The sequence below is a fragment of the Sodalis ligni genome (assembly GCF_016865525.2).
GTDB lineage: Bacteria > Pseudomonadota > Gammaproteobacteria > Enterobacterales > Enterobacteriaceae > Acerihabitans > Acerihabitans ligni.
On the sequence record NZ_CP075169.1, the window covers coordinates 2,479,153 to 2,536,823 of the forward strand.

46 protein-coding genes, 1 tRNA gene and 12 pseudogenes (2 of these 59 only partly in view) are annotated in these 57,671 nt (G+C 53.4%); 25 read left to right on the forward strand and 34 right to left on the reverse strand.

Annotated elements, in window-relative coordinates; genetic code table 11:
* The 3 genes in view from GTU79_RS11535 to GTU79_RS11545 are tightly spaced (each overlapping or abutting the next) and all read left to right on the forward strand, a layout consistent with a single transcriptional unit that may run on beyond the window.
* Nucleotides 1-468, forward strand: partial view of a sigma-54-dependent transcriptional regulator gene (locus tag GTU79_RS11535; RefSeq protein WP_203521820.1) — the end only. The gene continues 945 nt to the left of window position 1, outside the view; the window shows 468 of its 1,413 coding nt (coding positions 946-1,413); its start codon lies off the left edge, out of view; it ends in the stop codon at nucleotides 466-468.
* Nucleotides 461-1,786, forward strand: coding sequence for a sensor histidine kinase (locus tag GTU79_RS11540; protein ID WP_203521819.1), 1,326 nt, complete (start codon nucleotides 461-463; stop codon nucleotides 1,784-1,786). The genes GTU79_RS11535 and GTU79_RS11540 overlap by 8 nt, the downstream gene beginning before the upstream one ends.
* Nucleotides 1,731-2,441 (forward strand): 4'-phosphopantetheinyl transferase family protein, encoded by a 711-nt coding sequence (locus tag GTU79_RS11545; protein WP_203521818.1) that lies wholly within the window; start codon nucleotides 1,731-1,733, stop codon nucleotides 2,439-2,441. Before GTU79_RS11540 ends, GTU79_RS11545 begins: the two co-directional genes overlap by 56 nt.
* Here GTU79_RS11545 and GTU79_RS11550 read toward each other — a convergent pair.
* From GTU79_RS11550 to istA, 15 genes and pseudogenes are all read right to left on the reverse strand, one after another.
* Entirely contained in the window at nucleotides 2,438-3,094 is a 657-nt protein-coding gene (locus GTU79_RS11550) for a GIN domain-containing protein (RefSeq protein ID WP_203521817.1), read from the reverse strand. The two genes, GTU79_RS11545 and GTU79_RS11550, sit on opposite strands and share 4 nt — an antisense overlap.
* Before the next feature lie 127 nt (nucleotides 3,095-3,221).
* A complete protein-coding gene (locus GTU79_RS11555) occupies nucleotides 3,222-4,538 on the reverse strand; it encodes a cytochrome P450 (protein WP_203521816.1) in 1,317 nt (438 codons plus the stop codon).
* Complete coding sequence (locus tag GTU79_RS11560) at nucleotides 4,528-5,475, reverse strand: beta-ketoacyl-[acyl-carrier-protein] synthase family protein (RefSeq protein WP_203521815.1); 948 nt, start codon at nucleotides 5,473-5,475, stop codon at nucleotides 4,528-4,530. The genes GTU79_RS11555 and GTU79_RS11560 overlap by 11 nt, the downstream gene beginning before the upstream one ends.
* The gene (locus tag GTU79_RS11565; RefSeq protein WP_203523095.1) at nucleotides 5,472-6,323 is read right to left on the reverse strand and encodes a hypothetical protein; all 852 of its coding nucleotides are present in this window, start codon (nucleotides 6,321-6,323) and stop codon (nucleotides 5,472-5,474) included. Before GTU79_RS11565 ends, GTU79_RS11560 begins: the two co-directional genes overlap by 4 nt.
* Entirely contained in the window at nucleotides 6,310-7,440 is a 1,131-nt protein-coding gene (locus GTU79_RS11570; RefSeq protein ID WP_203521814.1) for an acyl-CoA dehydrogenase family protein, read from the reverse strand. The genes GTU79_RS11565 and GTU79_RS11570 overlap by 14 nt, the downstream gene beginning before the upstream one ends.
* Before the next feature lie 43 nt (nucleotides 7,441-7,483).
* Entirely contained in the window at nucleotides 7,484-7,696 is a 213-nt protein-coding gene (locus GTU79_RS30245; protein WP_253073651.1) for a 3-oxoacyl-[acyl-carrier-protein] synthase III C-terminal domain-containing protein, read from the reverse strand.
* A 39-nt stretch (nucleotides 7,697-7,735) separates the two neighbouring features.
* A complete protein-coding gene (locus GTU79_RS11575) occupies nucleotides 7,736-8,467 on the reverse strand; it encodes a 3-oxoacyl-ACP synthase (RefSeq protein ID WP_253073549.1) in 732 nt (243 codons plus the stop codon).
* On the reverse strand, nucleotides 8,451-9,275 hold the full coding sequence (locus GTU79_RS11580) for an alpha/beta hydrolase (RefSeq protein WP_253073550.1): 825 nt from the start codon (nucleotides 9,273-9,275) through the stop codon (nucleotides 8,451-8,453). Before GTU79_RS11580 ends, GTU79_RS11575 begins: the two co-directional genes overlap by 17 nt.
* On the reverse strand, nucleotides 9,275-9,766 hold the full coding sequence (locus tag GTU79_RS11585; protein ID WP_203521811.1) for a hypothetical protein: 492 nt from the start codon (nucleotides 9,764-9,766) through the stop codon (nucleotides 9,275-9,277). Before GTU79_RS11585 ends, GTU79_RS11580 begins: the two co-directional genes overlap by 1 nt.
* Entirely contained in the window at nucleotides 9,757-10,905 is a 1,149-nt protein-coding gene (locus GTU79_RS11590) for an acyl-CoA dehydrogenase family protein (RefSeq protein WP_214513951.1), read from the reverse strand. The genes GTU79_RS11585 and GTU79_RS11590 overlap by 10 nt, the downstream gene beginning before the upstream one ends.
* Nucleotides 10,902-11,306, reverse strand: coding sequence for a VOC family protein (locus tag GTU79_RS11595; RefSeq protein ID WP_203521809.1), 405 nt, complete (start codon nucleotides 11,304-11,306; stop codon nucleotides 10,902-10,904). Before GTU79_RS11595 ends, GTU79_RS11590 begins: the two co-directional genes overlap by 4 nt.
* A gap of 175 nt (nucleotides 11,307-11,481) precedes the next feature.
* A complete protein-coding gene (locus GTU79_RS11600) occupies nucleotides 11,482-12,939 on the reverse strand; it encodes an AMP-binding protein (RefSeq protein ID WP_253073551.1) in 1,458 nt (485 codons plus the stop codon).
* Complete coding sequence (locus GTU79_RS11605; RefSeq protein WP_253073552.1) at nucleotides 12,908-13,804, reverse strand: AMP-binding protein; 897 nt, start codon at nucleotides 13,802-13,804, stop codon at nucleotides 12,908-12,910. Before GTU79_RS11605 ends, GTU79_RS11600 begins: the two co-directional genes overlap by 32 nt.
* A 27-nt stretch (nucleotides 13,805-13,831) precedes the next feature.
* Nucleotides 13,832-14,621: pseudogene (gene istB, locus GTU79_RS11610) on the reverse strand (IS21-like element helper ATPase IstB).
* Nucleotides 14,618-15,640, reverse strand: coding sequence for an IS21 family transposase (istA, locus tag GTU79_RS11615; RefSeq protein WP_203520365.1), 1,023 nt, complete (start codon nucleotides 15,638-15,640; stop codon nucleotides 14,618-14,620). Before istA ends, istB begins: the two are co-directional and overlap by 4 nt.
* On the opposite strand from istA, the gene GTU79_RS11620 reads away from it, so the two are divergent.
* Nucleotides 15,639-16,184 (forward strand): helix-turn-helix domain-containing protein, encoded by a 546-nt coding sequence (locus GTU79_RS11620; RefSeq protein ID WP_203521806.1) that lies wholly within the window; start codon nucleotides 15,639-15,641, stop codon nucleotides 16,182-16,184. The two genes, istA and GTU79_RS11620, sit on opposite strands and share 2 nt — an antisense overlap.
* Before the next feature lie 3 nt (nucleotides 16,185-16,187).
* Nucleotides 16,188-16,763, forward strand: a complete 576-nt coding sequence (locus GTU79_RS11625; RefSeq protein WP_214513952.1) for a PIN domain-containing protein — start codon at nucleotides 16,188-16,190, stop codon at nucleotides 16,761-16,763.
* A 516-nt stretch (nucleotides 16,764-17,279) separates the two neighbouring features.
* Here the strand turns inward: GTU79_RS11625 and tnpC are convergent.
* The 5 genes and pseudogenes from tnpC to GTU79_RS30260 form a co-directional block, all read right to left on the reverse strand.
* Nucleotides 17,280-18,896 carry an IS66 family transposase gene (gene tnpC, locus GTU79_RS11630; protein ID WP_203521804.1) on the reverse strand — a complete coding sequence of 539 codons (1,617 nt, stop codon included), beginning with the start codon at nucleotides 18,894-18,896 and terminating at the stop codon, nucleotides 17,280-17,282.
* Between the two features lie 66 nt (nucleotides 18,897-18,962).
* Nucleotides 18,963-19,298, reverse strand: coding sequence for an IS66 family insertion sequence element accessory protein TnpB (gene tnpB, locus GTU79_RS11635; protein WP_214513953.1), 336 nt, complete (start codon nucleotides 19,296-19,298; stop codon nucleotides 18,963-18,965).
* Nucleotides 19,292-19,708 (reverse strand): IS66 family insertion sequence element accessory protein TnpA, encoded by a 417-nt coding sequence (tnpA, locus tag GTU79_RS30250; RefSeq protein ID WP_253073553.1) that lies wholly within the window; start codon nucleotides 19,706-19,708, stop codon nucleotides 19,292-19,294. Before tnpA ends, tnpB begins: the two co-directional genes overlap by 7 nt.
* A 223-nt stretch (nucleotides 19,709-19,931) precedes the next feature.
* Nucleotides 19,932-20,120, reverse strand: a pseudogene (locus GTU79_RS30255) (ISL3 family transposase); the annotation flags it as partial.
* A 527-nt stretch (nucleotides 20,121-20,647) separates the two neighbouring features.
* Complete coding sequence (locus tag GTU79_RS30260; RefSeq protein WP_253073554.1) at nucleotides 20,648-20,914, reverse strand: hypothetical protein; 267 nt, start codon at nucleotides 20,912-20,914, stop codon at nucleotides 20,648-20,650.
* Between the two features lie 644 nt (nucleotides 20,915-21,558).
* On the opposite strand from GTU79_RS30260, the gene GTU79_RS11655 reads away from it, so the two are divergent.
* The 3 genes and pseudogenes from GTU79_RS11655 to GTU79_RS11665 all read left to right on the forward strand — a co-directional run bounded on the left by GTU79_RS11655 (nucleotide 21,559) and on the right by GTU79_RS11665 (nucleotide 23,654).
* Complete coding sequence (locus GTU79_RS11655; RefSeq protein WP_275956936.1) at nucleotides 21,559-21,798, forward strand: transposase; 240 nt, start codon at nucleotides 21,559-21,561, stop codon at nucleotides 21,796-21,798.
* 186 nt (nucleotides 21,799-21,984) lie between these two features.
* Entirely contained in the window at nucleotides 21,985-22,392 is a 408-nt protein-coding gene (locus tag GTU79_RS11660) for a hypothetical protein (protein WP_253073555.1), read from the forward strand.
* Nucleotides 22,393-22,447: 55 nt separating this feature from the next.
* A pseudogene (locus GTU79_RS11665) lies at nucleotides 22,448-23,654 on the forward strand (IS256 family transposase).
* Nucleotides 23,655-24,497: 843 nt separating this feature from the next.
* Here the strand turns inward: GTU79_RS11665 and GTU79_RS11670 are convergent.
* The 7 genes and pseudogenes from GTU79_RS11670 to GTU79_RS30265 all read right to left on the reverse strand — a co-directional run.
* Nucleotides 24,498-25,530: pseudogene (locus tag GTU79_RS11670) on the reverse strand (IS630 family transposase).
* Between the two features lie 462 nt (nucleotides 25,531-25,992).
* The gene (locus tag GTU79_RS11675; protein WP_338091474.1) at nucleotides 25,993-26,469 is read right to left on the reverse strand and encodes an MFS transporter; all 477 of its coding nucleotides are present in this window, start codon (nucleotides 26,467-26,469) and stop codon (nucleotides 25,993-25,995) included.
* 122 nt (nucleotides 26,470-26,591) lie between these two features.
* On the reverse strand, nucleotides 26,592-27,218 hold the full coding sequence (locus tag GTU79_RS11680) for a TetR/AcrR family transcriptional regulator (protein ID WP_203523093.1): 627 nt from the start codon (nucleotides 27,216-27,218) through the stop codon (nucleotides 26,592-26,594).
* A gap of 109 nt (nucleotides 27,219-27,327) precedes the next feature.
* A complete protein-coding gene (locus tag GTU79_RS11685) occupies nucleotides 27,328-28,737 on the reverse strand; it encodes an efflux transporter outer membrane subunit (RefSeq protein ID WP_203521798.1) in 1,410 nt (469 codons plus the stop codon).
* A complete protein-coding gene (locus GTU79_RS11690) occupies nucleotides 28,730-31,867 on the reverse strand; it encodes an efflux RND transporter permease subunit (protein WP_214513955.1) in 3,138 nt (1,045 codons plus the stop codon). Before GTU79_RS11690 ends, GTU79_RS11685 begins: the two co-directional genes overlap by 8 nt.
* Nucleotides 31,868-31,877: 10 nt before the next feature.
* Complete coding sequence (locus GTU79_RS11695) at nucleotides 31,878-33,011, reverse strand: efflux RND transporter periplasmic adaptor subunit (protein ID WP_214514136.1); 1,134 nt, start codon at nucleotides 33,009-33,011, stop codon at nucleotides 31,878-31,880.
* A 994-nt stretch (nucleotides 33,012-34,005) separates the two neighbouring features.
* Nucleotides 34,006-34,548: pseudogene (locus GTU79_RS30265) on the reverse strand (DDE-type integrase/transposase/recombinase); the annotation flags it as partial.
* 191 nt (nucleotides 34,549-34,739) lie between these two features.
* Between GTU79_RS30265 and GTU79_RS11705 the strand changes: the two are divergent.
* Nucleotides 34,740-35,590: pseudogene (locus tag GTU79_RS11705) on the forward strand (IS110 family RNA-guided transposase).
* Between the two features lie 237 nt (nucleotides 35,591-35,827).
* Here GTU79_RS11705 and GTU79_RS11715 read toward each other — a convergent pair.
* Together GTU79_RS11715 and GTU79_RS31805 are read right to left on the reverse strand one after the other, a co-directional pair.
* Nucleotides 35,828-36,482 (reverse strand): annotated as a pseudogene (locus tag GTU79_RS11715) (tyrosine-type recombinase/integrase); the annotation flags it as partial.
* 31 nt (nucleotides 36,483-36,513) lie between these two features.
* Nucleotides 36,514-36,627 (reverse strand): annotated as a pseudogene (locus GTU79_RS31805) (Arm DNA-binding domain-containing protein); the annotation flags it as partial.
* 415 nt (nucleotides 36,628-37,042) lie between these two features.
* On the opposite strand from GTU79_RS31805, the gene GTU79_RS11720 reads away from it, so the two are divergent.
* Together GTU79_RS11720 and GTU79_RS11725 are read left to right on the forward strand one after the other, a co-directional pair.
* Entirely contained in the window at nucleotides 37,043-37,336 is a 294-nt protein-coding gene (locus GTU79_RS11720) for a type II toxin-antitoxin system TacA family antitoxin (protein ID WP_203521794.1), read from the forward strand.
* Nucleotides 37,333-37,821 (forward strand): GNAT family N-acetyltransferase, encoded by a 489-nt coding sequence (locus GTU79_RS11725; protein WP_203521793.1) that lies wholly within the window; start codon nucleotides 37,333-37,335, stop codon nucleotides 37,819-37,821. Before GTU79_RS11720 ends, GTU79_RS11725 begins: the two co-directional genes overlap by 4 nt.
* A gap of 30 nt (nucleotides 37,822-37,851) precedes the next feature.
* Here the strand turns inward: GTU79_RS11725 and GTU79_RS11730 are convergent.
* From GTU79_RS11730 to GTU79_RS11745, 4 genes and pseudogenes are all read right to left on the reverse strand, one after another.
* Nucleotides 37,852-38,793 (reverse strand): annotated as a pseudogene (locus GTU79_RS11730) (tyrosine-type recombinase/integrase); the annotation flags it as partial.
* Nucleotides 38,794-38,954: 161 nt separating this feature from the next.
* Nucleotides 38,955-39,030 (reverse strand) — tRNA-Asn (locus tag GTU79_RS11735).
* 184 nt (nucleotides 39,031-39,214) lie between these two features.
* Nucleotides 39,215-40,577, reverse strand: a pseudogene (locus tag GTU79_RS11740) (anaerobic C4-dicarboxylate transporter).
* A 231-nt stretch (nucleotides 40,578-40,808) separates the two neighbouring features.
* A complete protein-coding gene (locus GTU79_RS11745) occupies nucleotides 40,809-41,270 on the reverse strand; it encodes a hypothetical protein (RefSeq protein WP_214513958.1) in 462 nt (153 codons plus the stop codon).
* 629 nt (nucleotides 41,271-41,899) lie between these two features.
* Here GTU79_RS11745 and GTU79_RS11750 point away from each other — a divergent pair.
* The 14 genes and pseudogenes from GTU79_RS11750 to GTU79_RS11810 all read left to right on the forward strand — a co-directional run bounded on the left by GTU79_RS11750 (nucleotide 41,900) and on the right by GTU79_RS11810 (nucleotide 56,355).
* Nucleotides 41,900-42,370, forward strand: coding sequence for a MarR family winged helix-turn-helix transcriptional regulator (locus GTU79_RS11750; protein ID WP_132922004.1), 471 nt, complete (start codon nucleotides 41,900-41,902; stop codon nucleotides 42,368-42,370).
* The gene (locus tag GTU79_RS30990; protein ID WP_275956929.1) at nucleotides 42,367-42,501 is read left to right on the forward strand and encodes a hypothetical protein; all 135 of its coding nucleotides are present in this window, start codon (nucleotides 42,367-42,369) and stop codon (nucleotides 42,499-42,501) included. The genes GTU79_RS11750 and GTU79_RS30990 overlap by 4 nt, the downstream gene beginning before the upstream one ends.
* A complete protein-coding gene (locus GTU79_RS11755) occupies nucleotides 42,480-43,502 on the forward strand; it encodes an HlyD family secretion protein (RefSeq protein WP_253073557.1) in 1,023 nt (340 codons plus the stop codon). The genes GTU79_RS30990 and GTU79_RS11755 overlap by 22 nt, the downstream gene beginning before the upstream one ends.
* A complete protein-coding gene (locus tag GTU79_RS11760) occupies nucleotides 43,489-45,099 on the forward strand; it encodes a DHA2 family efflux MFS transporter permease subunit (protein WP_203521789.1) in 1,611 nt (536 codons plus the stop codon). Before GTU79_RS11755 ends, GTU79_RS11760 begins: the two co-directional genes overlap by 14 nt.
* Before the next feature lie 142 nt (nucleotides 45,100-45,241).
* Nucleotides 45,242-45,865, forward strand: coding sequence for an acrylate utilization transcriptional regulator AcuR (acuR, locus tag GTU79_RS11765; RefSeq protein ID WP_253073558.1), 624 nt, complete (start codon nucleotides 45,242-45,244; stop codon nucleotides 45,863-45,865).
* A 50-nt stretch (nucleotides 45,866-45,915) separates the two neighbouring features.
* Nucleotides 45,916-46,766: pseudogene (locus GTU79_RS11770) on the forward strand (MDR family oxidoreductase).
* Between the two features lie 239 nt (nucleotides 46,767-47,005).
* A complete protein-coding gene (locus tag GTU79_RS11775; protein WP_203521787.1) occupies nucleotides 47,006-48,145 on the forward strand; it encodes a transporter substrate-binding protein in 1,140 nt (379 codons plus the stop codon).
* Nucleotides 48,142-48,735 carry an ANTAR domain-containing response regulator gene (locus GTU79_RS11780; RefSeq protein WP_132921998.1) on the forward strand — a complete coding sequence of 198 codons (594 nt, stop codon included), beginning with the start codon at nucleotides 48,142-48,144 and terminating at the stop codon, nucleotides 48,733-48,735. Before GTU79_RS11775 ends, GTU79_RS11780 begins: the two co-directional genes overlap by 4 nt.
* On the forward strand, nucleotides 48,732-49,580 hold the full coding sequence (locus GTU79_RS11785; protein ID WP_132921997.1) for an ABC transporter permease: 849 nt from the start codon (nucleotides 48,732-48,734) through the stop codon (nucleotides 49,578-49,580). Before GTU79_RS11780 ends, GTU79_RS11785 begins: the two co-directional genes overlap by 4 nt.
* 82 nt (nucleotides 49,581-49,662) lie before the next feature.
* Nucleotides 49,663-50,430, forward strand: a pseudogene (locus GTU79_RS11790) (ABC transporter permease); the annotation flags it as partial.
* Between the two features lie 90 nt (nucleotides 50,431-50,520).
* The gene (locus GTU79_RS11795) at nucleotides 50,521-52,128 is read left to right on the forward strand and encodes an ABC transporter substrate-binding protein (protein ID WP_203521786.1); all 1,608 of its coding nucleotides are present in this window, start codon (nucleotides 50,521-50,523) and stop codon (nucleotides 52,126-52,128) included.
* 175 nt (nucleotides 52,129-52,303) lie between these two features.
* Nucleotides 52,304-53,251 carry an acetamidase/formamidase family protein gene (locus tag GTU79_RS11800; protein WP_203521785.1) on the forward strand — a complete coding sequence of 316 codons (948 nt, stop codon included), beginning with the start codon at nucleotides 52,304-52,306 and terminating at the stop codon, nucleotides 53,249-53,251.
* A 9-nt stretch (nucleotides 53,252-53,260) separates the two neighbouring features.
* Nucleotides 53,261-54,991, forward strand: a complete 1,731-nt coding sequence (locus tag GTU79_RS11805) for an ABC transporter ATP-binding protein (RefSeq protein ID WP_214513959.1) — start codon at nucleotides 53,261-53,263, stop codon at nucleotides 54,989-54,991.
* Nucleotides 54,992-55,221: 230 nt separating this feature from the next.
* Complete coding sequence (locus tag GTU79_RS11810) at nucleotides 55,222-56,355, forward strand: glutathione-independent formaldehyde dehydrogenase (RefSeq protein WP_203521783.1); 1,134 nt, start codon at nucleotides 55,222-55,224, stop codon at nucleotides 56,353-56,355.
* Between the two features lie 136 nt (nucleotides 56,356-56,491).
* On the opposite strand, the gene GTU79_RS11815 is transcribed toward GTU79_RS11810, so the two are convergent.
* Nucleotides 56,492-57,671, reverse strand: the 3' portion of a protein-coding gene (locus GTU79_RS11815) for a heavy metal sensor histidine kinase (RefSeq protein WP_253073559.1). The gene runs 248 nt beyond the window's last position; 1,180 of the gene's 1,428 nt are visible here — the last part of the coding sequence; its start codon lies beyond the right edge, outside the window; its stop codon occupies nucleotides 56,492-56,494.

Below are 57,671 nucleotides of genomic sequence, written 5' to 3' on the forward strand. Positions count from 1 at the left end.
CGCCTAAACGTCATTCAAATCCAGTTGCCCCCCCTACGTGAACGGCATGAGGATCTGGAGCCGCTGGCTGAACGCTTTCTGAAACGTTTTGCGCGTAAATACAACAAACCCAGGCCGATATTATCGTCTCAGGCACGGCAGGGGCTGCATGAGTATTCCTGGCCGGGAAATATCCGCGAATTGAACCACCTGTTAGAGCGTGCGGTGTTGCTTTGCCGTGCCAGCGTGATCGATCTTGATGATCTTTGTCTGCCGATAACGGCCACAACGCGGAGCTTGGGGCGTCCACTGAACGAACCCTCATCCGGGGTGTTGGATACCTGTACTTTGGCTGAAGCCGAGGAAACATTGCTCTCGCATCGTCTGCGTCAATATGAAGGTAATGCGTTAAAAGCCGCGGAATCGCTGGGAATCAGCCGCAGCGCTTTTTATCGCAGACTTGAGAAATTAAAAATCTGTCATGATTAAATTTTTAAATTCTTTTGAATTACGTCATCTGTTGCTGTGCAGCTTGCCGCCGGCAGGGGGTATCATTGCGTATCTGCTGCTTTGGTTTTTTCCGCATCAGTCTTTCTACCTTAAACTCCTAACGCTCTTACTTCTGTGTGTCATGCTGATATATTTTTGCTATCACTTTTTTCAGCAGTTGATTTACAAAATCAATGTCGTTTCCAACTTATTGGAAGCTGTGGAACAAGAAGATTTCACCCTGCGAGGGGTGGCCAGTGGCCAGGGAGTTTTTGAAGGAGTGATCGAACAGATCAATGATATTTCAGGTCAGTTGTCGCGGCACCGGCAGCAGCAGCGGGAGATGGACTTTCTGCTGCAAAAAGTGATCTCCAATATTACTGTGGCGATTTTTGCACTGGATAGCAACCATTGCCTGATCTGGTGTAATAACGCTGCATCACGGATGCTGGGCACGCCGCTGGAGAGGCTGATTGGCGAGAAGGCCAGTTCATGGCATTTAGATAATCTTTTGCAGAACGCAAACACGGAGCATCCCGTAGAATCGCGTCACGAGGGCCGCCCAGTGCGTTATAAGGTGACAAGCGATACCTATATGGTTGATGGTGTTAAGAATGTATTGCTTTTTGTCAGCGACGTCGACGATATGCTGCGTCAGGAAGAACAGAAGGCCTGGCACAATCTGCTGCGCGTCATAAGCCATGAGATCAACAATTCCCTCAGTCCTATCGCCTCTATCAGCCAGATGTTGCAACAACATTACCGTCGCCATTCAGAAAACCTGCCCGCGGGATTTGCCGAAGGGATTGATTTGATTAACCAACGGGCAAAGGAGCTTATCGCTTTTATCAGTAGTTACCGACAGCTGAGCAAACTGGCCCCCCCGGTTAAAGCTCCGGTAGATCTGGCCTCGCTGATTGCTGAACTGCCGCTTTTGTTCTCTCACCGTGAAATCACCTTGCAGGGGCGGCGTCCGCTGATGGCTGACCTTGATCGGGTGCAAATCCATCAATTACTCATTAATCTCATCAAAAATGCTGATGAAGCGATGGCCGGCAGCACTGAATGTATTTGTATCGAATGGGCTGAAGAAAAGGGGCGATTACTGATCACTATCCTTGACCATGGGGTGGGGCTGACAAACCCCGAAAACATGTTTGTCCCCTTTTATACCACCAAGCTCAATGGCACCGGTATCGGGCTTATTTTGTGCCGACAGATTGCCGAAAGCCACGGTGGGTACTTGTCTTTGGAGAACCGTCATGAGCAAACAGGTTGCAAAGTCACCATTAATTTACCGCTGCAATCCCTTGCCTGAGCTTGCCGTGGGCCAGGGCGTTTGCCTGGTCCAGCATTTTGAAGGAACTCTGTTAGGAATGACCCTTCGCCGGCGGGCGCAACGTTGGCTGCGCCATGTGCTCGCTGCTTATTTATTTCTCCCGGCTGACCAATTAACTATCGCTAGGACCCGCACAGGAAAACCCTGGCTCCCACAGCATAGCTGGCTGCGCTTTAATTTGACCCACAGTGGGGCATCAGCCGCGATTGTCCTTTGCCGCGGGCAGGATGTCGGGGTCGATCTGGAAAAGGTCAGCGGAAAAATAGCAGTGAAAAAAGCGATAGCGCAGCGTTTTTTCCATCCGGACGAGCAACGCTGGCTGGCGTGCAGTGATGAAAACTACCTCCGGCGTTTTACGCAGATCTGGTGTATCAAGGAGGCCTGGCTTAAGGCTAGAGGCTCGGGGCTAACACAGCCGCTCTCCGGGTTTTGCGTCATTCCCCGGGAAACAGGACTCGCGCAGGTAGTCGTTGAGCAGCAGGATCACGTTGGGCTGATACATCATCGTTGGCTAGCGGGCGAGGACATTTTTTGTCTGGCTTATGGCGTCAGTGCGCATCGCCAGCACCCGCTGGTAAAATGGCAGGTCTATTTTCACCAAACGGGAAGTCACGGCGCTACGTATGCCGGTTAGGCGCAATCGGAGGTCGAAACCTCACTGGCGAAAGAGCCCGCTGCGCCGATATCAACCTGGGCTGATGGGCTGACAGACATCCGCGCCCCAGCCGACAGGCTGCCGCTGATCCGCGGGATATGGCATAGCGATGACTCCGCACCCATGCTCATGCGCACATTTGCAGCATCCGCCGTAAAGGGACGCGGCTTTTTATTAAAACTGCCGCCCATCGCCAAATCAAGTGTCAGTTCGTCCGTCTTGCCCTCCACCTGAATATCCGCCCCCATGCTGCCGGAAACAGCCAGTTTGGACCGATCCACCGCACATGCCGGCGCCGTGATTTTTACGCCCGCCTTTCCTGTCAAACCGCGTAGAGGACCGTTGGTATATAGAGTGATATCAAGCGTGCCAGAGACGAACCGATCGTTTTCAGCAGCGTTATTCACCAGCAATAACGCGTGATTGTCAGCGGTTATCCGAAGCTTATTTAACGTTTCTTGAGAGCCTGACACCACCATTGATGGGGTCGCGGCGCATTTGATGGACAGGTTAATGCCCTGTCTGACCTCAACGGAGGTAAAAGGCTCAAGCGGAAACGTTTTCTCCGCTGCCAGCGCGGAGGAGCTGACCATTTCGGTTAACAGAGCAAGTATCATTAATAGAGTATTCATCGTGATTCCTTGATTTAGCGTTAATGTTTCAAATGCGTGAAGCGCTTTTTCCCCACTTTCCCGAGGCCGGCCAAAGTCTACCCGGCCCGTAGGGCAACACCTGAGTGCCGGGACGGGATCTGGTGGCTTATACGATGGGCGCATTCTGACGGTCCGTGTTTAGAGATTCGAGAATGAAACAAACCTCGCCTCTGGGCATCGCGTTTAGCTCAAAAAGCGGGGTGAGGGCGGCTGGTAAAGTTGATGGTGCAAGAGAAAAATGAAAATGCTGACACAGCGTTGAAATGGCGGTGGTGAGCTGATCCATTGCCAATGCCATGCCGACACAGTTACGTTTCCCTACGCTGAAGGGAAAGAAATACTCGGGTGGAATTTTGTCTTTGCCAAGGAAGCGCTCCGGCTTGAAGCTGAGAGGTTCAGGCCAGTAAGCCGCATTACGATGCACCAGCCAGGGCGAAAAGAGTACCCGGGTCCCGGCGGCGATTCTGGCGCCGTCTAGGACCAGATCCTCCTGGGTTTGGCGCTCGAAAAAGGCGGCAACCGGGGTAAGTCGAAGGGACTCCCTAACAATAGCTGAAGCCATGTTGCGTTTTTCTTGTTGGCCTTCGTCGCGTACGCGCTTCTGATACTGCGGATGCTGGGACAGATGCGTCAGGCACCACAGCAGCGCAATGCCGGTGTTATCCACGCTGGCCGCCAGATTACCCAGTAACAGATTTATCACTCTCTCCTGCTCCTCAGGATTGGCATTGACATCCAGCGCCTGGCACAGGCGTTCCACCATGGTGGTACCTTCGCGTTTTGCGCCGTCAATCAGGGGGCCAATCATCGACTTCACCTCCTGGCGGAATGCTAACAGGGCGGGATGTCGGCACAGCGCGGCATAATCCGCTACCGGCGCAGCGGCAATCAGTTGCAAATAGATATTGCGAAAATGACCAAGCAGTTTATCAAGCTGTGCCAGGCTGAGTGCCGATCCAAAAAAGCCTTCCGCAACGCCCATCAGTGCCCAGCGCAGGCAGATTTCACGCAATGAGCGTTGCTCAGGGTCCCGCAGCGTGGCCATCAGCCAGCGGGCGGAGAGTTGGGTACCTTTTTGTAACAGCTCGGATTTGGGATTGACCAGCGGTGTGGTCAGTCTTCGTGCAAGCCGCCACTCTTCGCCTTCTCTTGAGGTCGTCAGCGCCTGGCCCAGCAGAATCCGCCCGACCGTAGAGGCGGAAGAAAGATGATCAAACCCTTTAGGAAAACTGCTTTCGTGCCCGATGAAAAACCGGATGTGCCGAGCACCCGCCAGCAGCAATACCGCATCGTCTTTGTCGCCAATCCAGACCTTGTCGCCGTACTGACGACAGGCATTTTCCGCAATTTTCAGAAATCCCAATTTGGCATATTTGGCGGCGGAGGAAGTAAAAAACGGAATAAAATCAGCGTTACTGGACATGGAAAGGCTCCTGGATGGCATCTGAGGTGATCGCGGCGCACCCCACCCAGCCACCCAGCCCCACCGAAAGCAGCAGGGCCGGCCGGCCGGTATCTTGAGGAGAGTAGCGCTTCAGTAGTAAAAGAGGATCCGTGGCATAACAGTGTCCTGTCTGACAGATAAGGTCCGTGGCGACATGCTGATGGAGATTATCAGGCTGCCGCAGCCAGGTTTGCCAACTGAGCCGGTTGATATTGTGCGGTAACAGCCAGGCGTCTTTACGTAACGGGTCGGGAAACTGTCTTAGCGCCTGCGCGATCAGGCTATCGTGAGACCGGTAAAAATGTTTGATGTCCTCCCGGCTGCCGTCAAGTCCCTGCCAGAATTCAGGATGATGAAAACAGTGAATGCCTGACACCCGGAGCTGGCCACCTCCGGGTTTGAGAAGCGCGCAGACAAAGGCGTCACCAATCAGGGTACAGCCAGGGACATAGCGTTCCGCTAAATCAAAGTCAGCCAGGGTGTCGCCTGCCAGCAGCGCCACGCATTGATGTTTTCCCGTTGCCAGTATCCGCTCAGCCATGAGCAGTCCCCAAAATAATGTGGCGCAATTTTGCTGGTTTAGCGTTATCAGCATCGCATCGGCGGCGATACAGCCGAGCTGTTGCCGCAGCTGCGCCAGATTGACGTTTTGCCTGGAAGAATGAGCTGGCAGACCCTGTACCAGAATAACAGCATCAATTTTTTCCTCTTCGTTCAGGCTCGCCCCCGTTTGTTGCAGCAAAGAGTGAAAGCACTTACCTGCGCTCTCCTCAGCCGCCAGCGTTGCTGCTTGCTGAAAACCAAAAAGCTGGCGAAACGTCCGGGCTTCGGCCTGGCTACCGCCGCGATAGGCGATGATTTCCTCAAGTGATAATCTTGTTTGCGGAATATAGGTGAACAGCGACGAAATATTCATACCGGACCTTCCGTGGCCGCCAGTCCGCACAGGCTTATATAGCCGTTATTTTCGCTGATCAGTAGATATTCTCGTTCTGGTTGCCCTATTGCGCGCAAGGCTACGAATGGTGCGGCGCAAAGAAGATGCGGATTGACTGCGAACGTGGCATATCCTGGGGGAAGTGAATTCAGCAGCGGGCCGGGGCCAATCAGCGTCAAACGCTCTTTAGCGAGGCCAAAATGGTCGATGGCCTGCGATATCACGTCAAGCGGCGGCTGTGTGAAGGCGGAGCGCATGAAGCCCCGATAGCGCAATCCGCGCCGTTGCGTATTCACCAGACATACGCAGGCGTTGTTTTCAGGCTGCAGACTGTTCATCAATGGTGAAAAATACATCAGGCTTTTCTGCTCGGCAATGAGTAACAGTCCGTCCTCATCTTTGCCCGCCAGACAGTCATTCAGACCATCGAGGGCAAACAGGCCGGCATCTGGCCCGCGGTCGCTGATGGCCAGTGCCAGACAGGCGCAAAGACGCAGTCGATGAATGGCGGCGTTCACCACTGAACTGCCCATGTGCAGATCCGGCGTCCAATGCGCCATCAATACGGTTTTCACTCTTTTGGGATGAATGACCGAGGTTAGCCGGGGGAGCAACATGGCTATCATGTCGCTGAAGGCAGCTCGCTCATGACTGGTCACCCAGTCATGAACCTGTTCATCTTGCTCACCCAACGTCTCACCGTTTGCCGCGAAAAAATGTTGGACATAAGAGCGCCAGTGCGGAATATCCGTTTCCCACTCCGGTTGGGGAACTTCGGTATGATGAAACGACTGGCAGACAATATCGGCAGGATCAAGGCAGATCATCACAAGCGTCTCCTCGGATGACGGACGGACGGGGGCTATTTAGCAAGTGGATATTGCTGACACCTTCCATATATTCAAATGCGAAGCAGTCACGATAGCGCTTGCGCAGTAACGCCTCTTCCAGCCAGTCATCCCGGTTCAGCCAATGCGGCAGGTGACGCGCGGTCTCCTCCACCAGACGGGTTGCATTCAGCTTGAGCTGGCTCGTGAGGGCATATTGATGCTGACCTGCAGTATATCCTTCCGCCAGATGGAGCATTTGCTGAAATACCGCATGATATTTGCGCCATTGCCTGGCAACCCAGCTCCGCGCGGCGCCCGATAAGTGCCGTGCCTCAAGCGCGGTCAGTAGGCCGAAGGTAGTGCCAAGTGCCATCGCGGCCACCATAGGGCGATGGCGTTCAAACACCATGCTTAGGGAATTGAGCCCATGCCGTAAGCCACGGCTGTCATGACCCAGAATATCCTCTTCTTTTATCAGCAGATTTTTAAAAGACAGACGGGTTAGCGAAGCACCGGCCAATCCGAAGGTATCGAGCAGTTCGCGCTGCATCGCGTCTTTTATCTCGTCGGGAAACACCATTACCAATCGTTGACTATGCCGGTAACGCGCGAAGACGATGCCTACGCTGGCCCGCATGGCGCCCCCAATCAGCATTTTTGTGCCATTTAGCCACCAGCCTTGCGCATTGTGCGTGAGTTCACTGGAGATAGCTGTGGCATCTGAACCTACCTCCGGCTCCGTTACCGCGAAAAATGTCCAGGCGGGGCGGTGAGCAAAGCAGGCAAAAAAGCGCGCCTGCTGTTGTTCCGTACCCAGCGTCAGAATAGCACGGGTACCGAGAGACGCGCCGGGTAGCAGCATCATGGCACTGGCGTCTATCCGGCTTAGGTATTCTATGATTTGCAGATGCTGGGTATAATCGACAGCGGAAAAAGCCGGTGTTTCCCATGGGTTGAAGCGTGAAGGTATACCGATACAGGCAATGCTCATCAGCGCCGGGTGGTCAAAACAGGCCACTGCCTGCTGTTGGTCATGTTCCGCGAGCCGTCCGGCAGCGAGCAGACGCTCTGTTAGCTCATAAAGTTGTGGATAGCGGTTGGCGATATCAGTCATGAGTGATTAGAGCATTCATGTAAAGGGAAACATGAGTGTTAACTTAAACCTGATTAATATCAGGATATTGCTTCAGATTGCAAAAGACGGGAATTTCATTGCCAGCGGATAATTCCAGCAGCAATGAGGAGAAGGTGGCCCCCAGCCCAACGCTGACCAACATCACTTTGTCTCCCCGCGAAAGCCGCTGTTGCCGGATGAGGGTGGCCAGATTCAGGTAAGGATCCGCACCGAAACAATGGCCGTAACGGGACACATTTTCCAAAAGATCTTTTGGCGGGGAATGCCGAGCTCATCAGCCAGTTTTGCCAGGATGAGAGATTAACATTGTGAGGGCAATCCAGGCCAGAGAATCCTGAGTGTTATCGAAATGGCTCAGGGCGTTGCGCATTGCATCCTTAATGAACGCGAAATAGGCGTTGGCGAACCGCGACGTTTTGCTGGACTCATTACCCCGTTGCAGGCTGAATTCGCCAGCCTGCATGCTGTATCTGGCCGCTACTTTACAGCGTTCGCCCGACTTGCTGAGCAGGACCGCACAGGCCGCTTCCCCCATAATCGTGGTGTCGTCAATCAGTTCCACTTTCGGATGAAAGGCTTTTTCTCCCACCAGCAACAGGGCATATTCTCCCTCCTTCAGGCGGTTACATACATATTCCACGGCGGAAAGAGATGTCGCGCAATGCCCCATCGTCAGGCTGGTGTAATGGATGTCCTCAGCAAATCCCGCCTCGGTGAGCAGCGCTTTGCCTGACCGGTGAAAAGGGCGTATGCACGGCAGGGTGTGGGCATGCACGACGTGACGAATGTGAGCAATCAGGTCTGAATGATGAGCGGCAAATTGCCGCAACATCGGCCGGAACAGATCGTCGAGCGAGCCAGGCTGGCGCGGGAAGCTGTTAAGCCCATAGAAGCGCGCAAACATCCTGACGTCAAGAGGCGTCAGCCGCAATGAGGCCGCGACTTCAGTTAGTGATTTACGCTGTTCGGGAATATACACAGTGATGGACTCAATATGTCCTAGCATAGTTTTTCCCCTTGTCCTGGTCAGCATTTGTCGCACAAAGAAAGGCGGCCAGTACCTGCTGGGTGCGCTGATGGGAAAGGATCCCCATATGACCGGTATCTTCAATCACCTCCAATTGGCTATTTGGCAACTGTGCCTGAATTTGCTGGGCATCGGCAAAGTGGATTTTGCGATCTTGTTTTGCATGCACGATCAACACGCGCGCCGCGTTGAAAGTATAAAGCGACTCTGTCTGCAGAGCCGTTGGCACGGGGTAGCGGCTCTGGTAATAGGCGCAAAGTGATGTTAGGTAATGCTCTGCAACATGATTTTGCATTAGGTAATGCCGCAGCAGGCTGTAGAAGGATGCTGGCGCAGACAGTAAAACCAGCTGGTTGAAACGAAACCCAAGCCAGTAGGAAAGCGCAGTGATGATCCCGCCCGCCGAATGGGCAATCACCGCATCAAAAGTGCCAAAGGTCTTTTGCATCATTAACAATAATTGACACTGGCAAGTAAAATCACAGCAAGCCGGAGCGAGGGGATCATGGCCTAATAAAAAAGGCATATAGACACGGTATCCCCTGGCATGAAGCAAATTTTTCGTCAGAGACAGCATCATTGGATGTCCCCCCCAACCGTGCAGCAACAAAGCATTTTTCGCCTGCGGATCCCGGTTCTCATTTATCAGTACACGCGTACGGTGCTCGCCACAGCAAAGGGTTTCCGTGGTCATCGCGGCCAATTGTTGCGACTCCGCGGTGCGCATGGGGAACATTGCAGGTCTAGCCAGTCGGGCGATGAGTAAAGCAAGCTGGGTATCCATCATTACTCCGAGGTTTGCGCAGAGAAAATCAGATGGTGCATCCCTGCCTGCTGAGGAGTGGGATCCCGGCTCAGCCGCTGCAGTGGATCATACAGATAAAGCAATCGCTGTCCGGGGAGAAGTAGGGTGCTTGCGAGCGTACAGGCCTCATCTCGATCAAAATGGCCGCTGCATATTCCCCAGGCTTCTACAAACCCTGAACAGTGCGAAAGCAGGCTTTGAAGCAAGGGCGTGGCTCCGCGCGCCGCCGGGTAAAGAGAGTCGTAAACCAGCAGGGTAGGATAGGGCTCGAGGGCGACCCGGCAACAAAGTTCCACTACGGCTTTAGCGTGAAGACGGTGTCCACAATCATTTTCCGGCCAGTGGTGATACCAACCGCTTTCCGCACGACACCGTCGGGTAGCAATAAAGTGCCGGCTGTCGGGAATTATAGCTTCACTGGTACTGCGTATCGTCAGCAGGCCCTGTGCGAGCAGGGCGGCGCTCATCGGCATTCGCACTTACCCTGATCAGCGGAAAAACCTTGATTTAGCCTGTGGATCTGCCGTGTTCCTTCGGTGTATTCAAAGGCTTTGACGTCGCGGAATGCCCGCCATAGAGTCGTATGCAAGGGGGATATTTCCTCCGGTAAATTATGGATCAGCATGCTGATAATCTCCTCGGCGAGGATCACGCAGGTCGTTTTTACCATGCCAGGGTTCTCGTCCGGGGCCTGTTTTCCCTCGATTTGGCGACAGGTCTGCAAGGCGTTACGGTAAGCGGCATGCCAGCGGAGGTGCGTCCTGGATAACCTTTGTGACTGTGACTGGGTAGGCACAAGTGCTGTTTGCCACTCGTGCAGTGCCCGTCTTGCTACTCCCAGAGCAAGCGCGCCCACACAAGGGCGTAGCGCATCAAACGTTGCCATCGCCGATCGTGCAAAACGTTGGGTGGGCTTTAGGTGCCGTCCCAGCAGATCCCCGTTCGGGATGAAGAGATTATCAAACCGCATCTGCGCCAGATTGATGCCTTCAAGCCCTGCCAAGTCCAGGGCCCGACGGGTGATTTCCCGGCGTTGCGGATTAAAAACAAAGGCGTTGATCCCCAGCGGCCCCGGTGCGGTACGGGCAAACAGCACCCCGGTATCAGCGATCATCCCGTTGCCGATAAACATTTTTTCCCCGGAAATCAAAAAACCCCCTTCCACCGCGGTCGCCGTCGTTTGCATGGCCCCCGCATCGCTGCCTTGTGCAGGTTCGGTCATTGCAAAACATGACCAGCAGAGCTCCTGTTGAAAACGGCTGAAAAAGGCATCCTGCTGCTGCGCGGTACCCAGCCCGGCAACGGCAAACGCCGCCATACCAGGGCCAGGAGGAGAAAACAGCAGGGTCGGGGAAATGAAGCCGATTTTCTCATAGAGTTCATAACGTGCGCAGAGGCTTATCGTCTGAAAATTCAGTGTTGTCTGCCGTAGTGGTTGATATCTGCCCGGTAAGCCGAGGCCATTAAAGGCCGGAGCAAGTGACCATTGACTCATAAGCTCACGGGTTTCTATGGGATAGCGAAGTTTGCGAAGCTGGTCGGCAATATGCTGCGTATCCGCTCCAATGGCGTAGGATGCCGTTGCGAACGCGTCATCGTAAAATTGGCTCATAGCGGGCCCGACATGATTTCGATGATTCCCGCATCGTGGTGATAGAGGTGACTGGCACGATGGTTGCTATTAAAAGCGTTAAACGGGCGCGTTAAAACAATCCAGCCTGCCGCTTTCATTAATTTATATTGCTCGTCAAAATCGTTTACTACAAAACAAATATGATAAGGAACGAAAGACTTCCCCGATTTAAGCAGCATGTTGCGTATTGTAATATTGCTATGCAGAGGTTCCACCAATTCAATTTGGTTACTCCCTTCAGCAGTGGCAAGCAAACTGATAAATACTTTCTGTGCAGCAATGAGCTCTTTATATTTGACAATAACCGGGAAAAACGGTTTAACGGCGGCTGCGGTGGCATCACTGTCTGAAACCACATACCCTGTATGATCAAAGCGCATCGTGACTTCCTATGTTATTCAGGAAAACCGTATATAACCTTTAGGCTGTTACCTGAAGGTTATAATCTCATTAATAAAGGCCCTTTTTATATCTGCTTGCAACCCAGGCTTTATATAATGGAAGACAGCTTATGCTGGCGGACCAATTGTTCACGATCAATTTTCCCGTGTAGTGTCATAGGAAGTTCTGACAAAAGAAAATCGATTTGGGGATCATATAGGCAGGTAATTGTTCCGCTAGAAAATGGCGTAACGCCTCGCGATAGGAACTATGGTCATTGTGTAATTGAATAAATAACTGCAGGTCGATCACTTTGCCATTTTCTTCTATTGGCACAAGGCAACATTGAATTACCTGGACATAGCGGCAAACGGTAGTTTCAATTTCTGCCAACTCGATGCGGTTGCCGTGTAATTTCAACTGCCCGTCTTCCCTGCCACAAATAAACAGTGACTGATCCTCATCCAGGAATCCCCGATCGCCAGTGGAGTAATACCGTCCGATTTCGTCTTCGCCAAATGCCTCATTGCGCGGGTGATTTTCCGGAAGGTAGCCCAGTGAAACCTGGGGTCCGTAAAGCCTGACTTCTCCAATCTCCCCGGCAGGAAGCGTGTTACCCGCCGCGTCGACAATCCTGAGCCGGTTCAATCCCTGAGGCTTGCCAAGAGGCAGTAAACCGACGTTATGTTGGGGCGGATGGGTCAGGACATACGTATGGGTCATACAGGTGGTCTCGGTTGGACCGTAGCCGTGCACCACTTTCAACCTGGGGAAACGTTCCTGTAATTGGCTAACCAGCCCCAGTGAGACACGCTCGCCACCGATAAAGAACTGTGTCAGAAAAGGAAATAGCTTTCGGTTGAACAACGGATCTTTTAACATCAGCTCGGCAAAGCTTGGGGTAGAGAACCAACTGGTGACGGGGCATTCCAATTGACGTGACATAAGTCTTATATTCTGCCGGGGCAGCATATTATGGCAATGATCGAGCATCAGAACGGCTTTTCCCACGCAAAGCATGGGTAAGAGATCAAGGAGCCCCATGTCAAAGGAGAAGCAGGCGTGATTGACATGGCATCCTGATCCCCCTTCTCGCCGGTCTCCTGCCACCTGGGGTGCAAACCACGCGGAGAAAGCGGCGAAGTTTTCATAACTAACCTTCACCCCTTTTGGTTCGCCGGTGCTGCCCGAGGTAGACAGGATATAAAAAACCGGTTGGGATAATTTAGGTTCCGGCGGCAGTGAAGCCGGATCGGCATTCTCCAGCGTCGCGGTAACCCGCTGAGGCCAGCGCTCAAGGCCCTCAAGCGGCAGGGCTGTCGCGGTGACTATCAGATCACTGTGCGTCATCCGGGCTATTTTTTCAATCCGCGATGGCGGATTAGCCTGATCAACAAAGGTAAAGCAGCACCCTCGACTGATGCACGCCAAAAGACAGGCGACGGCATCCAGTTGTTTATGTCCATGAATCAACACGTTACGGCCTTCCCACGGCGCGAGGGCGTCGGCAATTGCCGCGGTGCGTAAGCCTAGTTCCGCAAAGCTGTATGTGCCTTGCTGATTGATAAGCGCTATTGCGTTATCCTGATTTCTCAGTCGATCAAACAGCGGTCTGATTTGAGATAAAAACATATTTCTCCCCCTTTTCCAAAGCCAGTTTCCGGGCCGCTAAACGATCAAGTTTACCGTTATGATTCAGTACAATATGAGGAATGCTGTACCAATAACGCGGGATCGACCATGAGGGAAAATGCGCTAGCATGGCATGGCCCAGCCTTGATAACTCACAAGTGGCATTGAGGATTACACAAGCCTGGATCGCCTCGGCATTTCCCTTGCGGATGTGGGGCTCTATCACCACATCCGAAACGAGATTGTTGCTGCGAAGAAAATGTTCGATTTCATGGAGGTCAATACGGTGTCCCTGTATTTTTACTTCCCGGTCTTCCCGTCCCAGAAAGTAGTACCACTGGCCGTCAAACAAGCCGATGTCGCCGGTGGAATAGGTTCGCTGCCCGCCATGCAAGCTGAAACCAGCCCGGCGCGCAGGCGTTGCATTGAGATAGCCGGGACCGACGCACTCGCCGCTGATTAATAATTCTCCCCCTATTGATGAACCACGCGGCGGCGTGAGGCTTAACACGGCCCCCGGTCTTGCGCGACCAATCGGCAGGGGCAATGATGACGCCACCATTTCTGCCGTGATCAGCACCGATGACACCGCCACGGTGCATTCAGTTGGGCCATAGGTATTGATCACCTCGGCCCTTGGAAAACGTGCCCATAGCTGGGTAACGATTTCTTTGGTCAGCGTTTCGCCACAGAAGATAAAACGCGTGAGCAGCGGAAGCTGGCGTGCGTTGAAGGTCGGATCCAGCAGATACAACCGCGCGATGGAAGGGGTTGATACCCAGCATGTCAGACCGATTTCAGCATGCTGGGCAATCAGTCTGCGGGTATTTGTCAATACCGATTGAATTGTGACCCACCATGCCAAAGTAAAAGTTACCCACCCCCCCACGAATTATCGTTGTGGTTCAGCCAGCGTTGGTTTCCTTAGCTGACCACTTTTGAGCTTGTCTTTTAATCGATAGCTTTGGCCGGTTATTTGGACGATATGCGCATGGTGCAGCAGTCGATCCAACATCGCCGCTGTCAGCGTCTCATCATCGCCAAACGTCCCAGACCACTGCGTAAACGGCAGGTTACTCGTCAATATCACGCTGCCTGTTTCATAACGGCGGGCCACGACCTGGAAGAATAAATTGGCTTCTTCTTTACCGAACGGCAGATAACCCACTTCGTCGATCACCAATAATCGGGGCTTGGTGACACACCGGCCTAAATAGCCTTTTAAATCGCCCTGACGGTGAGCGGCGACCAGTTGCAACATCATATCCGCCGCCGTAATGAAGCGTACGCTGAGTCCGGCCATCGCGACTTTATGTGCCAACGCGCAGGCCAAATGGCTCTTGCCAACGCCGGAAGGCCCGAGTAATACGATGTTCTCCTGTCTTTCGATAAACGCCAATCCAGCCAGTTCCTGCAGCTGTGCCCGTGGTGCGCCGCTGGCAAACTTGAAGTCAAACTGCTCCAGCGTCTTGACCGCAGGCAAACCCGACAGGCGCAGCAGCGTCTGGCGCCGCCGCTCGTTGCGGCTGTCATTCTCCAGGCGAAGCAACTGCTCCAGAAAATCGCCGAACGTTCCGGTATCATCCAGCGTCTTCTGTGCCAATCCAGGCCACTCGGCGGCGATGCGGTCAAGCTCTAAAGTACTCGCACAGTTCGCTGATCCGCTGATGCTGAAGGCTCATGACCTCACCTCCAGCAGCGACTGATAGACCGACAGCGGATGTTGAAAACTCTCACGGGGCAAAACCCGGTGGTTATCAACCGATAACGGTACCTCTGTGCCTTCGCGCGGCAACGGGAGCAGCACGTCAATCTCCTGCTGTAGCCGCTGCTCGGGGGGAATGCCGGTGGTGCCATGCTTGCGGGCGTTGGCGACGGTGGTAAGCCATGGCCCGATACGGCTGTTGGCAGAATCCACGTCAAGGACTAAACCGGCCTGCTTAAACGTGGTCGCCAGGGGAACGACAAAACTGGTCTTCAAATAGTGGTTGAATCGCTCAACTTTACCCTTGGTCTTCGCGCGATAAGGCCGGCACACGCGGGGCGTAAAACCGTACTTCTCCGCGAGCGCCAGTAGCGGCGGGTTCCACCGATGGCGGCCAACGCCATAGACATCGCGTTCAAGGATAATGGTCTTCGCGTTATCAAAAAGAAGGTGCTGCGGTGTACCGCCAAAGGCGCACAGCGCCTGCTCGATGCCATCACACCAAGCGGCGGTATCCTGGCAGGCGTAGAAACGTACAAAGGTTGCCCTGCTCCAGCCAAGGGTGGCGACAAAAGCCAACAACGGGTGACGGCCTTGTCTTATCACGGTGAAATCAACCTGCATCTGTTCGCCGGGCTGGGTCTCAAAACGGACCACCGGGTCAGCCGGTTGTTGCTTGAGGTTGAGCAAAAAGGCGGTAAGCATGCTGTAGCCACCGGAATATCCCCGAAGTTGTATCTCACTGAGCATGACGCTGCCAGGTATCCAATGCGGTCTGGCGGCGTACACACGTTCAAGAATATAAGGCTTATACGGGTCAAGCTTGCCGGGCCTCGGCGCCCTGGCCTTGTAGCTGGCCTTGGCCGGGGACTCCTGCATACGGATATAGCGGCGGACGGTCTGCCGGGAACAGGAAAGCTGGCGAGCAATGCCGCGTATAGACATGCCCTGACGTAAAAGAACTGCGATCTCCACTCGTAACTCCAATGTCAGCATGGGCAGCTTCTTAAAGCTGCCATTGTTACCCCAGGTGGGTCAGATTTACATTGGTAGGTGGGTCATAATTACATCGGTAGCGACAAATACCACGCTGACCGGACTGGCTCTTCCGGCAAAACATGAAATAGAAACGGCTATACGTGGCCAGCGTGACTTGGCCGCTTTCCTCTCAACAAAGCTTGAGACGCAGCAGATTCTGATTAAAGATGCGGATGACGTCTCACACCAGATCGAACTACCTACCGCGGCCTTAACGTTGCTGATGAATGTGTTGGGTGAGCTGGCTGAAGGTAATGCCGTACAGGTTGTGCCGGTGCATGCCGAACTGACGACGCAGGAAGCTGCAAATATCTTGAATGTTTCTCGGCCACACATGGTGAAACTACTCGAAGATGGCCATCTACCGCATCACAAAACCGGCCGACACCGCCGAGTGTTGTTTGCAGACTTGATGGCCTACAAAAATGAGCGCGATGCTACCAGCCAAGAGGCTATGCAGAAGCTTGCGGCACAGGCCCAGGAACTCGGGTTAGGTTATTGACGCATGATGCATTCACCCTATCCCGTAGTACTTGATGCCTGTGTGCTTTATCCGGCAAGACTGCGCGACCTGCTGATGCATTTAGGTTTGGCCGGTTTGTACCAGCCTAAGTGGTCTGCGGTAATTCATGATGAATGGCGGTGTAATCTGTTGTTACAGCGAAGCGACATCAACCCAGAGGCACTGGCACGAACAACGGATCTAATGAATCTGGCGCTGCCTGATGCCAATGTTACTGGATTTGAAACGATTATCGAGGGTATCTCATTACCTGACCCCGACGATAGGCACGTTCTGGCTGCGGCAATCCGTTCGAATGCTGATGTGATTGTGACTCTGAACTTGAAGGATTTTCCAAGTGGAGTCTTGGCAGGATTTGGTATTGAAGCACTTCACCTAGATGATTTTATTTCGGATCTCTTTGATCTAAATCACTCGGTTGCGCTGAATGCCGTCAGATTACAACGCAACGCATTAAAAAACCCGCCAATGACGACTGAAGAATTCTTGGAGATGCTACTCAAGCAGGGACTCCCCATGACGGTCAAGGCTCTTAGAAATTACCAGTTTATGATTTAGCAGGTTTTAAGCGGTGGTTTTGTCTCACTGAAGTTGCTCAAGAAGTGTGGGTATATGAAGGACCGGGATTCAGGAATCTCTGATTGAATCCAGCACTGAACCCCGGAAGTGATCATAAGCCGGTTTTTCCTCATCTTGCTGTGCCTAATTCGTGGAAAAGAGCAGCAAAACAGCAATTTCAAAATGGGCGGGGTTGAATCGGGAATCACACAATTAACCTCATGAGCATACTGGCATGGTGCCAGTGATTGGGCACTTAGGATTTTAAATTGGTAAGCGGCTGGTGAACTCATCTTGCCGTTTAATACCGGCCGGATAATACTTTCCGCGTCTGCGGTAAAGCTGATTTGACAACCTTAGGAACGGTTAAGGAGCCATTGAGACCGGCTATGCCACTCTACAACCTCACTCTTATTCCTTTGCTGAGAGCCTGGGGCAGAGAGTGGGCAACGAAGTGCCGGTCGGACTTTCGGGTCCGACCACCCACGATGGGGGGATGGGATATCAAGGGATTGGCTATAAGCTAAAGCTGTTTTCGGCGTAGGGCAACAGTTCGTTTATCCGGCTGTTGGGCCAGGAAGGCAACCGCGTCAGCACATCCCGTAACCAGATATAAGGGTCATGACCGTTGAGTTTGGCGGTTTCCAGCAGGCTAAGGATAGCCGCCATCCGCTGCCCGGCACGAAGCGACCCGGCAAAGAGCCAATTTTTTCTCCCCACCGCCACCGGACGCATGGCATTTTCGACCCGGTTATTATCGATGGGCACCCGACCGTCCTGTAGATAGCGCAACAACGCCGGCCATCGTTTGAGAGTGTAGTCCAGCGCGATACGCAACCCGGAGTGGGGCGCGGACTGTGCCTGTTGCAGTACCAGCCAGGTGTGGAAGGCTGCCATTTGGGGTCTGGCGTATCGTTTTCGCCATTGCCGTTTTTTATCCGCCGACCGGTATTTGATTTTACGCTCAAGCTTATACAACTCGCGGATGATATCCAGCGCCTGTTTGGCCACCGGGCTTTTATTGGCGCTAAAGAGGTCAAAGAACTTGCGCCGGACATGCGCCATGCAACCGGCTTCCAGCACCTGGGGCTCATTCCCCTTTTTGTCCTTCTCGAACAACGCCTGGTAACCGGTGTACCCGTCCAGCACCAGGGTGCCGGACCAGCCCTCAAGCACGTCTCGGGCATACTGACCGCTGCGCCCCGGTTGGCAGTCATAGCGCACTATTGCCCGGTCGGCGCTTTGGGCGGTGATATAAGCCCACAGATAACCGCGTTGGGTTTTGCCCTTGCCGGGGTCGAGGATGGACAACGTGGTCTCGTCAGCCTGCAGCACCGGGTGTTGCAGCAGGTCGCGATGAAGCGCCTCGGCCAGCGGTTTGAGGGCCGCACCCACCGCGCCGAACCAGCCGGCGAGCGTGCTGCGGGGGAGCTCGACGCCGCTGCGCTGATAGATAACCTGCTGGCGGTAGAGGGGAAGGTGGTCAAGGCTTTTGGCGCACACCACCTGCGCCAGCAGCCCCGGTCCGGGCCGGCCTTTTTCTATCAGCTGTGCCGGGAGTGGCGCACTGACCACGGTGTCGCAGTGCGGGCAACTGAACTGCGGGCGGATATGGCGGTGCACAATAAAACGCGCCGGCACATACTCCAGCCGTTCGCTGATGTCATCGCGGATGAACCGCAGTTGATGACCGCAGTCCGGGCAGGTATCGTCGTCCGGCGCCAGGCGGATGTCCTCGCGCGGCAGTTCCGGCGGCAGCGGGCGGCGTTTGGGGGTCGCCTTTTGGGGGGCTTTGGGTTCGGGTAATAGCGTTGCAAGTTGCTGTTCGATATCGGCGGTATCCGCCTCGATATCTTCATCGAACAAGCCGCGCTGCTCGCCCTGGAAGGCTTCGCTTTTACGCCCGAAGCGCCAGCGGCGGGCATTTTTCAACGCCTCTTCCAACTGCTGGATATACCGGGCCAGCGCCTGGTTTTTTTGTGTTTGCTGCTCAAGGTCGGCGCGCAGTGTCGATGCGACCGCTTCCTGCGCCTGATTTTTTTGCGTTTGCTGTTCAAGGTCCGCGAGTAATTTCAACGCCAGGGAGCGCAGGTCATCGGGGTCTTGTGAGGTCAGCAGCGCGTCGATATCCATGTATTTATTTTATCAAAACAGGGCATTATTGTCATTTAAAATCAATGCATTAATTCACTTTTATCTTTATTTCCATTGGCTTAAATCCAGGCCGTCAACGCGCTGCCAGTCGATGCCCCTGGTCAGCCAGTCGAACTGTGCCGGCGTCAGATTCCAGGCGATATCACCCTGTTTGGGCCAGATAAAATGACCCTGGTGAAGACGGCGCACGCACAGCCAGACGCCGTGTTTATCCCAGCGCAGGACTTTCACGCGGGAGTGGGATTTATTGCAAAAAACGAAGGCGGCTTGGTCCTGCCAGACCTGGTGGAGGTTATCAGTAACATATTGCGTAAGCGTATCGATACCCCGGCGCATATCCACCGGTTCGCGTGCCAGCCAGATGTGCTGTGGGGTCAGCATAAGGATAAAGCCTGCAAGACGACCATCAACTGAGCCGGAAGGCAACTGACCGAACAGCCGTTGGGCAGATTGAGCAAGACGGTTTCGTTACGGCCGGCATCCGGGGTGCGCTGAATGGGAATAAACGCGCCGGGCGCAGGGGAGGTCGCATCGCTGCTCATTGGCCGAATTTTCAACCAGCGATAAAAGTTGTGAGGTGCAATGCGGTGCTGTTGACAATAAAGTGACTTGGTTAATCCGCTGCGCCGCCAGGCTTCAATATGCCGCAACTGTTCGGCGCGGGTATGCCGTTTTAACATGCTCTCTTCCAAACCGAAAATAATATAAAAAAGAGCATGCGATAACGAAATGAGATCAACAAGGCGAGATGCCTGTTTGCTTACAAATGAGTCTGCATAATGGCAGAGCATGCCTCAATGGTTCCATAACGGTTCCCTATGTTGCTAAATTAGTAGTGTGGGCATAGGCGTCAGTATCAGCAGGTCAGGATCGAATGGCAACGTGAGTTCGCCACCCGCTTACGTTTGATACCCGGTTTTCATCACATTCAGGATGCGGTAAAGACCCTTTGCCACCATACGGGCAACGCTGGCCATAAGCGGTATACCAATGTCTTTGGCCATCGCCATCCTGTCGCCATTTACGCTGCCGGTGGTCGTGAATGGTGCAGGGTTTACCACACGTCGGACAGGCCAGTTGCGCATTGCCAGCAATATCGACGATGACCGTCACGAAACCAACATTTTCATCGAGAGTAATCTATTTGACTTGCCATGATTCTGATAGATTAAGTATCCGTGCGTAAAATGATTCTTCTGTCATATAGCATTTCTTTATTTATAAAAGAATCTAACTTTAAACAGGCTAATGTAATCATCAATCATACAGAGTTTCCATAGAAGTCAAGGTGAGTTATGGATGAGAACGGAGCCTTCTCAATTTCGATAAACCATACATTTCGCACCTGACCTGATTTTATTCCAATATTTAATTTTCTTGCATGCTTCACTTCAAGCAAAGTATCTGGGGAATTATCCTTCGAATTCATCAACCGGAGATATTTTTGATATTGATTTAACACCGCCTGATAATTTATACACAATGCAGTTATTCTCAACCTCGCCCTGAATAGGATCACCAGAAAAAGCCCTTAAAGAGTAGGGATTGTTGGTGAATGATAAAAAGCCTTACTTATCATTATGGTCCCTGCTTTTATTAATCCTTTTCCAGTTTATAAATAAGAGGTTCAAAAACACCTGCCATCTGTTCTAACGGCCCTATAGAAATCAAGATCTGATAGTGGCATTTTATTTACTATATTAGCTAAGATGTTTCTCCGTTCCAGATGATCAATAGAATAAGGGTGTCATTTTTACAAGAAATTTATTTATATACTCCCAAGAGTGGGCAACGTAAGAGTCAAGTGCTTCATTCTCTTCATTGGAAATACAATAATTTGATTTAACATGATCATCAAAAGATGATGATAATCGTATTCCATATTCAGGATAACCATCAAAAGAAAGAATTTTTGCCAAAAATCTGATGTTCGCTATTGGTGATGCTTTTCTAATATAAAGGTCATCAAAAGAAGTATTTATCGGTATGATTTTCAACTATTCGCCTTCTCAATAAGAATTGTGTACACATACTGGCAGTGTCAGTATGTTGTGTAGTATAAAGAAGAAAGGCGACAAGTCATTAAAAACGATGAACTTACTAAAGTTAGTGATCCGGATACATTGACCTCATCCATACCCTGACCCAAGATCAAGTAGAAGATCTGCCGATTTTGATGACTTCGGATATATTCTGCCGGAGTCAGGTTATTTAGTGAAGAATGTGTGGATTCAGACGGTCACTGCAACACCCTATTGATATTCGATTGATGGAGGTGTGAAATGGTAAGTATTCACGGTGCCATGACAGAGGAAAGGAAGTTCCGGATTTGTCAGCTATGGCAAAGGGGCACTTCGATGAACTTCATTGCCCGAGATATTGCCAAACCACCCGCAACGGTTTACTCGCATCTTCTATATCATGGTGGCATGGCCCCTCGGCGAAGGACTCGTCGTCCCGGCACCTAGAACGCGAGTCGATTTCGCGAGGGCTTGCATGCGGAGTGAGCTATCGAGATCATCGACCAGAGCCCGGATGCAGCTGTTCAGCTCTGCTAGTGAGAAGACGGCCCCCAGTGTCAGGATACATGTCACCCCCATCAAAAACTCTAATGAGGTAATGGGGACACGATATTAAACGCATTTCACCAGAACGTAAGGCCGCCACATTGGCTAAACTCCTTCCTCCGTACAACATGACGGTCTCCGCAGTTGCGCAAATGGAAGGGATATCGGAAGCTACTTTCTATAACTGGCGTAGTCAGGCAAAAGCAGAGGGGAAACCGGTGCCGGGTGCAGACAAAAACAACGAACAGTGGCCGGCGCAAGCCCGCCTGGCGGTGATTATCGAGACCGCCACACTTGTATTAGCTCAGACTTGAGCAGACAGGTCTCGTATGTAGAACACAATCAAACCTGACAGCCTGGTTTGAGCGATGAGCGGATTGTCGTGCTGTGACAGTTTATTATATTATCTAGGGAAAATATGATCAGTTATCAGACGTTAAGATGTATCTTTGATAGTATTTTACATAGCATAGATAGCATACCCCATTACAGGAAGAAACATGACAAAAATTAGTGAAAGATGGAAGCATAATGGGATTGTCAAAGGTTATTGTAATATTTGTGGAAAATACGATGTGCTTACAAAAGATCACGTCCCCCCAAAGTGTGCCATAACCTTAGGACCTGTTCTCCAGAAAACAGTTAGCGAATTTTTTAATACGCGGGAACCAGTAAAACCATTAAACGCTAAAAATGGCTCTTACTTCAGAACTATTTGTAGCCACTGCAATAATGAAGTTTTAGGCGGGCTTGATAAAGCAATTGAACAAGTAACTAAGTCTTTTAAAGATCAGTTGAGTCAATATATGACTGGATTGAAGATACATCCAATCATTAGAATACCCTTTGATAGTATATCTTTCACTAAGGCTATGATTGGACACGTACTATCAGAGCCTGTAAATTAAATTGTGTAATTGCCTGTTTTGATATCGTTATCCGAACAGCGGAGACAGGCAAATTATGGACGAGAAGAAACTTCAGGCACTTGCTACAGAACTGGCCAAAGGCATCAAGACTGAAGCTGATCTCAATCAGTTTTCACGTATGTTGACTAAGCTCACCGTGGAAACGGCGCTGAACGCCGAACTCACTGACCACCTTGGGCATGAGAAAACACGCCTAAAACCGGCACCAACACCCGTAACGGGTACTCCTCAAAAACATTGCTTATCGATGACGGCGAGATCACGCTAAACACGCCACGTGACCGTGAAAGTACCTTCGAGCCGCAGCTTATCAAGAAGAACCAGACCCGTATCACCCAGATGGATAGCCAGATTTTGTCTCTTTATGCCAAAGGCATGACCACGCGTGAAATCGTCGCGACGTTCAAGGAAATGTATGACGCTGACGTGTCGGCCACCTTGATATCCAAAGTGACGGATGCCGTTAAAGAACAGGTAACCGAATGGCAAAATCGTCCGCTGGACTCACTGTATCCCATTGTTTATCTTGACTGTATTGTGGTAAAAGTCCGGCACAATGGTTCGGTGATAAATAAGGCCGTTTTCCTTGCCTTGGGTATCAATACCGAGGGCAAAAAAGAGTTGCTCGGCATGTGGTTGGCAGAAAATGAGGGCGCGAAGTTCTGGCTTAACGTACTGACCGAGCTGAAAATCGTGGGCTTCAGGACATCCTTATCGCCTGTGTGGATGGCTTGAACGGCTTCCCGGAGGCGATAAACAGCGTCTACCCGCAAACACATATCCAGCTTTGCATTATCCACATGGTACGCAACAGCCTGAAATTCGTCTCGTGGAAAGACTATAAGGGCGTTACTGCCGGGCTGAAAGCCGTCTATCAATCGCCGACGGAAGAAGCCGCCCTGATGGCGCTGGATGCGTTCGCAAACGTCTGGGACGGTAAATATCCCCAGATCAGCAAAAGCTGGCGGGCCCACTGGGAAAATCTCAATGCCTTCTTTGGTTATCCGCCCGATATCCGCAAGGCAATCTACACAACTAATGCGATAGAATCACTCAATAGCGTGATCCGACAGGCTATCAAGAAACGCAAAGTGTTCCCGACGGATGACTCGGTACGCAAAGTGATATACCTCGCGATACAGTCGGCGTCGAAAAAATGGAGCATGCCGATTCAAAACTGGCGGCTGGCGATGAGTCGTTTTATTATTGAGTTCGGTGACCGGCTGAACGGTCACATTTAATAAGGTGGCAATTACACAGAATTATTTACAGGGTCTACTATCAGCAACTTCTGTTGAAGATTGTAAAAAGAACCAGTAGATAGTCCCTTCTATACACCTTTAAAGAATTATGTTTTAGGCAACGAGTCAAGCTTTGAAGATACTCATGATATTTACTATTGGTGATTGTGTAGTTCCATCCGGAGAGGATAAATACCACTCGATAGCAATAAGTATAGCTAAACCAACCGCTATTAACTTCGACTGCCTAAGTTCTTTTTTCTCGACGACCAACTTATAGTTGACCTCTGAAAATCTTTTATGCATGAATTCACATTAGTTATTCAATGCCTCATCATGTAATTGTGATAGACGGACATAACCCCTTTCAGCATTTCCATAATCAGCGCGATATTTAAACCAGTGTCTATTATACTTAGCCACTAATAAGTGGAGGAACCACAAGCAAGTAGCAAATATCAAGTATGAAAGTTGAAATGAAGGCAAAGCTTATAGCTATACCAATAACACTGCCAAAAGTTAAATCCGGTCTATTTTCTATCGATAAGTAGAAAACTCCATGTTTCGTTAGAATAATGAGCCAAATATCGAGAAAAAGAGCATAGTAGGTAAGTTTCATCACCTTCTTTACGTCCCATAACCCTCCATAAAACCGAAAACAGACCAGGGAATGTTATTTTGTGAGCTAGCCATAGTTATCGCCTCTTTATGTTAACCTTTTAAAATGAATAGTATCGCAACAACATATAGCTTCAAGAGGGAATATTCCTTTCATGCTCTACCCGGATGAGAATTGATCTCTCTCTGAAAACCGTACCAGGCTAAACTAAATAGCTTTGCATATTACCGCTCCACTTTCGCCAGTCCGTGCTGATTACCCGGAAACGGTGATGCGGCTTCCATAAACTGAGCAACCCGGTTCAGCAATTGCCACATATATCGGCATTGATGATTACGCGTTACCGTTTCATGCAACGATAACCAGAGCCGCTCTATTAGGTTCAACCACGGAGAATAGGTAGGCAAAAAATCAACCTGAACTTCTTGTTGTTCGCCAGCCATTTTTCTACCTTCCGGCTTTTATGAATGACATAGTTATCAACGATTAACGTTATCGTCTTGGCCCGCCGATAAGTCCTTTTCAATACCTTTAAAAGACTGATAAATAAGTCTGAATTTTACTGCTGCCGCTGGCATAATGCACTTGTCCTGTCCCGGCATGCAGCGCGCCCGCCAGGTAATGCTTCTGGTTCATCCCCGGCGTGACGATGCGCTTTTGCCGTCCTTTCAAACACCAGTCCGAGCCGATTTTCGGGTTTAAATCGATATCCACTTCATCTTGATAAAACACCGGATTATCAACGGAGTTTTGTGCGAGGGCTTGTTCGATAACCGCTTGTTTTTCCTCATAGTGAGGGTCTTTTATTTTCAGCGTCGGCGCGGCTCTGCGCTAGACAAGGTCCGCCTGTCTGAGGTAGCGGTATAACGTGGCGGGATGAAGCGTGATGTTGAAAAGCCGATTAACAACCCGGGCCAAAAGTTCGGTACTCCAGCGAGAACGCAGCCAACCAAAATCTTGCGGTGAAAGTTGTACAAGAAGCGGCAGAATGGGCAATATATCAGCAACAGGCCACTGCGGCTCACGACCGGGCTTGAGACTTTTAACCCACTCACTCCATATAAAGTAAATAAATTAATCCAGCGCCCTACGGAAGAACGAGCCGCACACAGTATTTTGGCGACCTCGGTAACGGTCATTCCCTGGTGCAACATAAGAATCGCCATCAGTCGGCGAGCGTGATTTTATCACGAGTTTGCTGGGCCTTTTTCTCATCAGATATCGTTCTTCATCAGGTATAAATGCTATGATCGGCATCGCTCAGTCCGGTGGGTGATTTGTGATTTTGGCGATTGATCAGATCGCATAAATCGGACTGAGTTCCCTTCGAGTGATCTACTATTTTGCAAAGCTATTTAGTGTACATATCATGCTATTGACGCCGATGACAAAAACAATGCAATTAAAATGATAGGAAGGGAAAAAGAGGTAGCCACAAATAAATAACGCCAATGAAGCTACTACGGAAAAATAATTGCTGAATGTAAAATGCGCTGCTCACCAAATTTGCCGCTCAACCAAGCTCCCGACAGAGAAAATAGTATTAATCCGAGCCCATTGATAGCGAAACAAAGACTAAACGCTTGTGGAGTAAGAGCATAAATTTCTTGTAATACATAGGGGATGCACCGATGTAAGCAAACATGCCCGCCATCATAAAACCCTGAGTCAGGCAGAGGCCGATAAATTGGTGATCTGAGCTGATGAGGGCTAAAGATTTTATAATCCCGGTGGTTTCTCCCCTTTTTCCTTTTTCGACAAGGTCTCTTCAAGCCCGTAAAATGAAACCACTAACAGAATTGCCGAGGCAAGAGAAAGCGTGAGAAACAATCCCTTCCAGTTCATTAAGCCCAATAATGCGCCGCCGATAATCGGGGCAACAATCGGAGCCAGACCGTTGACCACCATCAATACGGCGAAAAAACGGGTTAACTCATTTCCGCTATAGCGATCCCTTGCAATAGCACGGGCAAGTACTGCGCCGCCGGCACCGGCCATTCCCTGTATAAATCGGGCGATAATCAGCTGATAAATATCATGGGCATAGGCACACCAGACCGAGGCCAGTACAAACAGGGCCAATGAAGCCAATAACGGTTTCACCCGGCCCAACCGATCGCTGGCCGGCCCCCAAAATAGCTGCCCGGCACCCAATCCTATCAGCGCGGCGGTTAGCGTGAGCTGCGAAGTCGACATCGATGCGCTTAAAGCTGACGCTATTGACGGCAATGAGGGTAAATAAAAATCGGTGCAAAGGGGACCCATCGCTGTCAGGCCCCCCCAGAATAAGCGCATAATGTATTTTGTTGTTTAGCATGTTAATCCGAACCTGTTTGCATTCTGGCGGGAAACACTTTTGTGAAAATCTGTCGATACAGCTGTTGCAATCCCTCATGCTTATTTTGCCGTTGACGGGTCAATATGCGCAGCATAGTACCCTCACTTAGAACCGCGAGCAGTTCCGCCAATGTGGCGGCTTCGTCATGATTCATCTCGGGATAGATTCGCAGCAACATGGTACAACCTTGCCGGAACACTATGGCATCGGCGTCAATCAGGATTTGAGCAATACGCGGATTGCGGGTCGCTTCCGCCGACACTTCCAACATAAGCGCCTGGTTAATCTGTTCCTCACCGCCCCCCCAAAGACTTTCACTGGCCAAATAACCCGTGATCCGATCCAGATCATTATCGTTATCAAGCATAAATCGCACTCGATGTTTAACGATACGGTGAACTATTTCTTCAATAATCGCTTCTTTGTTGGTGAAATAACGGTATATCTGCCCGACACTCAACCGAGACAATGAAGCAATTTCGGCCATTCCGGCACCATGAAAACCATGCTGCCGAAAGCAGATACGCGCGGCGGCAATGATTTGATCACGTCGCTCGTCGACCCGCTGCTGTTTACCAGGCAAAGAGGGCTTATTTTTCGTTATCATCATTTATGCATCCTTGATCACGGGGCCAAGCAATAAACTCACCGATACGTCGTGTAAAACAATTACCGCCATGGGTTGTGATAGTAACAAACAATGGCGATATCGAGGATTACCCTTTCCAGCCCCCGCCCAGCACTTTGTAGAGGGTTATTTGTTGCTCCAATAATCCTAATTGGGTGTTGATTTGTGACTGCTGCGCCGCATAGAGCGAACGCTGGGCCACCAGGACATTCAGATAGTTATCCACCCCCTGCCGATAACGCATACCCGACGTATCGTAGTTTCGCTGGTTGGCGGCGGTATCCAAGGCGCGGGCGTTTAACTCGTCCTGATAGGTTGCCTGACCGGCCAGAGCATCGGAGACCTCTTTAAACGCCGTTTGAATGGTTTTTTCATAGTTCGCCACCTCAATTTTTTGCTCAGTTTTCGCGATATCCAAATTGGCGCGGTTTACCCCGCCGTCAAAAATAGGTACGCTTAATGTCGGCACAAACGACCAGGCCGCAGTACCGCCTTCAAATAAATGACCGAGGCTGCTGGAGGAGGATCCACCAGCAGTTGTCAGGCTGATGGTGGGGAAAAATGCTGCCCGTGCCGCGCCGATGTTGGCATTGGCCCCTTTTAGGGTATGCTCGGCGGCAATAATATCCGGCCGCCGCGTCAACAGATCGGACGGCAGGCCGGCGGGTGTCGCCGGGAAATGCCAATTCTTATTCAGCCGGGCATGTTCAACCAGCCCGGCGGGTAATTCGGTGCCGACCAGCAAGCGCAGGGCATCGAAATCCTTGCGTACCTGGCGGGTATATTGCGCCACATCGGCCTGGGCGCTGCGCACCGTGGTTTCCGCCTGCGCCAAATCCTGCGAAGTGCTCACGCCGACGTCATAGCTGCGTTTGGTTAAATCATACGAATGTTGCTGGCTGGCGGCGGTCTGTTGAGCCAGTGTCAGCAACTCATTATCCGAACATAATGTCAGGTAGCCCGTCGCCACTTCGGCAATCAGGCTGATTTGTGTCGCCTGCTGGGTCGACTCGGTAGACAGATAGCTTTCCAGTCCCTCGTCGCGCAGGCTGCGCAAGCGGCCGAAGAAATCTATTTCCCACGACGTGATGCCTAGATTGGCATCGTATTGATGATAGGTCACCGGCCCGGTACTCTGGGTGGAGTAGAGATTGCCGGGCAGGTGCTCAGACGTTTGGCTGACATTGGCATCCACCGTGGGCATCAATGCCGCCCTATCAATGTGAAACTGTGCCCGTGCCGTCTCGACATTCAGCGCGGCAATCCGCAAATCTCGGTTATTGACCAATGCCAGCCCAATCAGCTGATTCATGGCCGGATCTGTAAAAAATTTTTTCCAACCCATATCTGTCCCGTTCGCCGCCGCCTGCCCAGGCTGGCCGGTAGCGTCCCATTTAGCGGCCACCGGCATGGCCGGCCGGTGGTAGTCGGGCTGTAGCGTACAGCCTGCCAGCGCCAGAGAAACCATAACCGCCAGCACCTGATAAGATTTATTCATGATTTGTCACCTCGGGTTGCGACGATTTGATGCTTTTTCGGCTAAATAAGTTCACCACAACCACATAGAACATCGGCACAAAGAAAATCGCCAGGAAGGTGGCGGTTAACATACCGCCTACCACCGCGGTACCGATGGAGTGCTGGCTGCCCGAACCGGCACCATGGGAGATAGTTAATGGCAGTACACCCAAAATGAAGGCCATGGAGGTCATGATGATGGGACGGATACGCAGCTTGGCGGCCTCAATGGCAGCCTCGACAATGTCCTTGCCGGCGTTTTCATGCAAATCCTTGGCAAACTCGACAATCAGGATGGCATTTTTCGATGCCAGACCGACCGTAGTCAATAATCCCACCTGGAAGAACACGTCGTTTTCCAATCCACGCATTAATACCGCGCCGATGGTGCCCAGCACGCCGAGGGGAACGACCAGCAATACGGAGAAAGGTATTGACCAGCTTTCATACAAAGCAGCCAGACAGAGGAAAACCACCAATACAGAAATGCTATATAACGCCGGCGTTTGCGAGCCCGATAGCTGCTCTTCGTACGACAGTCCGTGCCACTGGATATTGAAGCCCTTCGGCAACTTCGCAGCAATCTCGTTGACCGCCTTGACCGCGTCGCCTGAGCTTAAACCGCTGGCCGGCGACCCCATTATCTCTACTGCCGACACGCCGTTAAAACGTTCATAACGCGGCGAACCGTAAATCCATTTACCGCTACCAAAAGCCGAGAATGGCACCATCTGGCCGCTGCTGTTGCGGAAATACCACTTGTTCAAGTCTTCCGGTGTCACGCGCGATGAGGCCTTTCCCTGGATATACACCTGTTTTACCCGATCCTCATACATAAACTGATTGATATAGGTGGAGCCCCAGGCGGCAGATAACGTATCGTTGATATCTTCCAGACTCAGACCCAGCGCACGGGCGCGCTCATCATCGATTTGCAGTTGATATTGCGGCTCGTCTTCCATGCCGTTGGGGCGCACCGCCGTCAGGCGTTTGTCCTGTGCACCCAGTTGCAGGAACTGATTACGGGCCGCCATCAGCGCCGCGTGGCCTTTCCCAGCGGCATCCTGTAAATAAAAGTCAAAACCCGTCGCGTTACCCAGCTCCATCACCGCCGGCGGGATCAATGCAAAAGCTTTACCGTCTTTCAACGTCGCAAAATATTGCATGGCGCGGCCAGCCAGCGCCTGGACTGATAGGTTACTGCCGGTGCGCTGGCTCCAATCTTTTAGCTTTACAAAGGCCATGGCGCTATTCTGGCCGCGGCCGGAGAAACTAAAGCCATTGGCGGCAAAGACCGAACTCACCGACTCGGATTCCTTGGTCAACAGGTAGTTTTCCATATCCGCCAATACCTGTTGCGTGCGGGCCGCCGAGGCATTGGCCGGCAGGGTGACCTGCATCATCATGACGCCCTGATCTTCATCCGGTAGAAAGGAATTGGGCACCCGAGTGAACAGATAACCGGTTGCCAGCACGATAACAAGATAGATCAGCATAAAAATTTTACGCCGTGAGATAACTCCACCAACATAGCCGGTGTAATGTAGGGTGCCTGAATCGAATTTGCGGTTAAACCAACCGGATAAACCATGCGATGATCGTTCACCCGAGGATTCTTTGAGTACGGTGGCGCATAAGGCTGGCGTGAAAATCAGCGCCATCAGTACCGACAGCGCCATGGCCGACACGATGGTAATGGAAAACTGGCGATAAATAATCCCGGTAGAGCCGCTGAAAAAAGCCATCGGCACCAGTACCGCGGCCAGCACCAGAGCGATACCGAACAAGGCGCCCTGGATTTGCGCCATGGACTTGATGGTCGCCTCCTTCGGGCTGAGTTTTTCCTCCGACATGACCCGCTCGACGTTTTCTACCACCACAATGGCGTCATCCACCAACAGGCCTATCGCGAGTACCATACCGAACATCGTGAGTGTATTAATGGAGTAGCCAAATGCCGCCAATACGCCAAAGGTTCCCAGCAGTACCACCGGTACCACCATAGTAGTCACCAGAGTGGCGCGCAGATTCTGCAAAAATAGCAGCATTACGCAAAACACCAGCGCGATGGCCTCAAACAACGTTTTCACCACTTCTTCTATAGAAGCGCTGACCACCGGCGAGGTTTCGTAGGGGTATTCCACCTTTACGTTATCCGGCAGCGAGGATTGCAAACCGGCGATGGTGGCCTTTACCCCTTTGGCGGTATCCAGCACATTGGCGCCGCTGGCCAGCCGTAGCGCCATCCCGGAAGAGGGTTTGCCGTCAAAGGTGGATGAAATGCTGTAATCTTCCGGACCCAGATCAATATTGGCGACATCGCGTAAACGCACCTGGGAGCCATCGGTATTCACTTTCAACAGGATATCTTCAAACTGTTTCACGCTTTCCAGACGAGTTTTACCGATAATAGTGGCGCTGATTTTGGCATTCTTTATCGAGGGCAGTCCACCCAGTTTCCCAGAAGAAACCTGGACGTTTTGCTGCGTTATTGCGGTGGTGACGTCGCTGGGGATCAGGGAATATTTATAGAGCTTGGCGGGATCGAGCCAAATACGCATCGCATATTCGGAACCCATCACCATAAAATCCCCCACCCCTTTGGTGCGGGCGACTGGATCCTCCAATTTCGATACCAGCAGATCGGCCAGGTCGGAGTCGCTCAGTTTGCCGTCTTCGGAAATCAGGCTCACCACCATCATAAAATTTGACTGGTATTTAGCCACACGCAGCCATTGGGTGGTTACTTCGGTCGGTAATTGAGACTCGGCCAATGAAACCTTGTTTTGCACCTGCACCTGGGCGATATCCGGATCGGTGCCCTGATCGAAGGTGACGATGATGCTGGCGCTGCCGTCGCTGTTACTTTGCGACTCGATATAGCGTAAATTGTCCAGTCCATTTAGCTGTTGTTCAATAACCTGAACCACGGTCTTTTGGGTGGTTTCCGCGCTGGCACCCGGATAGGTCACGCTGACCGATATCGCAGGCGGTGCAATATTCGGGTACTGGTTAATAGAGAGAGACAGGATGGACAGACCACCTGCCAGCATAACGACAATGGCAATCACCCAGGCAAAAATAGGGCGCTCGATAAAAAACTTCGACATCTTGTTTCCCCTATTGCGCCGACGGATCGTTCATCGAAGAACTGGTGTCGTTGGCAGAAGCAGCGGCGGTCTGATGCTCGTTGGCACTGACTTTTATACCGACCCTCACGCTTTGCAGCCCGTCGGTAATCACCTTTTCGCCAGCCTGTAATCCGCTGGTGACTTGCCACAGACTGTTGGTCATTTCACCGGTGGTAATGGGGCGTTGTTCAACAGTGTTATCCGTTTTCACGGTATAGACATACGGTTTGCCTTTGACATCATGGCTGACCGCTTCCTGCGGGATCAATATGCCCTGTTCCTGAACGCCCTGTTGCAGGATGGCGTGAACAAACATGCCCGGCAGTAATTCATTGTGTGGATTAGGAAAAGAGGCCCGCATCGTCACCGAACCGGTGCCTTCGTCAACTGTCACTTCAGAAAACTCCAATTTACCCTCTTGACCATAAGGGCTGCCGTCTTCAAGCGTCAGTAGCACCGCCGCGGAATTATCCCCTGCCGCTTTCAAATGCCCTTGCGCCAGCGCACGGCGCAGGCGCAATAAATCCTGCGAGGATTCACTGACATCTACATACATCGGGTTCAATTGTTGAATAGTCGTCAGGTAATTGCTTTGCCCGCTGGTCACCAACGCGCCTTCCGTGTATATCGACCGGCCGATATGACCGGAAATCGGCGCTCTGACCTGGGTATAATTGAGATTAACCCTTGCGGTTTCCAAATCAGCCGCGGCCTCTTTGGCGGAAGCGACAGCATCATCATAGACCTGGCCGCTGACGGCGTGGGCTTCCGACAGCGGTTTATAACGCTTAACCAAAGCATTGGCGTTTGTTAACGTCGCCTGCGCCTTATCGTAAGCGGCCTGATAAGTGGCCGGGTCGATTTGATACAGCGGCTGGCCTGCCGTCACTTCGGAACCTTCGGTAAAAAGCCGCTTCAGAATAATTCCATCCACTTGTGGTCGACCCTCCGCTCCTCGTACCGCAGTGGTCCTGCCCGGCAGGCTGGTGGTCAACGTTACCGGCTGGGTATGCAATGTGACAATGCTGACTTGCGGTATCGAAGCCATTTGTGTGGTATGGGAAGAAGACCCATCACAAGCAGTAACCAAAAACAAGCTTATAATCAGTAATTTATGGCGCATCATTAATTTACTCTTGCAATTTGAGAACAATCATTCTCATGAGAAATTTATTTTACTCGACCAGCTCACATAAAAAGTAAGTGTTACGTTAAAATAATTTCAAATTAAATAGCCGGAATCTAGAGATATTAATGATTATTAGAAGGATTTAGTCATGCAAATAAGAAATTCAATCAAGTAAACAAATTAGCTTAATAGGCAGATATTCCTGAATTTAGTCGGCCGGTGATGACAAAAGTCATCCTCATTCTGGACATATTTTTCAATGTATTGAAATATAAAGTTTCAATTCAAAAGATATCTGTAAACTATGAGGTAAAGATTAAGTTGTCATTGCGTAAAGAATACGAAATCAGCATGATATTTTCTTCTGTCTAACTTATGATCTACCTGCACCAAGTAGCTTTTCAGGCCTATCCTTAGTCTGAGCCCGTCCAATTCCGAACGGGTATTCTTTCAGCACTGAGCTTACTTATTTCATACCTCTATATTAGATGGGCACTCTTAATTTTAAAAAATCGGTGTAATCGGGGCAATGTGATGTTGTTGATATGGCCACTAAATTAACTAATTAAAATGGTTATTTCGAATAAAGAACGTCACGTTAATTTGTGTATCTAACGAAACATTGTTCTAAGAATATCAGTGAGGGTGTGATTATAATGATCAAAATGCCATAATTCGGGTAACAAACAACATTTACATCGATAAAAATAATATCATACTGCCCATTTTATTAACATGTAGATTAACATTAGCTATATAACGATAATATTACCGATCATGTTTTATCCGTTTAAGATATCCGCCATAACTATTCTTAACCGGTGTAAGTGTCCAGAAAATATCATGTTCTCCAGTAAGAATGGACAGAATGCTAAACAATATTCTTTAACTCATAATGTTAAGATCTTGTCAAATATCGGTATTATTTTAATGATAACGGTGCTACTCTTATTTGAGCACAAGCTAATCGGGAACATTTATTTCCTTACGCCCATCTATCCAGCGCTTTTGAGATAAATTCGCTGCCATTGTCTGCCTGGATCCTTATCGGCACACGATTATGCATCAATCTCAGGCACTTCATCACCGCCATCACATCCTTGCCCTCGAGCGACTGGCCGGCATGGATTGCCAGGCATTCCCGACTAAAATTATCGCTCACAGTTAATGCCCGAAACCGGCGCCCATTAAACACATTATCAGTACCGAAATCCATGCTCCAGCATTGATCCGGATTTGACAGCAACGGCCATTCAACCAGGTGTGCCGCACTCACATGGCGACGGGGGCGATTACGCCGTAGATTCAGTACTTCCTGGCAATAAATACGATGCGTTTTTTTATGATTAATGACCCAGCCTTCGCACCTCGGCTGGATATGTATGCGCTGGCAGCCATATCGGATGCGGGTTTCCACTATTTCTCGGATGCGCATCGTTACCGCGCGATCGTCACGACACGAATGATAGTTATAAACCGTGCGACTTATTATCGCCAGCCGACAGAACAGCCTCACTCCCATTTGATATGCGTCTTGCAAAATACGACTATTTCGCGCTTTTAGCAGGCCTTAAAACTAATGGAATGGTACCCCCACCCAGCTTACTAAAATTGAACTTGCTGTCAGACCTTATTTTGGAGGTGTGTTATGTCACGAACAAAAGTACAGTCCCTGAGCAGAATGGGTATTGATACCGGTAAAATACGTTTCATGTAATCGATATGGACGATAAAGGAAACATCCTGATTAGGCGATGTTTTGCCCGCGATAAATTGATTGAGTATTCAGCCCATTTTCCCCAGACAACGATTGGAATGGAAGCTTGCCCGGGCTGCCATTGGCTGGTTAGAAAGGCTAAATTATTTGGACATACACCCTGCATCGTCCCGGCACAATTTGTAAAACCTTTCGTTAAATCAAACAAGAATGACCTGATTGATGCTGAAGCAATAGCCGAAGCCATTTCTCGCCCAACTATGCGAACAGTGATACCAAAAACACTGGCACAACTTGATCTACAGGCTTTACATCGGATCAGAGAACACATTTTATCTCATAAAACAGCGGTGGTTAATCAGGCCAGGGCATTTCTCCTGGAATATGGACTGACGATCCACTTTGGGATTGCGAAATTTACACATGATATGCCTTTACTGTTATCTGACGGGCAAAACGAGTTGAGTCCATCAATGAGAAATATCCTGACTGATCTCTGGCAGGAATACCGTTCTCTTGAGCAAAAGCTGTCGCACTTACGTCACCAGATTGAGTCTATCGCTGGTGCAGATGGAACCGCTAAAAGGCTGACGTCTATTCCCGGCGTAGGGAAACTGACCGCGACAGCGATGACGGTGTTTGTCGGTAATGGTCAACAGTTTAAATCAGGCCGCAATTTAGCTGCCTGGTGAGGCTTGTACCCCGCGAATATTCAACAAGAGACAAGCAGCGGTTATTAGGTATGAGTAAACGTGGCAATGCATACCTGAGAAAACTGCTTATTCACGGTGCCTGGACGTGTGTTCTGCATTTGAATAGAACAACAAATTTTCCTGATGGCGAATTCATTAGATAATCTCCTTTATGATCAAAAATTTTCTGACGTGATTTGATTATTTAAATAGTCAATCTACTATTTTCTTTGTGTACAGTGATGAACGCTAGAATAGCTGCTATACCCAGTGAGGAACCAATATCGCCAGGAAAAACTGATGGTAACCTGAGCAAAGCGATGGCAAATTGTTCAGAAAGTAAAAAGACAGATCCTTTCATCACAATCTACTTTTGAACATCGGATTATTATCTTGATATTTCAAACAATTGTATGCTGCCGGGCATAAATATATGGCGCAACGTATCCCTCGCGGTTAACGTCCAGATAATCCGACCACCATTGCGTCATCTCCATCCGGGCTTCCAGATGCTCCGCTTTGTGCACATAGGCCGCCCGTACGCCGTTGCGCTCCTTATGGCTCATCTGTCGCTCAATGGCGTTCTTAGACCATAGCCATGACTCGTTTAGGGCACTATAGGCCATCGTTCTGAAACCGTGGCCACAGACTTCGATTTTAGTGTCATAGCCAATCACACGTAACGCTTTATTTATGGTGTTTTCACTCATCGGTTTGTCCAGACCACGCACACCCGGAAAAATGAATACTGATTCGCCGGAAATCTCCTGAATCTGTTTCACCAGGTCGACCGCCTGCCGGGACAGAGGTACCAGATGCTCGTCCTTCATCTTTGCGCCCCGCTCTGAAAATCTCACGCCCTTTACGGCTTCGCGTTGCGCGGGCACGGTCCAGATATGTGCTTTCAGGTCGAACTCTTCCCAGTGGGCGAAGCGTAACTCACTTGAGCGCAAAAAGACGTGCAGATTCAATTCCAGCGCCAGACGGATCAACGTATGGCCTTTGTAGTTATATAAGTTCCTCAGCAATTCGGGTAGGGGCCAAAGGCCAGCCGGGATTCTTTGCCACCGAAGCTGTAGCGGAAATACCACAGGCGCGAGCCGCTGGTTGATACCAGCAGATACAGGCCGTGAGCATCGGTGATTTTGTAGGATTTTACGAAGGTTTTTGCAGCGCGGATTTTGCTGTCAGTCAGAGCCATGTGAGGGTCACTCCATTCGTCGAACTGAATGACCCGCAATTTGACCCCATATTTTCCGGATACCTAGGGATAAATCAAAACGTATCGGAAAGGGTTTCTATGCCAACTTATAGAATTACAATAGCATAGGGATTCATAAGAAAGCATAAAAAAGAAGAAGTGGTGCCCGGACTCGGGGTCATTCAGTTTTCTATTAAGTTGAAATTCATCATAAATTTTATCCCCGCCGGTTGTCAAGACCCGCAGATTGACCCGTATTTTTGCTTGTAGATCATAAGCGTGGGTAGGCAGTTTGGAAATAAGTCCGGTTCGTTCCTCTGGTTCGATTCCCCATGCTTTCTGTAAATCGTAATGACATTAGCGTTACGAATGCTGTATGATTTATCTCCAAAGATATACACAGGAGCATGACATTATGCCAGCGACGAACGGCGTTTCCGTCAAACGACAAACATTGAATTTACGCATCAAACCCGCCGAGCGCGATCTTATCGATCGTGCGGCGAAGGCTAAAGGGAAAAACCGTACTGACTTTGTACTGGAGGCCGCGCACGCTGCGGCAGAGGACGTGCTGATCGAGCAGCGCATCATCATGGCGGACCCGGACGCCTATCAGGAATTTCTTGTCCGTCTGGATCAAGCTCCTGCACCCAACGCCGCGCTGCGTAAAACCATGCAAACGCCCGCGCCGTGGGAACAGAAAAAGTGATCTTGGCCCCTGAGCCCCTTCACGTCGGGCATATTCTCTCCTCATTTTGTTGCGGCGTGGATTCTATGGACAACTGGCTAAAACAGAGGGCGATGAAAAATCAGCTAACCGGCGCATCCCGGACGTTCGTCTGCTGCGACGACTTGAAGGTGATGGCGTATTACTCGTTGGCGTCAAGCGCGGTGATGACAACTGCCGCGCCTGGACGCTTTCGCCGTAATATGCCTGATCCAATCCCGGTGGTAGTGCTAGGCCGTTTGGCGGTAGATACATCATTGCACGGTCAGGGCGTCGGGCGGGCACTGGTGCGGGATGCCGGACTACGGGTGATTCAGGTGGCGGAAACCATCGGTATTCGCGGGGTGTTGGTTCATGCGCTGTCTACAGAGGCGCGGGAATTTTACCTGAGGGTCGGGTTTGAACCTTCGCCGATTGACCCGATGATGCTGATGGTGACGTTGGGGGACTTGGTGGAGAGCGTTTGAACGATATGTTCCTGCCGCACTGTATTGAGCGTTCTCGGTAGTATAGAGAAGCAATGTAGTCCCCCCTGAGATTTCCTGTATCTGCCTCAGAATAGCAACAGCCTGTCGGGACAGCGGCACGATATGTGGTGTCCGCATTTTCGCTCCACGCCCGGAATAACGGACACCGGCAATGGTGTCGCGGGTGGAAGGGAGCGTCCAGATTCCGTTTCTGAAATCAATCTCGCGCCAACGGGCGAAACGCAGTTCGCTGGAACGGATAAATAGGTGCAGGGTGAGCATCACAGCGAGTCGGGTAAGCGTCCGTCCCGACATATAGCCGTCAATGCGCGCCAGCAGTTCCGGCAGACGCTCCAGCGGCAGGGCAGGATAGTGGTGTTTAACGGGCGGAGCCGTCACTCCTTCCAGATTCAGCGCCGGGTTGTGTTCCACCAGTCCTTGCTGCACTGCGTAACGTATGATGCTGCATAGGTGCTGTCGGGTGCGGGACGCGACTTCCAGCAGTCCCTTTTCCTCAATCCCTTTCAGCAGAGCGGTGAAATGTCGTGTTTTCAGTTCCGTTACCGGCAGATGCCCAATCACCGGGAAAATATGATTGTTCATGCTGGCAAGCAGGCGGTCGGCGTGGTTCTCCGACCAAGCTTTATTGCTTTTATGCCAGCCCAGTGCCACGGCTTTAAAATACGTTTTCGGTGAACAGATGGATTTTTCCGCGACACGCACTTGAGCCGGGTTGATATTCTGCGTCAACAATTTTCGGATGCCGTCACGCTGTAGACGGGCGTCGGCAAGGGATACCAGCGGATAAGCGCCTAAACTGAGACGGGATTCTTTGCCATTAATACGATACTTGAGATACCAGAGACGGGAACCACCGAGATTGACCAACAAATACAACCCGTGTGAATCGGACAGTTTGAAAGGTTTTTGTAGGAGTTTAATGCTGCGGATTTTCGTGTCGTTAAGAGACATATGGGGGTCACTCCATAATCGAACCAACCTGACCCCAAATCTGACCACCAATTTTTCCCGATGCAAAGGGAAAACTGAAAATGCATCGGGAAGATTTTTCACGCTAACTTATTGAATCTGAATCACATAAGGATTCGTAAAGAGGCATGAAAACATGAAATTGGCTCCTCTGACTGGACTCGAACCAGTGACATACGGATTAACAGTCCGCCGTTCTACCGACTGAACTACAGAGGAATTGCAAAGTGGTTGGCATGATAGCGGGGGACCGGGTTCATGTCAAAGGGGGGAAGGGCGAAAAATCACTGTTTGCTCATAGATTGCGCATCTGACGGACAATATTGACATTTTAACCCGGTCCGGTTCAGCGGCGCCGGTTTTTAAGGTCCGGCTACCGCCAAATCGCCTTTAGAAACGCTGTTTACAAGAACCCGTAAGCCCATGCCAGCACCCAGCCCAGAACGCTGGAAACCCCGACGCCGATCAGGCCGACCATGATAAAACTATGGTTGATAACAAAACGCCCGATATGCGTGGTGCCGGAGCGGTCGAACTGGATAGCCGCCAGATCGCTGGGGTAGGTGGGCAATATGTAATAACCGTAGCAGGCCGGGGCCGAGGCCACGATATAGGCCGGGTCGACGCCGATGGCCAGCGCCACCGGTACGATGGCCGCCAGGGCCGCCGCCTGGGAATTGACGAACTTGGACACCACCAGCAGCGCCAGGGCATAGGCCCAGGGATGGACCTTGATGATGGCGCCGAGGCTGGCTTCGATTTCCTTGAGGTGCGCGCCGAAGATGGTTTCCGCCATCCAGGCGATACCGTATACCGCCACGATGGCAATCATGCCGGAACGGAATACCTCATTCTTGGAAATTTCCGCCGGATTGGTTTTGGTGATTATCACTATCAGTGCGCCGGAGAACAGCATACACATCTGGATCACCAGCACCATGGATAGCGGCTGACCATTGAATACCGGCCGCAATATCGTTACCGCCCCCAATATCGCCACCACGGCAATGGTGGCCAGGAAAATCCACATGGCAATCCAGTTGCGGCGTGGCAGTTTACGATCCAGCAGCGTGGCGGTATCGCCATAGACATACTTGTGATTTTCCGGGACCGAAATGAATTTTTGAAACTCTTCGTCGTCGTCTAGATCCTTGCCGCGAAACCAGCTGAAAATGCCGATGGCCAGGATACCGCACAGGGTGGAGGGAATGGTGATGGCCAGCAGGTCGAGGAAATCCAGATGCTTGCCGTTAAAGGTGACATTGCCCAGCATGGCCACCAGCGAGACCACCGCCACGGACACCGGACTGGCGATAATGCCCATTTGCGCGCCGATGGAGCTGGCGGCCATGGGCCGTTCCGGCCGGATGTTATTTTTGATGGCCACATCATAGATAATCGGCAAAATGGTATACACCACATGGCCGGTACCGCAGAGGATGGTCAATATGCAGGTGACGAACGGCGCTACAATAGAGACATATTTTGGGTTGCGCCGGAGCATCCGTTCGGCAATTTGCAGCATGACGTCTAAGCCGCCGGATGCTTGCAAGGTTGCGGAGGCCGCCACCACGGCGATAATCACCAGCATGACGTCTACCGGGGTTTCCCGGTTCGAGATGGAATACAAATACCAGAATGACAAGACCTATGCCTCCTAGCAAACCCAGCGCAATGCCGCCCTTCCTCGCGCCATATAACAGGCAGACCAGGATTACAGCCAGTTGAATGAAAAATCCATAGGTTCCTCTGAAATAAATTGACATGACTTAAAGCGCTAATATCGTCCTGATAAAGGGACAAATATTGCGTGAAATCTAAGAAACCCTTCATTTCGTAAGAATTTTATCATTGCGAGAGTTGCGTCACATTCGTTCGGGAAATTTTGGAGGCGAAATCAGAAAAAACGGAAAATGCAAATAAAAATTTTAGAAAATACTTATGAAGTATTCTGTAAACCTGGCGTTATAAGCGTGCCGAATTATCAGCGGCCAATATCAGCTGAATGGCCGCAGGTCATTTCGCGATAAATTGCATCTTCTCTTGAGATGAATAACCAGCAGATCGTTGTCCATTCCCGTGGTATCGCTTTCCAGATAGGATTCCTGGGCTATTCTTAAGGCATTGCTCTGGTTGACGATTTTATGACAAAGATCTTTATCCAAACCTTGATCGGTTAATTCCTTCATGGCGGAATAATAATGAAAATTGTTAATATCTTCCGGAGCACGAACGGCGTTGTAAGCCAGGCTATAGGCGAAATTATATTTGAATACCGCCAGGAATCGTTGGATGTTTTTCAGGCTGATATTTTGATATGTCAAATCACATTGACTCAGGGAACAGCGAGCCGAGTGATAAAAGCTCATAAGACCGTCATAGATTTCACAACACAGACCGTAATCTTCCCAGTCCAGAGGATTTTCGATGATGCTTTTAAGCAGAAATTTTATTTTCAATTCCTGTAATGTCTTATGATAGCCTTCAAGGAATACAATATAACCAGGATGTTTTACCAAGGGTTCTATTTTTTCAGCATCGATTCAGTGATGTTATGCAGGCCAAGGGCATGGCAGTGTTGCTCCAGTTTGATGGCGGACGGCTCGGTATTAAACGGATGTTGAACCTTTATTCTGTCTATACAATCCAGCTCCCGGCACAAAACCTCTACTTTTTATGTAAATCCAAAGGGACTTTAAGAATTTCGTTATTACATTTTTCATGGAAAATCCATTGAAAAACTTTTCCGTACATACATAAATCATTCCCTGAAAAATTAAATTTTCAGCATCTTATATTGCACAAATAGCCAGGCTGTCAACCAATCGGCGTTATTCATCTGCAGCAAAATATTATTGCATGGCGCGATTTCCCAAGATAATAAGCGAAGCGTACGATGGCTCCGGTAAGGCTTTGTGGCTACTTTTTTTGGACACCGGCCTGACGTCCGGGTTTCGCCAGCTGCGGCCTGCCGGGGGCAACGCGGCAAAGAGTTATTGCATAAAGGAGACGGAGTGGGTATTGACAAGGGTTATGTTAGGTAGTTTATTAATGGTATGTCAACTATTTGGTTGGAACTCTTCTCTTTATGTCTTCGTCGTCGCATTCATTATCTCCGCAGTCGCCGCAACGCCGTTTTGCCAGTCTTGTCTCCCAAACCGCACGTCAATGGCGGCGGGTGATCGATCGTAAATTGCAGCCTTATGGGTTGACAGAGGCAACCTGGGTGCCTCTTTTGTATCTTGCCCGGATGGAAAAGCCGATTCTGCAGAAAGATTTGGCGGAAGCGATTTACCTTGATGCCTCCTCGGTGGTCCGGCTGCTGGATAATTTGCAGCGTCTTGGTTTTATTGAACGCCGCGAAGGTCTCGATCGCCGAGCCAAGGAAATTCATCTGACGCCCCGCGGGCTTGAACGAGTCATACAGGTGGAGGGAACGGCCCTTCAGGTACGTAATCAGGTTCTGTCGGGAGTTAAGGATGAGGAACTGGAAGTGATGAGCGGGATGCTGGAGCAGGTCTTGGCCAGTCTGGCGCTGGTTGATAAGGAGCCGTCATGAGCGCTGAAGCCAAAACGAATCGCGCATTGTCCCTGAACAACTTTAATCAGTTCAGCCGGCGAAAGAAAATGATGCTGCTGGCGGGGCTGGTTGTTTTATCCTGCTGCTGGTGTGGTTTATCCACTGGCTAAGCTGGCGGTTCGGCCATGTCACGGAAAACGACGCCCAGGTCAGGGGCGAGGTGGTTACTCTTGCCAGCCGGGTGGACGGTTGGCTGGTGGCCCGTCCGGTCATAGACGGCGATCGGATTAAAAAAGGCCAGGTCCTGGCGCAAATCGACGATCGCGACGCCCGTCTGCGTTTGGCGGAGGTGGAGGGCAATCTGGCTTCCGCCAATGCGCAAATTCTGTATACCCAGGCACAGCGGCAAACCACCGATCAGACCACCCAGGCGGAATTGGATCAAGCCAAGGCCCAGCTGACGGTGGCGGAAACGACGTTATCCGACGCCGGGCATCAATTGACCCTGGCCCAGGCCAATTTCAAGCGCAACGATAGCCTGGTGAAAGGCGGCTCGGTTGCGCAAGAAACCTGGGATGAGAGCCACACGACGCTGTTGCAGCGGCAGGATCAGCAGCGGCAGGACGAGGCGCAGCTGCTTGCCCAGCGGGCGGCGGTATCTAATGCCCTGGCGCAGCGCGGACAGTTGCAGGTGCTGGATCGGCAAATCGATATGCAGCGCAAGCAACTGGTGGCGCTGCAGGCCCAGGCGGATCAGCTGAAGCAGGAAATCAGCGATCGCCAGCTTCGTTCGCCGGTGGACGGGGTAGTGGATCGTACCCTGGCGGACCAGGGGGATTATGTACAGACCGGGCAGTGGGTCATGATGGTGCATGACCCGAAAAATGTCTGGGTGGAAGCCAATGTCAAGGAGACCGACCTGGAGCATATCGCGGTGGGGCAAGGGGTGGATGTGACGGTGGATGCGTATCCCGGCCTGGTGAGCCACGGTCATGTGATTCGGGTCGGCAATGCCGCCACCAATCAGTTTGCCTTGCTGCCCAGTCCGAACCCGTCCGGCAACTTTACCAAAATCACGCAGCGGGTGCCGGTGCGTATCGCCCTGGATAACGTGGACGGGCGCATCAAACCCGGTTTGATGGTTGAGGTGGCGATCGATGTCGCCCATTGAAGCGCAGATTGCGCGATTCGGTCCCTCTTATCGCTGGCTGGCGACGGGCACGGTAATGCTGGGAACCATCGCCACTACCGCCACCGCCACCATTGTTAATATCGCCATGCGCGATATCGCCGGCGCCTTCGGCCTGGGGCAGGATCAGGTGCAATGGCTCTCCACGGCGTTTCTGGCCTCCATGACCGCCACCATGCTGATTACCGCCTGGGCGCTGGACCGGTTCGGCTATCGCCGCGCTTTTGTCGGCGCATTGTCGCTGTTTATTGCCGGCAGCCTGCTGGGGTTTGTCAGCAACAGCGGCGCGGAGGTGATCCTGGCCCGCATTCTGCAAGGCAGCGCGTCGGGGATTATCCAGCCGATGGCCATGGTGGTCCTGTCGCAAGTCTTCCCTCCTGCCCAGCGGGGCAAGGCGATGGGGATCTATGGAGTCGGCGTGGTGCTGGCGCCGGCGCTGGGGCCGACGGTGGGCGGCATTATGGTGGACCAGTACGACTGGCGTTTTGTGTTCCTGGTGGTGGTGCCGTTTTGCGTCGCCGGCATGGCGGCCTCGATGTTTATCCTGCCGGATATTGACCGTAACGCCTCCGCTCCCCGTCGCAGGTTTGACGGGATAGGATTTTTGCTGCTGGTGTGCGCCTTGACCACCTTATTGACCGGCCTGTCCAACGGCCAGCGGGAAGGGTGGAATTCATTTTTTATCATCGGGATGTTTGTGGCCGCGGTATTCAGCGCCGCCGGCTTTATCATTTGGGAATTGGTGGCGCCCCAGCCGTTGCTCAGCCTCAGGGTATTCACCAATATGCGTTTTTCCGCCGGCTGCGTGGTGGCGTTTGCGCTGGGGGCCGGGATTTACGGTTCAACCTATATTGTGCCGCTGTTCGTGCAAAGCATACAGGGTTATACCCCCACCCGTTCCGGATTGTTATTGATGCCGTCCGGGCTGATGCTGGGGGTGCTGTTTCCCATTGCCGGCATGCTGAGCGATAGGCTGCCGCCCCATATTCCGGTGATAGCGGGCTTGGCGATTTTCGCGCTGTCGTGCTGGTTATCCGGCGGCGCGGACGTGGATACGCCGTTCTGGACGATGGCCGGCTGGGTAGTGCTGGGCCGCGTCGGGTTGGGGGTTATCATGCCGGCCCTGAATGCCGGCGGGCTGCGGGCCCTGCCGGCGGATAAGCTGGCGCAGGGGTCCGGTAGCCTGAATTTTGTCCGGCAATTGGGCGGAGCGTTCGGGGTGAATCTGCTGTCGGTGGTTATCGATCGGCGCTCCAGCTTTCACGGCGATGCCCTGGCGCAGGCCATGACCGCGTCCAATGCCGCCGCCGCAGAATCCATCAACCGGCTGGCAATCATCGTGGGCCATTGGGGCAATCCGTTCGGCAGCCGTTTGCCGCAGGGGGTTGACCCCAGTTCAATGGCGTACCTGGAAAGCATGCTGGTGCCGAAAGCGCAGCTCTTCGCCTATCAGGACGGCTTTTTTGTCGTGGCGATCTTTTTCTTTCTGGCCATCATCCCGGCCTGGTTTATGCGCGGTAAACCCCGCAGCACCGTTGCCGCCAAATCCATTGCCGCCACCGGAGCCCCCAAGCCCTAGGGCTTGAGCTTGCCGGCAGTCTGTCCCGCCTTATGGACTCCGAGTATGTTTGTCAGCAGTCTGAAGCGGTTTGGCAACCGCTTAATCCGATAGGGCTCTTGAATTATATAGACGATCGGTTTATATTAACGGCATGAACACCATGACCCCAGTAAAACGGCGTGGCCGCCCGCCGAGAATCCCGCGGGATAATCCCGATACCCGGGCTGCGTTGATTCGCAGCGGAACCGCCATCCTCACCGAGCAGGGCTTTAGCGCGTCGGGTATCGACGGCATCTTGAAACAGGTGGGCGTGCCTAAGGGGTCGTTTTATTACTATTTCGACAGTAAGGAAACCTTCGGCAGGGAGATCATCGACTATTACGGGCGCTATTTTGCCCGCAAGCTGGATCGCTGTCTGCTGGATGAGACCCTTCCCCCGCTGGAACGCATCCGGGCCTTTGTACGGGACGCCGCCGCGGGAATGGCCAAATATGATTTCAAACGGGGTTGCCTGGTGGGTAATCTCGGCCAGGAAATCAACGTCCTGCCTGAGGATTATCGCCGGCAACTGAGCGATATTCTCCTGGATTGGCAACAAAGGATAGCCGGCTGCCTGCGCCTGGCGCGGGATAACGGCCAACTGGCGCCGTCGGCGGACTGCGAGGGACTGGCGGAATTTTTCTGGATCGGCTGGGAAGGGGCGGTAATGCGCGCCCGTCTGGCGAAAAGCCCGCAGCCGCTGGAGCGTTTTGCCCAAGGTTTTTTTGCCGGTCTGCCTGGATAATCCCAAATCCGGCGGGCATGGACATTCGATCTACTTCATGAGGAATCAGTATGTTTAACGGAATTTTGATTGAGAAAGACGAGCAGGGCTATCGTGCCCGTCTGGCATCGCTGGCAAAGACACAGCTGCCGGCGGGGGACGTCCTGGTGAGCGTGAGCTATTCCACGCTTAACTATAAAGACGGCCTGGCCATTACCGGCAAAGGCCCGGTGGTGCGTTCGTTTCCCATGGTGCCGGGAGTGGATTTGGCGGGCAGGGTGGAGGAAAGCAGCCATCCCGCGTTCAAGGTCGGCGATGAAGTATTGCTTAACGGCTGGGGCGTGGGAGAGAAACAGTAAAAAACGGCGTCACCCCGGACAGCGGTAAGGTGCTGGTCACCGGCGCCAATGGCGGCGTGGGGCATTTCGCCATCGCATTTTTGTCACGGTTGGGTTACCGGGTGGTGGCGTCCACCGGCCGGCCGGAAGAAACGGCGCATCTGCAGCAGTTGGGCGCGGCGGAGGTTATCAATCGGACGGTGCTTTCCGCGCCGGGGCGTCCCTTGGGTAAAGAGCAATGGGCGGCGGCCATTGACAGCGTCGGCAGCCACACCCTGGCCAATGTTTGCGCCGGTTTGCAATACCAGGGCACCGTGGCCGCCTGCGGTCTGGCGCAGGGCATGGATTTGCCGGCCTCGGTGGCGCCGTTTATCCTGCGCGGCGTAACCTTGGCGGGGGTGGACAGCGTGATGCGTCCCAGGGCGGACCGTGTCGCCGCCTGGCAGCGTTTGGCCTCGTTGGCGGATGAAGCGCTGTTGCAGAGCATCAGCCGGGAGATCCCGCTGGGGCAGGTTATCGAAACCGCGAACGATCTGATGGCGGGTAAAGTCCGCGGCCGGGTGGTGGTGGACGTGAATCGCTGATCCCGCCGGTTCGCCGCCAATGCACTGTTTTGCGCCAATGCGCCATGATGGTGCAATCCGGCCGCCGGCGCCGGCGCTGTAGCGGCGGGGAACGCGGCTTGCAAGATTGGCATGATTATTTCATGACATAGGCTAGCCAAGCCCGGCCGTCGCCGATAAGCCTTGATGACATAATTTACAGGTAACGAAGCCTGATCTTCCCGTAAGGGGCGATCGGGTTTTTTTTTGGAGAAAGGGAAATGCGCCGGAGTATTGATATCGGGATATTGTTATCCACCGACGGTACCTACCGCCACATGGCGACCGGCGCCCTGGCGGGAACGCAGGATGCCCTGGCGGAAATCAACCAGGACGCCGGGTACGATTTCCTGCTGCGGGCGCGGCATATCAATCCCCAGGCGCGGCTGGCGGACTACAGCGCCGGGGTGGCGCAGCTGATTGGGGCAGGGGTGCGGCATATTTTCGGCACCATTACCTCCGCCAGCCGCAAAGAGATTATCCCGGACCTGGAACAGCATAACGCGCTGTTATGGTACGGCTCCCCCTATGAAGGCTTTGAAAGCAGCGAGCAGGTGATTTATCTCGGCGGCTGCCCCAATCAGACGTTGGTGCCGTTGCTGCGGCTGGCCCTGGAAAATTTCGGCACCCGGGCGTTCTTAATCGGTTCCAATTACGTGTGGGGCTGGGAGAGCAATCGTATTGCCCGGGAAGTGGTGACGGCGGTTAACGGTGAAATTACCGGCGAAAAATTCCTTCATCTCGGGCATACCAGGGTGGACGAGGTGGTGCATTCGCTGCTGGCCGGCGCGCCGTCATTTGTACTGAATAACCTGGTGGGGGAATCTTCCTACGCCTTTTTGCGCCGTCTGGACGATATCTGCGCCCGGCGGCATCTCTCCCTGCCGGTGCTCAGCTGCAACCTGACCGAGGCGGAGTTGAGCCAGCTCGGGGAAATCAGAGCCTTGCGGCTGTTTTCCTGCGGGCCGTTCTTCGAAACGGCGGACCCGTTATTCTGCGCGCGCCAGCGGCGGCGCCACGGCCCGGGCCATTATTCCCATTATTATACCGGCGCCTATTTGGCGGTGCTGCTGTTTGCCCGGGCGCTGCAACAGACCGACAGCCTTGATCCGCAGCGGATTTGCGAGGCGCTGTATGATAGTGACAACGTCACCTTCATGGGGCCGATGAAAATTTCGCGCCGCAACAATCATACCTATCTGCCTTGTCATATCACTGAGTTACGCCACGGCGTGCTGGAACTGATTCACAGCGAGGATCACTGTCTGGCGCCGGATCCCTACCTGACCTTGACCGATCTGCGACAGCCTATTTCCGAGCGCCTGAAGGGCGCGGGCAGACCCATGAGGATAGTGAAATGAACCTGACATCACCGGAATTTGAAGCCCGCCCGCTGTTGTTGGTGGATTGCGAAGCCCGAACCCTGGCGGCGTTGGAAAAAAGCCTGCCGCGCATGGGCGTGCGCTGGCTGACGGCTGCGCTGGACGGCCCGCCGCCGGAAGAACCGCTGTGCGCGGCGCTGGTGGAACTGGAGCATTTTGCCAGTCCGCGGCTGCTGGCAAGTCTGAATCAGGCGGGCCTGCCCATCGTGGCCCTGACCTCCCATGAAGCGCTGTCGCAAATCCAGCGGGCCATTGATCTGGGGGCCACCGCGCTGCTGCCAAAGCCCATCAACCAGCGGGCGATTTATACCACGTTGATGATGGCGGTGGGTCTGCGCCAGCAGTTGAACGAGGATAGCCGGAACCTGTCTCTGGCCCATCGTCGGCTGGATTTTAACGCTGAACTGGCTCAAACCCTGGCCGCGCTGATGGTGGAGCGGGATCTGGACGAACGGCAGGCCTACGCCTGGCTGCGGGGGGAATCAATGCGCACCAACCGGCGTATTGAGGATATCTGTCGCCAGCGGTTGGGACAAGCGGCCCTCAAGCGGCGCGGAGAACGGGGATGAGTTCGCCCCGCGGTTTCTGGCGGCGGCCGGCGGTCTGGCTGTCGGTGGGATATATCGCCGTGGTGGTGCTGGCGGCGCTGCTGGCGCCCTGGTGCGCGCCATTCGATCCCAATGAACAGTTTACCGAAGGGCTAAGCGTGGAAGGCGCGCCCCTGAGTCCGGGGAGCCATTTCTGGCTGGGTACGGATTTGCTCGGCCGCGACCTGCTGTCCCGCCTGATTTACGGTGCCCGCACATCATTACTGGTGGGGGTGGCGGCCAACGGCCTGGCGGTGGTTATCGGCACGCTGGTGGGGCTGTGCGCCGGCTATCTCCAAGGCAGGCTCGGCGGGCTGCTGATGCGGTTTACCGACCTGATGATGGCGTTTCCGGCCTTATTGCTGGCCATTACCCTGGCGGCGATTTTCCAGCCCAGCGTCTGGATCGTGGCCATGGTGATAGCCATGGTGAACTGGGTGCAAATCGCCCGGGTGATTTATGCCGAAACCAGCACCCTCGGCGCGCGGGATTTCGTGGCGGTGGAAAAAACCCTGGGGGCCGGGCCGCTGCGGATCCTCGCCGTGCACCTGCTGCCGCATCTGGTGCCCACCATTCTGGTCTGGTCGACCCTGGGTATCTCCACCACCGTACTGCTTGAGGCCACACTGTCGTTCCTCGGCGTCGGCGTACAGCCCCCCACCGCCAGCTGGGGCAATATCATTTTCGAAAGCCAGACCTATTTCACTTCCGCCCCTTGGCTGGTGTTTTTCCCGGGGGCGGCCATTGTGCTGCTCTCCCTCTCATTCAATCTGCTCGGCGACGCCATGCGCGACGCTCTGGATCCTACTTTGAAAGGACGTTCATGATGCTGCTGTTCCTGAGCCGCCGACTCGGCCATGCCCTGCTGATTTTATTGGGGTGACGCTTATCAGCTATCTGCTGCTGTTTATGCTGCCCGCCGATCCCGCCCGGCAAATCGCCGGGCGCAGCGCTACGCCGGAAGTGGTGGCCAGCATCCGCCATCAGCTGGGTTTGGATTTGCCTTTTTACCGCCAGTACCTGCATTACCTGTTCGATTTGCTGCACGGCAATCTGGGCCGCTCGTTTATACAGCGCAGCCAGGTCAGCGAACTGATCTCCTCCCGCATCGGCCCGTCGCTGCAGCTGATGGCGGCGGGTATCGGCTGTGAACTGGTGATAGGCATTACCCTCGGTACCCTGGCGGCGCTGCGGCGGGATGGCCTGGCGGACAAAATATTAATGGCGCTGTCGTTTATCGGCGTCTCGGCGCCGCAGTTTATCGCCGCCATGCTGTTTCTTTATCTTTTTGCCGCCGTGCTCAACTGGTTTCCCATGGGGGGGTACGGCGGTTTCAGCCATATCGCCCTGCCGGCGCTGACCCTGGGCATTCTGGGCAGCGGCTGGTACTCGCGCATGCTGCGCTCATCGATGATTGATGTGCTGCATCAGGATTTTATCCGCACCGCCCGGGCCAAGGGTCTGAGCCGGGCGCGGGTGGTGTGCCGCCATGTGCTGCCGAACGCCATATTGCCGCTGATCCCGATGATCGGCATTGATATCGGCATCTTTCTCGGCGGGCTGGTGGTGGTGGAGTCGGTGTTCGGCTGGCCCGGTATCGGCCAACTGGCCTGGCAGGCCATTCAGCAGGTGGATATTCCGGTCATTGTGGGCGTTACCACCGTATCGGCGGTGGCGATTGTGTTGGGCAATTTGCTGGCGGATCTGATTTTGCCATGGGTCGATCCTCGTATCGACGTGAAAAACAACGGTAACAGGAGCAAGGAAATGAGAAAAAGTTTACTTATGCTGGCCCTGGCGGGAGTGCTGTATGCGGGCGCCGGCCAGGCGGATGAACCGAAAGACGGCGGCGATGCGGTGGTGACCTACCAAAGCGATATCGCCACATTGGATCCGGCCATCGGCTATGACTGGCAGAACTGGTCGATGATCAAAAGCCTGTTCAGCCGCCTGATGGATTACAAGCCCGGCACCACGGATCTGCAAAAGGATCTGGCGCAGGATTACAGCATCTCCGACGACGGCAAGGTCTATACCTTTACCCTGCGCAAGGACGTGACCTTCCATAACGGCCGCACGCTAAACGCCGACGATGTGAAGTACTCCCTGGAGCGGACGGTGAATCCGAAAACCCAAAGCCCGGGCGCCGGCTTTTTCAGCGCCATCGCCGGTTATGACGAGATGGCCGCCGGCAAAGCCGACCATTTGAGCGGTATTGAGGTAGTGAATCCCAATACGATCAAGATCACCCTGAAAGAGCCCAACGCCACGTTCCTGCAGGTGATGGCGCTGAACTTCGCCTCCATCGTGCCAAAGGAAGCCGTGGATCAGTGGGGAGCGGATTTCGGCAAGCATCCGGTGGGCACCGGCGCCTTTGAGCTGAGCGAGTGGAAGCTGGGCCAGGAGCTGGTGTTCAAAAAGAATCCCCATTACTACCGGGCCGGTATCCCGCATCTGGACAGCATCCGTTTCGAAGTTGGGCAGGATCCGTCGGTGGCGCTGCTGAGACTGGAAAAGGGCGAGGTGGATATTGCCGGCGACGGCGTGCCGCCGGCCCAGTTCCTGCAGTTCAAGCAGGACCCGAAATACAAAGGCATGCTGGTGACCGGCGATCAGTTGCAAACCGGTTATGTCACCATGAAGACCACCCTGCCGCCGTTTGACAATGTGAAGGTCCGGCAGGCGGTGAATATGGCCATCAACAAGGATCGCATCGTCAGGATCATCAACGGCCGCGCGGCGCCGGCCAACCAGCCGCTGCCTCCCGCCATGCCGGGATATGACAAAGACTATAAAGGCTATGCCTTTGACGTCGCCAAAGCGAAACAATTGCTGGATCAGGCCGGTTTTGCCAAAGGGTTCGATACCGAGCTTTACGTGATGAATACCGATCCGCAGCCGCGTATCGCCCAATCCATCCAGCAGGATCTGGCCAAGGTGGGTATCCGCGTGGCGATTAAATCCCTGGCCCAGGCCAACGTGATTGCCGCCGGCGGTTCGGCGGATCAGGCGCCGATGGTGTGGTCCGGCGGTATGGCCTGGATTGCCGATTTCCCGGACCCGTCCGACTTCTGGGGACCGATCCTCGGCTGTATGGGGGCGGTGGACGGCGGCTGGAACTGGTCGCGCTATTGCAATAAAACCCTGGATGCCGAAGCCGCCAAGGCCGACAGCCTAACCCAGCCCGATCAGCAGGAACAGCGCATTGCCCTGTGGCGCAAGATCTTTATCGAAGCCATGGCCGACGCGCCCTGGGCGCCTATTTTCAATGAAAAACGCTATACGGTGCATTCGGCGCGTATGGGCGGGGCGGACGCGCTGTATGTGGATCCGGTACACGTACCGGTGAACTACGACGCCATCTGGATCAAATAACCGCCGCCACCGGCCTGGCATGGGCTAAGGCCGGCGGGCTATACCCGTCATAGTTCGAGTTGCCGGCGTTGGCTGCGCTCGCTTACCCCGGTCGCTTAGCTATCTGGGCTTCAGGGGATGCGCGGGCTTGCCGCCTTCTGGTAACAAGGATTATCTAGGGTCTAAGGAGATGAGCATGTGTCAGAATTGCCTGGTAAAAACAATCCATCATCCCCAGCATCATTTCGGCTGGGACAATAGCCTGGCCCCGGCGGCCAGAGTGGCGCCGGGCACGACGCTGGAATTCCACTGCCTGGATTCCGGCAACGGTCACTTTTCCCCCGGTTCCACAGCGGCGGCGGTGGGCAGCCTGCCGTTTGATAAAATCAATCCGGTGAACGGTCCGGTGTATGTGGAAGGAGCGCAGCCGGGGGATGTCTTGAAAATCACCCTGGATGAGTTCAGGCCCGGCGGCTTTGGCTGGACCGCCGTCATCCCCGGCTTCGGCCTGCTGGCGGAGGAGTTCACCGCGCCGGCGCTGGCCCTGTGGCAGTACGACCGGCACTCTATGGCGCCCTGCGCCTTCGGCGAGTACGGCAAGGTGCCGTTAAAACCCTTCGCCGGCACCATCGGCGTGGCGCCCGGCGCGCCGGGCCTGCATTCGGTGGTGCCGCCGCGCCGGGTAGGGGGCAATCTGGATATCCGGGATCTCACCGCCGGCTGTATCCTCTACCTGCCGGTGGAAACGGCCGGGGCGCTGTTTTCCATCGGCGATACCCATGCCGCCCAGGGTGACGGCGAGGTGTGCGGCACCGCCATTGAGAGCGCCATGGACGTGGTGTTGACTCTTGATCTTATAAAAAACACGCCGCTGCCGGCGCCGCGGTTCAGTACCCCCGGTCCGGTTACCCGTCATCTGGACGGTGACGGCTACGAGGTGTTTACCGGCGTCGGCGGCGATTTGATGACCGCCGCCCGGGACGCGCTGCGTTATACCATTGACTGGTTGTGCCGCGAGCACGGGATGCGGGCCGAAGACGCCTATATGCTCTGTTCGGTGTGCGGCGATTTGCGCATCAGCGAGATCGTGGATGCGCCGAACTGGGTGGTTTCGTTCTATTTCCCGAAAACGGTATTACAGTGAGGGCGGACGATGTTAGCAGCCAATGACCGGCCGGTGCTGTCCGTGGAGCGATTGTCCATTGAATTCGGCAGCCGGCGGGTAGTGGATGATGTGAGTTTTTCCCTGCTGCCCGGTAAAACGCTCTGTATCGCCGGCGAGTCGGGCAGTGGAAAGTCACTGACGTCGCTGGCGATCATGGGACTTTTGCCGGAGGACGCGTCTGTTCCCGGCGGCGCCATCCTGTTTGGCAACGATGATTTGCTGAGCCTGGGCGAACGCCGGATGCAACAGCTGCGCGGCAAGCGCATCGGCATGATCTTCCAGGAGCCTATGACCTCACTGAACCCGCTGATGACCGTGGCGCAGCAGTTGGAAGAAACCCTGCGGCGCCATGAGCATCTCGGGCGTGGGGATGTGCGCCGGCGGATACTGGCCATGCTGGACGCGGTGAAATTGCCCCAGGTGGAAAAGCGGCTGGGGCAGTATCCCCATGAGCTGTCCGGGGGCATGCGCCAGCGGGTGATGATTGCCATGGCGATGCTGTGCCAGCCGGAAATCCTCATTGCCGACGAGCCCACCACGGCGCTGGATGTCACCATCCAGGCGCAGATTCTGCAGTTGATGCGCGAGCTGCAGCAGGATTTTTCCACCAGCCTGCTGCTCATCACCCATGATATGGGCGTCGTGGCGGAAATGGCGGACCAAGTGGTGGTGATGAATCAGGGACGGGTGGAAGAGCAGCTTTCCGCCCAAACGCTATTTAGCGCGCCCCAGGCCGCCTACACCCGCAAACTGCTGGCGGCGGTGCCGGTGCTGGGCAGCGCGCCGCCGCTGGCGCCGGTGGCGCAAGAGAGACCGCTGTTATCCGTGCGGGACCTGACCGTGCGCTTTCCGGTGCGCGGTCAGGGGTTCGGGCAAAAGCGGCAGGTTTACGCGGTGGAAAATATCAGTTTTGATCTCTTTGCGGGAGAAACCCTCGGTATCGTCGGCGAAAGCGGCTGCGGCAAATCCACCACCGGCAAGGCGCTGCTGAACATGATCCCCTTCAGCGGCAGCGCCACCCTGGAGGGGCGGGAGCTGAACGGACTGCGGGGCGAGGACCTGCGGGCGGTGCGGCGGGATATACAGATGGTGTTCCAGGACCCGTACGCGGCGCTCAACCCGCGCAAGACCATTTTTGATTTGGTGGGGGAACCGCTGCTGATCCATGACGGTCTGGCGCATGCCCTCCGGGTGCAACGGGTGGCGGCGCTGCTGGAGCAGGTGGGGCTGTCCGCCGATGCCCTGGCCCGCTATCCTCACCAGTTTTCCGGCGGCCAGCGCCAGCGCATCTGCATTGCCCGCGCCCTGGCCCTCAATCCCAAGGTGATCATCGCTGATGAATCGGTCTCGGCGCTGGATGTTTCCGTGCAGGCCCAGGTGCTTGATTTGCTGGAATGGCTGCGGGGTGAGTTGCAACTGAGCTATGTCTTTATTTCCCATGATATGGCGGTGGTTGAACGCATTTGTCACCGGGTGGCGGTGATGTATTGCGGCCAGATCGTGGAAATCGGTCCGCGGGATTCGGTATTGCATCATCCCCGCCATCCCTATACCCGACGCTTGCTGAGCGCGGTGCCCTCGCTGGATGTCAACCACAAACGGGATTTCCGCCCGCTGCTTGCTGAAATGGAGCGGCCGGATCCCATTAAACCCTTCGGCTATCAGATTCCGCCGCAGCGGTTCCAGGATTACGGCAACGGTCATCTGGCCGCCTGCTAGCCGGCCGCATTAATCATTAGTATTATTAATTTATTGTATTTCAACTCGCTGCGTTTTCATATCGAAAGCGCCGCTGCGCCTGTTGTTTCGTTTTTTCTCTCATCGACCCGCGCCGCCATAGTGTAAAAAAGCTTATCTTTATTCGCGGCCCAGGATGATTTGAGCTATCCGTTATAAGAAGAGGAATGACCGCCTCATCACTGCAATAAAATCACATGCCGGAGGAAATAATGAAAGCAGTCGTTTATAACGGTCCCCGCGATGTCGCCATCAAGGACATGCCGGACGCCCGAATCACCAAGCCTACCGATGCGCTGATTCGTATCACCACCACGAATATTTGCGGCTCGGATCTGCATATGTATGAAGGGCGTACCAGCTTTGAACGCGGCCGCATTTTCGGCCATGAAAATCTCGGCCAGGTCATTGAGGTGGGCGCGGGGGTGGAGCGGGTTAAGGCCGGCGACTATGTCTGCCTGCCGTTTAACATCGGTTGCGGTTTTTGTGAAAACTGCGAGCGCGGGCTGACCGGCTTTTGCCTGACGGCCAATCCCGGCACAGCGGGCGCCGCTTACGGTTTTGCCGAAATGGGGCCTTATGAAGGGGGCCAGGCGGAACTTTTGCGGGTACCGTTCGCCGATTTCAACTGTCTGATACTGCCGCCGGACGCGGTGGAAAAAGAGGATGACTATGTCATGCTGTCGGATATTTTCCCCACCGGCTGGCACGCCACCGAACTGGCAGGCCTGCGGCCCGGTGACAGCGTGGCGATATACGGCGCCGGTCCGGTTGGGCTGATGGCGGCCCACTCGGCGATGATCAAAGGGGCATCCCAGGTGTTTGTGGTGGATACCCATGACAGCCGGCTGGCACTGGCCGAAAAAATGGGCGCGACCCCGGTGAAGGCGGTGGGAGAGGCGGCGGTGGAGAAGATCCTTAATCTGACCGACGGACGCGGCACCGATTGCGGCTGTGAATGCGTCGGTTATCAATGCTGCGATAAACACGGCCATGAAGATAATTCCGACACCATGAACAGCCTGGTGGCATCCACCCGCGCCACCGGCGGCATCGGTGTGGTAGGGGTTTTTGTGCCGCAGGATCCGGGGGCGAAGACCGAGCTTGCCAAAGCGGGCAAGATGCCGTTTGATTTCGGCAGCTTCTGGTTCAAGGGGCAGCAGATCCGCACCGGGCAGGCCAACGTGAAGGCCTATAACCGGCAACTGGCGAAACTTATCCATCAAGGCCGGGCCAAGCCGTCGCAGATAATCTCGCACCGCCTGCACCTGGCGCAAGCACCCGAAGCCTACGAACACTTTGATAACCGGGATCCCGGCTGGACCAAGGTTATACTCAAGCCTTGACAGGAAAGCCGGCCTCCGGCCGTGAGTTCGTTAACAAAGCGCCCAATCGGGACAGGCTGCCTGATCGTAAACACGCCGTCAACGTGACATCATAACGTCAATTCAACGGTTATCAGGGGTTCGATCCGGGGCGGATTCAGGCCGCCGCCTGGGCATCGTTTATATTGTCCGGGAAATAGAGATGGAAGCAAATCTCACCCGCCGGCGTGCAGCTGACGCCGGCGCTGCCCCGGTGCAGTTTCATGATGGCCTGCACAATGGACAATCCCAGGCCGCTGGCGTTACCGCTGCTGGTACGCGCGTCGTCGGCGCGGTAAAACCGGTCGAACAGCTTGTCCATATGATCCGGCGGAATGGGCGGACCATGATTGATGACTTCAATCAGCCAGCCGTCGCCATCGCGACGGCCGCTGAGGATAATGTCGCTGTCGGCGTCGGCATAGCGTATGGCATTGTCCACCAGATTGCTTAAGGCCCGGCGCAACAGCATGGCATCCGCCTGGACCATGCCTTCTCCCCGGCAACGCAGCGCCAGGCCCCGTTCTTCCGCCAGTCCTTCAAAATAATCGGCAATCCGCTGCAGCTCGACTTCCAGCGGCAGCGGCACCGGCGAAATGGCGGACTGGGCTTCGCCGGCCCGCGCCAGGAACAGGATATTTTCCACCATGCGCGAAATGCGCTCCAGCTCTTCGCTGTTTCGGACCAGCACGCTTTCGTATTCCTGCGCCGAACGGCGCTGGTACAGGGCTACCTGGCAATGGCCCATCAGGGCGTTCACCGGCGTGCGGATTTCATGGGCCAAATCAGCGGAGAAGCGGCTCAGCCGCTGGTAGCCGTCCGCCAGCCGGTCCAGCATGGCGTTAAACGACCGGATCACCTGATGCAGCTCCGCCGGCGCGCCCTGTTCGGACAGGCGGGTAGGGAGGGGGGCGGGGTGGATGCCTTCAGCCTGCGCCGCCCTGCGCCGCAGCGGCTTCAGTCCGTGGCGCCTCACGCCGTAGCCCAGCAGGGCTATCAGTAAAAACGCCCCTATCACCGCCGCGATGATGCGATCGCGGTACTGCGCCAGCATGCGCGTCTCGTTTAGCATAATATGACCGGCGGTGATTTGGATGGGATCATGGCCGGCCAGACTGACCCAGGCCGTCACAAAGCGGATGGGAACGCCTTCCGGCGTGCTGGCGGCATGCACCGCACCGAGGGACACCGGAACGCCGTCCGCCACCGGCGCCACCGTCGGCAACCGGTAACGCCCCGGATTGACATTGATAAGCGGCGTCTGGCCCGGACGCTGGAATATCAGAATATCCCGTTCG

Bases quoted from the DNA above. Each gene is read 5' to 3' on its own strand.
- GTU79_RS11625 (WP_214513952.1), top strand. From the start codon at position 16,188: ATGATGCATTCACCCTATCCCGTAGTACTTGATGCCTGTGTGCTTTAT.
- GTU79_RS11680 (WP_203523093.1), bottom strand. From the start codon at position 27,218: ATGATAACGAAAAATAAGCCCTCTTTGCCTGGTAAACAGCAGCGGGTC.
- GTU79_RS11540 (WP_203521819.1), top strand. From the start codon at position 461: ATGATTAAATTTTTAAATTCTTTTGAATTACGTCATCTGTTGCTGTGC.
- GTU79_RS11800 (WP_203521785.1), top strand. From the start codon at position 52,304: ATGTGTCAGAATTGCCTGGTAAAAACAATCCATCATCCCCAGCATCAT.
- GTU79_RS11675 (WP_338091474.1), bottom strand. From the start codon at position 26,469: ATGTCGACTTCGCAGCTCACGCTAACCGCCGCGCTGATAGGATTGGGT.
- GTU79_RS11685 (WP_203521798.1), bottom strand. From the start codon at position 28,737: ATGAATAAATCTTATCAGGTGCTGGCGGTTATGGTTTCTCTGGCGCTG.
- GTU79_RS11690 (WP_214513955.1), bottom strand. From the start codon at position 31,867: ATGTCGAAGTTTTTTATCGAGCGCCCTATTTTTGCCTGGGTGATTGCC.
- GTU79_RS11660 (WP_253073555.1), top strand. From the start codon at position 21,985: ATGACAAAAATTAGTGAAAGATGGAAGCATAATGGGATTGTCAAAGGT.
- istA (WP_203520365.1), bottom strand. From the start codon at position 15,640: ATGCTGACATTGGAGTTACGAGTGGAGATCGCAGTTCTTTTACGTCAG.
- GTU79_RS11555 (WP_203521816.1), bottom strand. From the start codon at position 4,538: ATGTCCAGTAACGCTGATTTTATTCCGTTTTTTACTTCCTCCGCCGCC.
- GTU79_RS11780 (WP_132921998.1), top strand. From the start codon at position 48,142: ATGAACCTGACATCACCGGAATTTGAAGCCCGCCCGCTGTTGTTGGTG.
- GTU79_RS11550 (WP_203521817.1), bottom strand. From the start codon at position 3,094: ATGAATACTCTATTAATGATACTTGCTCTGTTAACCGAAATGGTCAGC.
- GTU79_RS11785 (WP_132921997.1), top strand. From the start codon at position 48,732: ATGAGTTCGCCCCGCGGTTTCTGGCGGCGGCCGGCGGTCTGGCTGTCG.
- GTU79_RS11575 (WP_253073549.1), bottom strand. From the start codon at position 8,467: ATGCTAGGACATATTGAGTCCATCACTGTGTATATTCCCGAACAGCGT.
- acuR (WP_253073558.1), top strand. From the start codon at position 45,242: ATGACCCCAGTAAAACGGCGTGGCCGCCCGCCGAGAATCCCGCGGGAT.
- GTU79_RS11720 (WP_203521794.1), top strand. From the start codon at position 37,043: ATGCCAGCGACGAACGGCGTTTCCGTCAAACGACAAACATTGAATTTA.
- GTU79_RS11590 (WP_214513951.1), bottom strand. From the start codon at position 10,905: ATGAGCCAATTTTACGATGACGCGTTCGCAACGGCATCCTACGCCATT.
- GTU79_RS11585 (WP_203521811.1), bottom strand. From the start codon at position 9,766: ATGCCGATGAGCGCCGCCCTGCTCGCACAGGGCCTGCTGACGATACGC.
- GTU79_RS11570 (WP_203521814.1), bottom strand. From the start codon at position 7,440: ATGACTGATATCGCCAACCGCTATCCACAACTTTATGAGCTAACAGAG.
- GTU79_RS11595 (WP_203521809.1), bottom strand. From the start codon at position 11,306: ATGCGCTTTGATCATACAGGGTATGTGGTTTCAGACAGTGATGCCACC.
- GTU79_RS11810 (WP_203521783.1), top strand. From the start codon at position 55,222: ATGAAAGCAGTCGTTTATAACGGTCCCCGCGATGTCGCCATCAAGGAC.
- GTU79_RS11560 (WP_203521815.1), bottom strand. From the start codon at position 5,475: ATGAATATTTCGTCGCTGTTCACCTATATTCCGCAAACAAGATTATCA.
- GTU79_RS11580 (WP_253073550.1), bottom strand. From the start codon at position 9,275: ATGATGGATACCCAGCTTGCTTTACTCATCGCCCGACTGGCTAGACCT.
- GTU79_RS11805 (WP_214513959.1), top strand. From the start codon at position 53,261: ATGTTAGCAGCCAATGACCGGCCGGTGCTGTCCGTGGAGCGATTGTCC.
- GTU79_RS11760 (WP_203521789.1), top strand. From the start codon at position 43,489: ATGTCGCCCATTGAAGCGCAGATTGCGCGATTCGGTCCCTCTTATCGC.
- tnpC (WP_203521804.1), bottom strand. From the start codon at position 18,896: ATGGATATCGACGCGCTGCTGACCTCACAAGACCCCGATGACCTGCGC.
- GTU79_RS11620 (WP_203521806.1), top strand. From the start codon at position 15,639: ATGGGCAGCTTCTTAAAGCTGCCATTGTTACCCCAGGTGGGTCAGATT.
- GTU79_RS11775 (WP_203521787.1), top strand. From the start codon at position 47,006: ATGCGCCGGAGTATTGATATCGGGATATTGTTATCCACCGACGGTACC.
- GTU79_RS11600 (WP_253073551.1), bottom strand. From the start codon at position 12,939: ATGTTTTTATCTCAAATCAGACCGCTGTTTGATCGACTGAGAAATCAG.
- GTU79_RS11545 (WP_203521818.1), top strand. From the start codon at position 1,731: ATGAGCAAACAGGTTGCAAAGTCACCATTAATTTACCGCTGCAATCCC.
- GTU79_RS11565 (WP_203523095.1), bottom strand. From the start codon at position 6,323: ATGATCTGCCTTGATCCTGCCGATATTGTCTGCCAGTCGTTTCATCAT.
- GTU79_RS11695 (WP_214514136.1), bottom strand. From the start codon at position 33,011: ATGCGCCATAAATTACTGATTATAAGCTTGTTTTTGGTTACTGCTTGT.
- GTU79_RS11795 (WP_203521786.1), top strand. From the start codon at position 50,521: ATGAGAAAAAGTTTACTTATGCTGGCCCTGGCGGGAGTGCTGTATGCG.
- GTU79_RS11750 (WP_132922004.1), top strand. From the start codon at position 41,900: ATGTCTTCGTCGTCGCATTCATTATCTCCGCAGTCGCCGCAACGCCGT.
- GTU79_RS30990 (WP_275956929.1), top strand. From the start codon at position 42,367: ATGAGCGCTGAAGCCAAAACGAATCGCGCATTGTCCCTGAACAACTTT.
- tnpA (WP_253073553.1), bottom strand. From the start codon at position 19,708: ATGCTCTGCCATTATGCAGACTCATTTGTAAGCAAACAGGCATCTCGC.
- tnpB (WP_214513953.1), bottom strand. From the start codon at position 19,298: ATGCTGACCCCACAGCACATCTGGCTGGCACGCGAACCGGTGGATATG.